This is a genomic window from Gammaproteobacteria bacterium, from assembly GCA_013003425.1.
Taxonomy (GTDB): Bacteria; Pseudomonadota; Gammaproteobacteria; order Steroidobacterales; family JABDKV01; genus JABDJB01.
This window is the reverse complement of the sequence record JABDJB010000067.1, coordinates 57672-115342: the sequence shown is the minus strand read 5'-3', so window position 1 is coordinate 115342 and position 57671 is coordinate 57672. Positions and strand designations below refer to the sequence as shown.

The 57671-nt window shown below is 60.3% G+C and carries 51 protein-coding genes and 1 tRNA gene (2 of these 52 cut by a window edge); 19 read left to right on the top strand and 33 right to left on the bottom strand.

Features of this window, described 5'->3' with window-relative positions; all coding sequences use genetic code 11:
• Window positions 1-3343, bottom strand: partial view of a hypothetical protein gene (locus HKN06_10095; protein NNF61663.1) — the beginning only. Its footprint begins 4295 nt before the window's first position; the window shows 3343 of its 7638 coding nt (coding positions 1-3343); its start codon is at window positions 3341-3343; its stop codon lies beyond the left edge, outside the window.
• 341 nt (window positions 3344-3684) lie between these two features.
• Here HKN06_10095 and HKN06_10090 point away from each other — a divergent pair, with 341 nt between their 5' ends.
• Together HKN06_10090 and HKN06_10085 are read left to right on the top strand one after the other, a co-directional pair.
• Window positions 3685-4533, top strand: a complete 849-nt coding sequence (locus tag HKN06_10090) for a hypothetical protein (GenBank protein NNF61662.1) — start codon at window positions 3685-3687, stop codon at window positions 4531-4533.
• Complete coding sequence (locus HKN06_10085) at window positions 4530-6434, top strand: hypothetical protein (protein ID NNF61661.1); 1905 nt, start codon at window positions 4530-4532, stop codon at window positions 6432-6434. Before HKN06_10090 ends, HKN06_10085 begins: the two co-directional genes overlap by 4 nt.
• Window positions 6435-6481: 47 nt before the next feature.
• Here HKN06_10085 and HKN06_10080 read toward each other — a convergent pair whose 3' ends face one another.
• Window positions 6482-7573, bottom strand: a complete 1092-nt coding sequence (locus HKN06_10080) for a homoserine O-acetyltransferase (protein ID NNF61660.1) — start codon at window positions 7571-7573, stop codon at window positions 6482-6484.
• Window positions 7574-8042: 469 nt separating this feature from the next.
• Between HKN06_10080 and HKN06_10075 the strand changes: the two genes are divergently transcribed.
• Entirely contained in the window at window positions 8043-10382 is a 2340-nt protein-coding gene (locus tag HKN06_10075; protein NNF61659.1) for a hypothetical protein, read from the top strand.
• Between the two features lie 51 nt (window positions 10383-10433).
• Here HKN06_10075 and HKN06_10070 read toward each other — a convergent pair whose 3' ends face one another.
• From HKN06_10070 to trmJ, 13 genes are all read right to left on the bottom strand, one after another.
• Window positions 10434-11108: a DUF937 domain-containing protein gene (locus tag HKN06_10070; protein NNF61658.1), complete on the bottom strand. Its 675-nt coding sequence runs from the start codon at window positions 11106-11108 to the stop codon at window positions 10434-10436.
• Between the two features lie 106 nt (window positions 11109-11214).
• Window positions 11215-12606, bottom strand: a complete 1392-nt coding sequence (der, locus tag HKN06_10065; protein NNF61657.1) for a ribosome biogenesis GTPase Der — start codon at window positions 12604-12606, stop codon at window positions 11215-11217.
• Window positions 12607-12618: 12 nt separating this feature from the next.
• Window positions 12619-13779: an outer membrane protein assembly factor BamB gene (gene bamB / locus HKN06_10060; protein NNF61656.1), complete on the bottom strand. Its 1161-nt coding sequence runs from the start codon at window positions 13777-13779 to the stop codon at window positions 12619-12621.
• Complete coding sequence (locus HKN06_10055) at window positions 13776-14447, bottom strand: tetratricopeptide repeat protein (protein NNF61655.1); 672 nt, start codon at window positions 14445-14447, stop codon at window positions 13776-13778. Before HKN06_10055 ends, bamB begins: the two co-directional genes overlap by 4 nt.
• Window positions 14448-14492: 45 nt before the next feature.
• Window positions 14493-15764: a histidine--tRNA ligase gene (gene hisS / locus HKN06_10050; protein NNF61654.1), complete on the bottom strand. Its 1272-nt coding sequence runs from the start codon at window positions 15762-15764 to the stop codon at window positions 14493-14495.
• A 21-nt stretch (window positions 15765-15785) separates the two neighbouring features.
• Complete coding sequence (locus tag HKN06_10045; GenBank protein ID NNF61653.1) at window positions 15786-16727, bottom strand: helix-turn-helix domain-containing protein; 942 nt, start codon at window positions 16725-16727, stop codon at window positions 15786-15788.
• The gene (gene pilW, locus HKN06_10040; protein ID NNF61652.1) at window positions 16717-17475 is read right to left on the bottom strand and encodes a type IV pilus biogenesis/stability protein PilW; all 759 of its coding nucleotides are present in this window, start codon (window positions 17473-17475) and stop codon (window positions 16717-16719) included. Before pilW ends, HKN06_10045 begins: the two co-directional genes overlap by 11 nt.
• The gene (gene rlmN / locus HKN06_10035; GenBank protein NNF61651.1) at window positions 17472-18563 is read right to left on the bottom strand and encodes a 23S rRNA (adenine(2503)-C(2))-methyltransferase RlmN; all 1092 of its coding nucleotides are present in this window, start codon (window positions 18561-18563) and stop codon (window positions 17472-17474) included. Before rlmN ends, pilW begins: the two co-directional genes overlap by 4 nt.
• 5 nt (window positions 18564-18568) lie before the next feature.
• Window positions 18569-19003: a nucleoside-diphosphate kinase gene (gene ndk, locus HKN06_10030; protein ID NNF61650.1), complete on the bottom strand. Its 435-nt coding sequence runs from the start codon at window positions 19001-19003 to the stop codon at window positions 18569-18571.
• A 130-nt stretch (window positions 19004-19133) separates the two neighbouring features.
• Window positions 19134-19514, bottom strand: a complete 381-nt coding sequence (locus tag HKN06_10025; protein ID NNF61649.1) for an iron-sulfur cluster assembly accessory protein — start codon at window positions 19512-19514, stop codon at window positions 19134-19136.
• Window positions 19451-19813 (bottom strand): Fe-S cluster assembly scaffold IscU, encoded by a 363-nt coding sequence (locus tag HKN06_10020; protein ID NNF61648.1) that lies wholly within the window; start codon window positions 19811-19813, stop codon window positions 19451-19453. The genes HKN06_10025 and HKN06_10020 overlap by 64 nt, the downstream gene beginning before the upstream one ends.
• A 46-nt stretch (window positions 19814-19859) precedes the next feature.
• Window positions 19860-21023, bottom strand: a complete 1164-nt coding sequence (locus HKN06_10015) for an IscS subfamily cysteine desulfurase (GenBank protein ID NNF61647.1) — start codon at window positions 21021-21023, stop codon at window positions 19860-19862.
• Between the two features lies 1 nt (window position 21024).
• Window positions 21025-21768, bottom strand: coding sequence for a tRNA (cytosine(32)/uridine(32)-2'-O)-methyltransferase TrmJ (gene trmJ / locus HKN06_10010; protein NNF61646.1), 744 nt, complete (start codon window positions 21766-21768; stop codon window positions 21025-21027).
• Between the two features lie 56 nt (window positions 21769-21824).
• On the opposite strand from trmJ, the gene HKN06_10005 reads away from it, so the two are divergent.
• Window positions 21825-22634: an inositol monophosphatase gene (locus tag HKN06_10005; protein ID NNF61645.1), complete on the top strand. Its 810-nt coding sequence runs from the start codon at window positions 21825-21827 to the stop codon at window positions 22632-22634.
• Between the two features lie 55 nt (window positions 22635-22689).
• Here HKN06_10005 and secF read toward each other — a convergent pair whose 3' ends face one another.
• The 8 genes from secF to HKN06_09965 form a co-directional block, all read right to left on the bottom strand.
• Window positions 22690-23625: a protein translocase subunit SecF gene (gene secF / locus HKN06_10000; protein NNF61644.1), complete on the bottom strand. Its 936-nt coding sequence runs from the start codon at window positions 23623-23625 to the stop codon at window positions 22690-22692.
• 9 nt (window positions 23626-23634) lie between these two features.
• Complete coding sequence (gene secD / locus HKN06_09995) at window positions 23635-25485, bottom strand: protein translocase subunit SecD (GenBank protein NNF61643.1); 1851 nt, start codon at window positions 25483-25485, stop codon at window positions 23635-23637.
• Window positions 25486-25500: 15 nt separating this feature from the next.
• Window positions 25501-25755 carry a preprotein translocase subunit YajC gene (gene yajC, locus HKN06_09990; protein ID NNF61642.1) on the bottom strand — a complete coding sequence of 85 codons (255 nt, stop codon included), beginning with the start codon at window positions 25753-25755 and terminating at the stop codon, window positions 25501-25503.
• A 143-nt stretch (window positions 25756-25898) separates the two neighbouring features.
• Window positions 25899-27002: a tRNA guanosine(34) transglycosylase Tgt gene (tgt, locus tag HKN06_09985; protein ID NNF61641.1), complete on the bottom strand. Its 1104-nt coding sequence runs from the start codon at window positions 27000-27002 to the stop codon at window positions 25899-25901.
• Window positions 26992-28029 (bottom strand): tRNA preQ1(34) S-adenosylmethionine ribosyltransferase-isomerase QueA, encoded by a 1038-nt coding sequence (gene queA, locus HKN06_09980; protein NNF61640.1) that lies wholly within the window; start codon window positions 28027-28029, stop codon window positions 26992-26994. The genes tgt and queA overlap by 11 nt, the downstream gene beginning before the upstream one ends.
• A 35-nt stretch (window positions 28030-28064) precedes the next feature.
• On the bottom strand, window positions 28065-28973 hold the full coding sequence (locus HKN06_09975) for a PDZ domain-containing protein (protein ID NNF61639.1): 909 nt from the start codon (window positions 28971-28973) through the stop codon (window positions 28065-28067).
• A 2-nt stretch (window positions 28974-28975) separates the two neighbouring features.
• Window positions 28976-29611: a hypothetical protein gene (locus HKN06_09970; GenBank protein NNF61638.1), complete on the bottom strand. Its 636-nt coding sequence runs from the start codon at window positions 29609-29611 to the stop codon at window positions 28976-28978.
• Window positions 29584-30153, bottom strand: a complete 570-nt coding sequence (locus tag HKN06_09965) for a sigma-70 family RNA polymerase sigma factor (GenBank protein NNF61637.1) — start codon at window positions 30151-30153, stop codon at window positions 29584-29586. Before HKN06_09965 ends, HKN06_09970 begins: the two co-directional genes overlap by 28 nt.
• A gap of 239 nt (window positions 30154-30392) precedes the next feature.
• Between HKN06_09965 and HKN06_09960 the strand changes: the two genes are divergently transcribed.
• The 5 genes from HKN06_09960 (at window position 30393) to HKN06_09940 (ending at window position 34770) form a co-directional block, all read left to right on the top strand.
• A tRNA-Leu gene (locus HKN06_09960) sits at window positions 30393-30479 on the top strand.
• Between the two features lie 23 nt (window positions 30480-30502).
• Window positions 30503-31042, top strand: a complete 540-nt coding sequence (locus HKN06_09955) for an NUDIX hydrolase (GenBank protein NNF61636.1) — start codon at window positions 30503-30505, stop codon at window positions 31040-31042.
• 19 nt (window positions 31043-31061) lie between these two features.
• Window positions 31062-31385, top strand: a complete 324-nt coding sequence (locus HKN06_09950) for a ferredoxin family protein (GenBank protein NNF61635.1) — start codon at window positions 31062-31064, stop codon at window positions 31383-31385.
• A 143-nt stretch (window positions 31386-31528) separates the two neighbouring features.
• On the top strand, window positions 31529-33127 hold the full coding sequence (xrtD, locus tag HKN06_09945; protein ID NNF61634.1) for a VPLPA-CTERM-specific exosortase XrtD: 1599 nt from the start codon (window positions 31529-31531) through the stop codon (window positions 33125-33127).
• 14 nt (window positions 33128-33141) lie between these two features.
• Window positions 33142-34770, top strand: a complete 1629-nt coding sequence (locus HKN06_09940) for an undecaprenyl/decaprenyl-phosphate alpha-N-acetylglucosaminyl 1-phosphate transferase (GenBank protein ID NNF61633.1) — start codon at window positions 33142-33144, stop codon at window positions 34768-34770.
• A gap of 60 nt (window positions 34771-34830) precedes the next feature.
• Here the strand turns inward: HKN06_09940 and HKN06_09935 are convergent, their stop codons facing one another.
• On the bottom strand, window positions 34831-35562 hold the full coding sequence (locus HKN06_09935) for a DsbC family protein (GenBank protein ID NNF61632.1): 732 nt from the start codon (window positions 35560-35562) through the stop codon (window positions 34831-34833).
• A gap of 150 nt (window positions 35563-35712) precedes the next feature.
• Window positions 35713-36639, bottom strand: coding sequence for a site-specific tyrosine recombinase XerD (gene xerD / locus HKN06_09930; GenBank protein NNF61631.1), 927 nt, complete (start codon window positions 36637-36639; stop codon window positions 35713-35715).
• 306 nt (window positions 36640-36945) lie between these two features.
• On the opposite strand from xerD, the gene HKN06_09925 reads away from it, so the two are divergent.
• A complete protein-coding gene (locus HKN06_09925; protein ID NNF61630.1) occupies window positions 36946-37704 on the top strand; it encodes a 1-acyl-sn-glycerol-3-phosphate acyltransferase in 759 nt (252 codons plus the stop codon).
• A gap of 12 nt (window positions 37705-37716) precedes the next feature.
• On the opposite strand, the gene HKN06_09920 is transcribed toward HKN06_09925, so the two are convergent.
• From HKN06_09920 to HKN06_09885, 8 genes are all read right to left on the bottom strand, one after another.
• Complete coding sequence (locus HKN06_09920) at window positions 37717-38964, bottom strand: hypothetical protein (protein ID NNF61629.1); 1248 nt, start codon at window positions 38962-38964, stop codon at window positions 37717-37719.
• Window positions 38961-39239, bottom strand: coding sequence for a hypothetical protein (locus HKN06_09915; GenBank protein NNF61628.1), 279 nt, complete (start codon window positions 39237-39239; stop codon window positions 38961-38963). The genes HKN06_09920 and HKN06_09915 overlap by 4 nt, the downstream gene beginning before the upstream one ends.
• Window positions 39240-39285: 46 nt before the next feature.
• Window positions 39286-39690 carry a biopolymer transporter ExbD gene (locus HKN06_09910; GenBank protein ID NNF61627.1) on the bottom strand — a complete coding sequence of 135 codons (405 nt, stop codon included), beginning with the start codon at window positions 39688-39690 and terminating at the stop codon, window positions 39286-39288.
• Between the two features lies 1 nt (window position 39691).
• Window positions 39692-40096, bottom strand: a complete 405-nt coding sequence (locus HKN06_09905; GenBank protein ID NNF61626.1) for a biopolymer transporter ExbD — start codon at window positions 40094-40096, stop codon at window positions 39692-39694.
• 12 nt (window positions 40097-40108) lie between these two features.
• Window positions 40109-40537, bottom strand: coding sequence for a MotA/TolQ/ExbB proton channel family protein (locus HKN06_09900; protein NNF61625.1), 429 nt, complete (start codon window positions 40535-40537; stop codon window positions 40109-40111).
• Between the two features lie 89 nt (window positions 40538-40626).
• Complete coding sequence (locus HKN06_09895; protein NNF61624.1) at window positions 40627-41958, bottom strand: MotA/TolQ/ExbB proton channel family protein; 1332 nt, start codon at window positions 41956-41958, stop codon at window positions 40627-40629.
• Window positions 41955-42740: a DUF3450 domain-containing protein gene (locus tag HKN06_09890; protein NNF61623.1), complete on the bottom strand. Its 786-nt coding sequence runs from the start codon at window positions 42738-42740 to the stop codon at window positions 41955-41957. The genes HKN06_09895 and HKN06_09890 overlap by 4 nt, the downstream gene beginning before the upstream one ends.
• A 106-nt stretch (window positions 42741-42846) precedes the next feature.
• Window positions 42847-46269: a methylmalonyl-CoA mutase family protein gene (locus tag HKN06_09885; protein NNF61622.1), complete on the bottom strand. Its 3423-nt coding sequence runs from the start codon at window positions 46267-46269 to the stop codon at window positions 42847-42849.
• A gap of 219 nt (window positions 46270-46488) precedes the next feature.
• Between HKN06_09885 and HKN06_09880 the strand changes: the two genes are divergently transcribed.
• From HKN06_09880 to HKN06_09840, 9 genes are all read left to right on the top strand, one after another.
• Entirely contained in the window at window positions 46489-47604 is a 1116-nt protein-coding gene (locus tag HKN06_09880; GenBank protein ID NNF61621.1) for a Glu/Leu/Phe/Val dehydrogenase, read from the top strand.
• Between the two features lie 47 nt (window positions 47605-47651).
• Window positions 47652-48785 carry an isovaleryl-CoA dehydrogenase gene (locus HKN06_09875; protein ID NNF61620.1) on the top strand — a complete coding sequence of 378 codons (1134 nt, stop codon included), beginning with the start codon at window positions 47652-47654 and terminating at the stop codon, window positions 48783-48785.
• 57 nt (window positions 48786-48842) lie between these two features.
• Window positions 48843-50024 (top strand): acetyl-CoA C-acyltransferase, encoded by a 1182-nt coding sequence (locus tag HKN06_09870; GenBank protein ID NNF61619.1) that lies wholly within the window; start codon window positions 48843-48845, stop codon window positions 50022-50024.
• Between the two features lie 7 nt (window positions 50025-50031).
• Complete coding sequence (locus HKN06_09865; GenBank protein NNF61618.1) at window positions 50032-51639, top strand: methylcrotonoyl-CoA carboxylase; 1608 nt, start codon at window positions 50032-50034, stop codon at window positions 51637-51639.
• A 48-nt stretch (window positions 51640-51687) separates the two neighbouring features.
• Window positions 51688-52479 carry an enoyl-CoA hydratase/isomerase family protein gene (locus tag HKN06_09860; GenBank protein NNF61617.1) on the top strand — a complete coding sequence of 264 codons (792 nt, stop codon included), beginning with the start codon at window positions 51688-51690 and terminating at the stop codon, window positions 52477-52479.
• 63 nt (window positions 52480-52542) lie between these two features.
• Window positions 52543-54534: an acetyl-CoA carboxylase biotin carboxylase subunit gene (locus tag HKN06_09855; GenBank protein ID NNF61616.1), complete on the top strand. Its 1992-nt coding sequence runs from the start codon at window positions 52543-52545 to the stop codon at window positions 54532-54534.
• Between the two features lie 2 nt (window positions 54535-54536).
• Entirely contained in the window at window positions 54537-55451 is a 915-nt protein-coding gene (locus HKN06_09850) for a hydroxymethylglutaryl-CoA lyase (protein ID NNF61615.1), read from the top strand.
• A 61-nt stretch (window positions 55452-55512) separates the two neighbouring features.
• On the top strand, window positions 55513-56280 hold the full coding sequence (locus tag HKN06_09845) for an SDR family NAD(P)-dependent oxidoreductase (protein ID NNF61614.1): 768 nt from the start codon (window positions 55513-55515) through the stop codon (window positions 56278-56280).
• A gap of 59 nt (window positions 56281-56339) precedes the next feature.
• On the top strand, window positions 56340-57671 hold the 5' portion of the coding sequence (locus tag HKN06_09840; GenBank protein ID NNF61613.1) for an electron transfer flavoprotein-ubiquinone oxidoreductase. The gene runs 270 nt beyond the window's last position; the window shows 1332 of its 1602 coding nt (coding positions 1-1332); it begins with the start codon at window positions 56340-56342; its stop codon lies beyond the right edge, outside the window.

Here is a 57671-nt window from a genome sequence, read left to right as displayed (position 1 = left end):
GCGCCGTGCCATTGGCTGTACAGATAAATGACTCGCCCGGCTCGAGCGTATCGCCCGGGCAGGAGACCATTACACCCTGGTTGTCCGTGACGGTGATGTTACTCAGCGTCACGTTGCCTGTGTTGGTCACTTCGTACTCCCACAGCACGGCATCGCCGGTGGGAATGAACGGACCTGTCGGGTTGTCGGCATCGAAACCGTTGGTTGATTTCTCGATGTCGATACCCGGCAACGCACCAAAGTAATGGCTCGGATCCTCATCCGTAACATCCGGCTCGCCCGTAATCGGGTCGCCGTCGTTGTCGGTCGGGGTACCAACTACGCTACCCAGATTTTCGTATTGGCCAGCCACTGCAACGCCGGCGGCGGTGCACTCCATGATCTGACCTGGTGTCAGTTCATTCAGCGGGCAGGTAATAGTGACGTTCTGATCGTCTGTCACCACCACGTTGCTCAACGTGACATTACCGGTGTTCTGCACGACGTAAGTCCAGGTGACACTTTCACCCGGTGTTATGAACGGACCGGTCGGGTCGTCAGCATCTTCGCCATTGGTGGCTTTTTCGATGTCGATAGACGGGTTGGCGCCAAAGTAATGGCTTGGGTCGTCATCGCACACTTCGGTGCCGGCAGAATCTGTGCCGCAAGTGGCGCCGAGGTTTTCGTACTGATCAACAGTTGCGTCGCCATTACCGGTACAGGTCATCGACTCGCCGGGGTCCAGCATGGTCTGCGGGCAGTTCACGATCACGCCCTGGTCATCGGTGACGGCAATTCCCGTAAGCGTGACGTTACCCGTGTTGGTTACAACGTATTCCCACAACACCGGTTCGCCATCCGGGATAAACGGCCCGGTCGGGAAGTCGGCATCCGCACCGTTGGTCGACTTCTCGATGCTTATAGCCGGGTCATTCGGCACGTAAACACCGGCATCGATGGTCGGGTCAAATTCACCCGATTGCAGATCAATCTTGTTGCTCTTGCCGGTTCCACTCGCGTCGCTGTCAACTGTGTCGCTGGCGTTCGCATTGACGTCCTGCAGGGTGAATACAAATCCGGCCGGCGCCGTGAACTGAACGAAATAGCTGCCCGGCTGCAGGCCGGTGAACTGGTACTCGCCATTGGGGCCGGTGGTCGTGGTCATGCCGGTGGGCATCATGTCGCCATCGAGCAGCACCACGGTCAGACCTTCAATGCCAGGCTCCAGCGGATCCTGGATACCGTCCTGGTTGAGATCGTTCCAGACAAAATCACCGAGCCCTGCCGGGTAATAACAACCGGCATCCCAGGTGAGATCACTTTCCATGTCGGCCAGGTCTATCTGCGTAGTCTGGCCGGTGCCGGTATCGGCATCGCTGTCGGCGGTGTCGTCCATGCCGACATCCTGCCCGGTAAGGACGCATTCCGGCGGCGGCACAAATTCGACTACGTAGCAGCCGGCCGGCAGTTCGTTGAACAGGTAGTCGCCATTGGCGCCGGTAATCGTTGTGTCAAGAATATTGTTATCGCAGTCATACAGGTTGACCGTCACGCCGGGTATACCCGGCTCACCCGGATCCTGGATGCCGTTGCCGTTAAGGTCTTCCCAGAAACGGTCGCCGAGTCGGGCGCTTGGCGGCACGAACATTCCGGCGTCGATATCCGGATTGTTTTCGCCCTGACCAAGATCAATCGGCCCGGTCAGACCGGTGGTGGTATCCGGGTCGCTGTCGAGACCATCGCTGGTCTGGTCCTGCGGCGAGAACACGAAGCCCGGCGGCAGGATGAACTCGACCTGGTAGCAGCCTTCGGCCAGATTCGTGAATTCGTAAAAGCCGACGCTGTTGGTGGTCGTGGTACCAAGGAAGTTTCCGGCACAGTCGTACAGGTTAACCATGACGCCTTCGATCGGCGGCTCGGTGCTGTCCTGGATGCCATCCATGTTGAGGTCATTCCAGACATAGTCACCCAGCGAACCGATCGGCGGCCGGAACATGCCGGCATCGTTGGTCGGGTCGTTTTCACCCGGGTCGAGATCAATCTGCCCGGTCATGCCGTTGGTCGGGTCGGCATCGCTATCGACGGTGTCGTCACCACCCTGATCGACTGGCGAAAACTCGAAGCCCGGCGGCAGGATGAATCCGACGATATAACAGCCGGCATCAAGCCCGGTGAACTCGTAAAAACCGTTGGCGTCGGTCATTGTGGTCTGCAGCACGTTGCCACTGCAGTCTTTCAGCTGCACCAGCACGTCCGGTATACCCGGCTCGCCAGCATCCTGGATGCCGTTCATGTTCAGGTCATTCCAGACAAAGTCGCCGAGCGACGCGGGCTGCGGCTCGACATAACCGAAATCGGTATCGTGATCGTTGGAAGAGTTATCCGGCAGCGTTACCGGCGTTCCGGCCGGATCGTTACTGTCGTTTTCGTCGTTGCTGCCGGGCGCCCCGATATCAGTAATTTCCAGGCCAGGTGGCGGCATATCGACGGTCACCAGGTAATCACCGGCGCACAGTCCGCTGAACTGATAAATACCGTCAGAATTCGTAATGGTCATTGCCAGCGCATTGCCACTGCTGTCACGCAGGGTCAGGCCCACACCTTCGATGCCCGGCTCGCCGTCGTCCTGAATTCCGTTGCCGTTGAGGTCCAGCCAGACAAAATCGCCAATGGTGCCGGTGCATTCGACAACGCCGACATTACCCTTGGCTTCGCCGGAAAAATCAACGAGGAAATTGCCCGTGTAATCCGACATTTCGCTGGTCAGCTCAATACCGATGTCAGAGCCATAAAAGTCGGCCAGCAGTCCGCCGGTAGTGGTAAAGCGGAAAGAATGAAAATCCGTCGTACCGGATCCGTTCTCACCCATATACCCGGTAACTTCACCTGTTAACAGCACACCGCTATACGTAGTGCCATCAATAGTCACTTCACCGACTATCTCCAGGTCATCCCCGGGCACACCACCAACCAGGTTGCCGGCGCTGTCGAGTACCGCACCGATACTCAGGTATCGGTTGCCGCCGCTGGGAAAAACCAGGATAGGCGGATCGAGCAGGCTGACACGTATTGCCAGCGGCACTGCGTTGACTTCGATCAACCCGGGGCCAGCGTCATAATTGAGTACGCCGGTATTGTTAAAGAACAACAGCGGTGACTCGATCATGAAGCCAAGCCGTGACTCGATCATCGGGATTTCGCCCGCCGGCATCCACGGACGCTGGATCGGACTGGGACCGACTATTACCGGCTCGATGACCCCCGGCCCCGACGGACCAGTGCGTGGCCCGGCCATGGCTGGTAAGGCGATGATTAAGGTAAACAGCAACGCCGCGATACGCCGCCCAGGGGAGAGGTTCTTCATTTTGGTTCTCCAGCCATTGATTCTTGTTGTAGTTGGATTTTGTTATTTCAAGATGAACATTATTTGTTCATATATCGCCAATGTTAGGCGCTTTTGACGTGTTAAGGCAAACCGCTTCACAATCTGGCCGTAGTTGAACCAACTTATGACAACCGCCCATAAGTCAAATCAGGCACTTGTGCGGGAATAATCGACAAGGATGAGTTAAAATTCAGTTTATATTTCCGCCGTCGTGGCGGCGGGCCCGCAAAACCACCTCGCAATTGAAGCAAGGCATTCCAAATGGGCCCGGGGGAACAGGTCAGTCTTGTGCTGGAGACTGCAAATAACGGAAAGCAAGAATGACCTCAGACAGCAACAAAGACAGTCTTGCCGAACGAATGGCGCGCATGCTGGTGCGACCGATCGTCGGAATCCTGCTTCGATCCGGCCTGCCGTTCAGCCGGTTTGCGGAGATCTGCCGATCGGTTTATGTGGAGGTTGCAGCAAACGAATTTGGCCTCGACGGCCGACGCACAAACAACTCGCGCATTGCGTTGCTCACCGGGCTTTCCCGTACCCGGGTAAAACAGGAGCTGGACCAGCTCGCAAGCGGCCCTGAAGACGCCAACACGCAACCGATCGACCAGGTGCGGCCGGCATCGCGGATTCTGATGGCATGGCATACCGACCCGGATTTCCTCGACGCCAGCGGGCAACCGCTGCAATTACCACTGGAAAAGGGTTCGCCGAGCTTTAAAGACCTGTACGAAAAATACAGCGGCAAAGTGGTGCCAATTACCGCGATGCTGAAGGAACTGCGCAACGTCGGCGCCGTGACAACCACCCGGCACGGAATGCTGCGGGTGCTGGTGCGCTCTTACACACCGCAGCAAAGCGACCCTGGCGCCACGAAGCGCGTATGCATGGCAGTCCGCGACCTTGCCGAAACCGGCTCGTGGAACCTGTATCGCGATGAAGACCAGCGCGCCCGGTTTGAACGCTTTGCCACCAACCAGCTCGTTCCGGTCAGCGCCGTCAAAGATTTTACAGACTTCCTCAACGAAGAGGGCCAGGCGTTTCTCGAACGCGCCGACAACTGGCTGATAGAAAAAGAAACAAGCGACCCGACTGAAGATGTCGCGCGCATGGGTGTGGGCGTATACCAGATCGCACCTTTCAAAACCCCCGGATCGGGAAATAAAAAATGAAAACTACAACTCTCTCTACACTCATATCAATGCTCCTGCTATCGGCTGGCGCACACGCAGAAATCTCCGGCAGCGGATCCCCGAACGTCGCCTGCGCTGCAAATCTCGCCGGCGTCCTTTGGCATGACCTCAATGGCGATGGCATAGCCGATGCCGGTGAGCCGGGCCTGCCGGGCATATCGCTGCAGCTGTTTGAGGAAGATGGCGTCGGCGGCGCGCTAAACGCAACTACAGACGCCACAGGGAATTATCAGTTTGGCAATCTGTGTGAAGGCGAATACCTGGCGGTAATCAATGAATCAACTGTGCCAGACGGCTTGATCGCCGGCACAAACGGCGACAACGACGATGATGAAGACGAGGAAGACCTTGGCGGCTGGAACCTCGAGATCGATGACGACGATGACAATGAGAGCAGCGTCAGGCTCGACCTGGGCTATGTCGGCTGTCCATTGAGTGTTGAATCCAGCTGTCGCGTAGCGTCGCTGGCCAGCGAACTTTATGCCTGCGAAAAGCCGGTACATGAACTTTCCGTGACCTGGGCCGGCGAGCAGGCCATCCGGCTAGTGGCACACCGCGGCAATCGCGATGCGGATGTCCTGGCCGATATTGACAACGTGGTCCAGGGCCAGACGGTCACCGTGTCCGGGCTGGAAGATGCCGGCAGCAGCTCAACCTGGGAAATCTTTGTAGCAGGCACCGAATTGAAGCTGGGCGAATCCCGCTTCCATCTCGAATGCGGCGATGTGGAAATGAACGGGCCGGAAGACTGTGGCTTGCCGCAAGGCAATGACAAGGACAATAAGTCTGATCTTGTAAACGACTGGCGACTTGAAGGTATCGTCGACGACAGCGGCGAGCTGCGCTGCACTCAGGCGGAAGCGAGTACCAGCGAATGTCAGCTGCAGGGCCAGTGGGCCGATTGCAAAATGCTGGATAAAGTCCGGCACCTGACTTTTGTCTACTCCGGTGGTGGCTGCGCCGCATCCGATCACGCCCAGCCTGACAAATTCCAGTGTTCCGGTGATATCGATGCATCCGAGGCCATTACCGTAACCCTCGAATCCGGCGAGAGTTTTCCGGTAGAGCCGGGAGCCGCATTTACGATACCCAGGGATGGCGGCGACACCGATATCGAGATTGCCAACACGGCCGGCACCGAGGCGTTACGAATTCACACGTCCTGCTCCGAACCACTTGCAGCCGGCGACCAGTTTGGCAGCCTGACGCTGGTGGCCATCAATGGCCTGGGCCTGGGGGCGCCGGTTGACTACGACTATGTGTTGCGCAACAAGAAAAACCAGGCGCTGACGGCGATCACGCGCGAAGCCCCGACACGCACGCTTTACCAGCAATCTCATACGCTGCCACCTGCAAGCACCCGCACGGTGTCAGGTTCCGCATGGGTCATGGCTTCGGGTGTGAACGCTCTGCTGGCCGAATCGGATGAGTCAACCAACGCGGCCTGCGGCGGTGCTGATTACGTCGGCGTAGTAGTAACGCCACCGTCGCCGTGTGAAATCAGCGGCTCTGGTCTGCATAGCAAGGACAAGGAAATTCGCTGGACGCTGAGCAACACGTCCGACACCTATGCAGCAGTGGACCACATCGAGCTGAACTGGCCCGGTAATGTCACCGACAAGCTGAAAGAGATGAAACTCGACGGCGACAAGTTCTTCGACCAGGACCGGACCGGCTCGTCAGCGCTGATAGCACGGCCGGACCTGGAAGGCGACTATGACAAGCGCATTGTAGAAGCCGGCAGCAGCAGGCTGCTGAAGATAATTTTTGACGATGAAATTGAAGACGCCAGCCTGGCGGGTTTCCAGATGCGCGTGCATTTCACCCAGGGGTGCTACATCGAGTGGATCTCTGGCGAGTGGCAGGAACCGGCGCCGTAAACAAGACGCGACGATCTGATGGCGGCGGCTCATTACGGCCGCTGCCGTCAGGCCAGAAAACGCGCCAGGACCGGGCGAAACCGGTCCATGTCGACCAGAAAAGAATCGTGACCCTGGATTGACGCGAGCTCTTCGAGTACGACCTCACGTCCAGGGGCAGCAAGCAGCTGCGCAAGCTCCCGTTGTTGCTCCAGTGGAAACAGGATGTCGCTTTGCGCGCCGATCAGAAGCACCCGCTCAGCCTCGACACAGCCGACACCGGTTTCCAGGCAACCACCATGATCCGCTGCATCAAACAGGTCCATTGCTCGCGACAGGTACAGGTAACAGTTGGCATCGAATGCGCCGGTAAACTTCCGCGCATGATGCTCGAGATAGGATTCGATTTCGAATTCGATACCAAAAGAATGGTCTGGCTGTCGCTCCTCAGCGGCAGCGCGCTCGCGGCCAAACCGCATTTTCCATTCAGCGGCTGAACGGTAGCTGATCATGCCAAGCTTGCGCGCCAGGTGCATGCCGGATTCGGCGCCGTGCCCACTGTAGTTACCACTGTTCCATGCGGGGTCAGCGCGAATGATCTCACGCTGCAGCGACCGCAATGCAATGGCGAACGGCAGCGCGCGGGCAGCGGATGAAATCAAGACCAGCCCGCCCACCCGATCGGGAAACATCATCGCAAAACTCAATGCCGTCATGCCGCCCATGGATGGCCCGATGACATGCGCCAGACGCACGATGTCCAGCTGGTCGACGACCGCCCCGCCCGCCGCGGCAATGTCCTCGATCGACAGGATTGGAAAATCCAACCGATACGGCTCGCCGGTGGCCGGGTCCGGCGAAGCCGGGCCTGTCGATCCAAAACAGCTGCCAAGTGAATTCACGCAAACCACGAAGTAGCGATCAGTATCGATCGCGCGACCCGGGCCTAGCATGTCCTCCCACCAGCCGGGCGAAGGATCGCTGGCCGCCGACGCCGCATGCGCCGAAGGTGACAGGCCGGTGAATATCAGTATCGCGTTATCGCGCTGCGCACTGAGTCGACCCCAGGTCTCATAAGCGATCTGCACGCCGTGCAGCTCCCCACCGCGATGCATCGCAAACGGGCGGTCCAGAGTGATGTTTTTGCGGTTACCAGACACGAGAGCCTCAGGGTTCCGGGTCGGATATTCTGACCAATGGGCCGCGGAAAATCTAACCGGATCGCCTGGTTGCCGGCACAAATCGCGAGCAACCCGCAGCCAGGCTGATAAAAATTAACAAGAAAGCAGCTATTTGCTATCACCTGATCGCGCCATCAGCCAGCCTGCTGCTGTGGTCGGCGGCCACCAATGCGTATCCGCTGTACCAGTCCGGGGCAGGTGTCAATGACTTTTGCGCAGAGCGTCATGGTCAAAAATGCTGAACCATCGGGCAGCAATCATCCTGCACCCGATTGGAGTTCCGGGAAAAACGGCAGTCTGGCGCCATACTTCGCGTGCGTAGTCTAGACTTTCTGTAGCTTCCCGCATTTCTCTGCATAGCGGTTACAGCGCGCTATCTGTGGACGGCTCGCGGAGGTTAGCGGATTAAACTCAGTCCATTTACGGATGTCTGTGGGAGGGAATAAAAATGCACTGGAAGTTTCAGGAAAGGACCAGGCAGCCCAACGCGACACCCCTGCTGATGTGTAGCCTGCTGATGGCTTTGGCCGCACAAATGGGATTCGCACAGAATGAAGGCCCCAATCTGATTCCAAACCCCGGCTTTGCCGGCGACTCCGGTCTGGTGATTGGCACTACAGGCACCGTTCCGGATCTGTGGCGCGGCTTTGCTGTGGCGGGCGGTGCCGCCCAAATCGATATTGAGGCCCTGCCCGCCAACAGTTTGTTTGCAGGAAGTCCGGCAATCAACGCCGTACGACTAACGGTCACAAACCCTGCCGGTGACCAGGGGTTTGATCACGAGGACACACAATTCGCTTTGGAGTCGGGTCACGGCTACCAGGCTCGGGTATATATGAAATCGGGTAACGCCGGCGGTGCAAGCCAGACAGTGTCGGTAGGATTTCCCGTTTTCGAAAACGGTGCTTTCACGGGCCGCAGTAGCGGTAGTTTCGTGGTGGATGTGGGCGATACGTGGCAGCTATACAGCGGCCCCGTGTTTAACGAAGTCGACGGCACCACGGCCGATGTTTCTTTTCGCGCGGTCGGAGGTGGCTCTGTGCTGATTGCACTGCCGACAGTCTCGGGTCCGTCACCGGGCTACCCGCCGATTTTCACTACCGGCCGCGAGTACGGCAGCACGGACCCCTACGTATCAACTTCGTTTTTCCACTGGTACACCTCCTCAGTCGGGCAGGTAAGCGGGCCCTGGCGTCCGCTCGAGGGTCGCGACGCCTGGACCGGCAATGCACCCTTCTGGCGTCGTCAAATCAAGGACGTCATGGATGCCGGCATTGATGTGCTCTATGTACACCTGCTTCCGGTACTGGAAACCCAACGCATTGAATTGTTTCGCGCCCTGACGCAGCTGCGTGCGGAAGGATACGATGTGCCAAAAGTGGCACCGTTTCTCGATACGGTTCTTACCTGGGGTGCAGGCCCGATTGACCTTGCTACGGCAGCTGGCAAGGATGCTCTCGCTGCCCAATACACCCGTTGGTACGAGCAGTATTTTTCTGCCAGCCCTGACGCGTTCGCGGCGAGTTTCCTGCTGCGCGTTGATGGCCGCGCCGCTATGGATTCATGGTGGCTGCTCCCGACGTGGACACAAAACCTGAATCAGTGGTCTCGTGCGGACCTGGAATCCCGCATGCAGGCTGCGTTCCCGACTGTGTTCCAAAACGGTGTCTACTTCATTGGTACTGAAACTGGTTCACCGGCGTGGGCAGACGAAAGAATCCACCAGTTTTCAAACACGGCTTATTTTTCCGATTTTGAGTTCGACGGCGTGAGAACAGGCACGCTCAAGGCGGGTTACTGGGACCAGAATATCCGGTTCCCGGGGATCTTCCTGCCGCGCGACGGCGGCACTCACTACATCGATGCCTGGAACGATCTCAACGCGACCGCAGCAGGCAGCCCGCCGATTTATCATGCTTACATCGAATCGTGGAACGAGTACGACGAGGGCTCAGGCATCTACTCCGGCGATCCGGGACCGCCGTATATCGATCCGTTTAATACTTCCGGCAATGACGATTCGTGGTCGGTGGCGGCCAATCCACGCGAATACATCGACACGACGGCAGCCGGTGCCGCCGTGTTTCGTGCTGATGCCGGTCGCGACGCCATGTTCCTCTGGAACGACATACCAGCGACGATGGTGGCAGGCGAAACGCGCACGCTGAGACTGGTAGTACGCAATGAGGGCAGCGAGGAGTGGTCTGGCGCAGACGATCACAATCTGGGTCAGAACGATACGGATACTTTTATCTTCGGCACCGGGCGCCATCCGGTCGACGATGTGGCTGCGGAATCATCAGTATATGGTGGTGTCTTTAAAGGACGACCAATTCTGTTCGAGATCGAAGTGACTGCGCCTGCCGCTCCAGGCGAGTATGAATTCAACTGGCAAATGGTCAAGGACGATGAGTCAGATTTCTTTGGCGAAACGCTTACGACCACGATACTGGTTGATATCGACTCGGACGGCGATGGCATGATCGATACCAGCGACAATTGTACGTTGATCGCCAACCCGGACCAGGACGATTCCGACGGCGACGGCATCGGCAACCGCTGTGATGCGGATATCGCCAACCCCAACAACTGTCTGGTCGATCTTAACGACCTGGCCGCGATGAGAATTGCTTTCTTGAGTACGTCTGGAACGCCAAACTGGAACCCCGATGCCGATTTCGACAACAACGGCGCAATCGACCTGAGCGACCTCAGCATCCTGAGGGTGTTTTTCCTGCTGCCGCCGGGACCGGCAGCAAGCCCGAATGAGGACTCCGGATGCCTCTAACAAGAACTGAAAGGCGGCCTCGTGGCCGCCTTTCGTTCCAACTGCTGCTTTTTATTTCCTGAACAGCTTGCCGAGAATGTCGAACAGGCCGCCCTGCTTCCGGCCTGCTGTGGCTGCGTTCTGCTCCGTGCCGAAATCCTGCGGGCCGCGGTGCGGTGGCAGGTGGCTGGCGCCGTCCCGCGCCGGCGCTCCGACATCGAGGATCTTGCCGAGGATATCGCCAAAGCCGCCGCCACTGCCTCCTGGCAGCTGGTCCAGCCCGCCGCCGCCCGACTGTGTCGGCAATCCGGGCTGGCGTGCCAGCCCGCCGCTGCCGGCGCGCTTGCTGATACCACCCATAACCATTGCCGCAATAACTGGCAGCATCATCTTCAAAAGCTTCGGGTCAATGCCGGTTCGCTGCGACGCCTGCGCGGCAACTTCACGGCTGCGATCCTTGCTGCCCAGGATGTGACCGAGAATGCCATTACCATCATCGGTCGTGTCAGGTCGGGCAAGTTCGGCCGGGTTGTCGACATAGCGACTGTGATTCCCGGACTGGATTGCCGAGAGCAGGTCGTTGAGACCGCCCGGTCTTGCAATGTTGCCACGCATGCCTTCCGCCAGTGACGGCAGCATCTCCTGCACCGCGCTTCCGGCCTGCACTTCCGAGACACCAAACTGCTCGGCCATCTGCCGAACCAGACCGCCGCCCTGCGCCTTTATCAGCATTTCCAATAAATTCATTTTCCGCATCCCCCGGATAGTTTGAAACTGCTGTAATTATCGCAGACACGACAATGGCACTTTGCCGCGGGCCACATTGGTTAACGCCAATGTCGCAATTTTTGACCTAGTTCTTGCCGCCGCGTCGCTTTATCAGACGCTTGCGCTGGCGTTGCTGGCGCGGGGTAAGCTTGTTGCGTCGCCCGGCGAAGGGATTTTTGCCTGAACGTAATTCGACGCTCACGGGCGTGCCGTGCAGCCGAAAAGCCTTGCGGAAATGGTTGGCCAGGTAACGCCGGTAGCTCTCAGGGATACGATCGGCCTGGGTGCCGTGGATGACTATGCGGGGCGGATTACGGCCTCCCTGGTGTGCATAGCGCAGGCGCGGTCGCCGTCCGCGGCGCATCGGCGGGCTGTGCGCGGCAAGCGCGGCCTGCAGCGATTCGGTCAGCTCTGAAGTTGGCAGGTCCGACATGGCAGCACGGTAGGCGCGCTGCACCGAGCCAAGCAGGTCGCCGACACCGCTGCCATGCAGCGCAGAAATAAAATGCCGCGGGGCAAAGTCCACAAACGGCAGCTTCACATCGATCAGTCGCCGCACATCGTTGCGGGCGCTCCCGCTGAGCCCGTCCCACTTGTTCATTGCTATAACCAGGGCGCGACCTCGCTCGAGCACCATTCCCAGCAACGCCGCATCCTGCTCGGTTACACCCTCGCGCGCATCAATTACGCCAATCACAACATTCGCCCGCTCGATAGCCTGCAGCGCCTTGATCACGCTGAACTTCTCGATGACATCACTGACCCGGCCGCGACGCCGCACGCCGGCGGTATCGATCAGTATGTAGCTTTGGCCATCACGCTCGAACGGCACGTCAATGCTGTCACGAGTCGTACCCGGCATGTCGAAAGCCAACAATCGTTCTTCACCGACAAGCCGGTTGATCAGCGTCGACTTGCCGACATTCGGCCGGCCAATTACAGCCACCGAGATCGCACCGTCATCCCCGGCGTCCTGTTGCGGCGTATCAGAAAAATCGGCCAGGACAGCATCCATCAGCGCACCGATACGCTCACCGTGTGTTGCTGAAACAGCAACCGGATCGCCGATGGCCAGGGCGTAGAACTCGGCAGTCACCAGGTCCGTATCCATGCCCTCGGCCTTGTTGACCAGCAGCCGCAATGGCTTGCCGCTGCGCCGCAGCATGGCGGCGATATCTTCGTCGGCGGCGGTCATACCCTCGCGGGCATCGACCAGGAAGAACACCAGGTCGGATTCGTCCAGCGCGCGCTGAGTCTGCTGCGCCATGAGGCCATCAAGACCGTCACGATCGCCACTCAGACCGCCGGTGTCGACGACTATATAAGGAATCAGTCCGACCTGGCCAAAACCATAGCGCCGGTCGCGCGTCAGCCCGGGCCGATCGGCAACGAGCGCATCGCGGCTACGCGTCAGAAAATTAAATAGCGTCGACTTGCCGACATTAGGCCGACCGACCAGCGCGATAACCGGCGGCATGAACTGGTCCTCTTACGAACTGCCGGGCATTGCATAGGCATAGAGCACACCGGCCTCGTCCTGCACGAACAGCCGTTCGCCAGCGACAAGTGGCGGCGCCGCAATCGGCGACTTGCCGGCGCGGGCACGGCCGATAATGGCCCCATCGCTCGCCCGCAGCCAGTGCAGGTAGCCCTCGAAGTCGCCAACGACTACCGAGGTGCCAAATACCGCCGGGCCGGTAATGCCACGCCGCAGCAATGCATCCTGCTGCCACACCTGCAACCCGTTACTACGGCGCACCGCAAATACCGAGCCATCGCCACCGGTGCTGTAGACGGCGTTCCAGTCTGCCGCCAGGCCGCCAACACTGGACATTTCTTCTGCCCACGCGGCCTGTCCGTTAGTGAGCTGCAGCAATGCGCCACGACTCTGGAAGCCGGCTACATAGACTTCTTCGCCGACGATCAGCACATTGCTGTCGACATCGGTCAGTCGCTCGAGCTCGGTACGGCCGCTCGGCGTGGCGAGCGGCGCCTGCCACAGCTCGGCACCATCACGCAGCCGGTAAGCAACGACGCGACCATTGTCGAAACCGACAATCACCCGATCACCACCAGCAGCCGGTTGACCAACACCACGTAAAGAAAGACGGGGTACGGATTGCGCCACGTTCCAGCGCAGCTTGCCATCGCGCGCATCAAGCGCGTAGACCACGCCATTGACGGATCTGAGAATGACCACGTTGCCATAAACCACCGGCGTAGCCAGCAGTTCACCGGTAACAGACTGACGCCAGCGCTCACCGCCTGTCACCGTATCAAATGCAAGCACATCTCCATCGGCTGAACCGACCACAACCATGCCGTCGCCATAACCCGGGCCTGCGCTCAGCGCCAGTTTTGTATCAACACTCCACTGGCGATTACCGGTGTCGATATCGAAAGCAGAAACAGTGCCACCATGAGAAGCCGCATACACCCGGCTGCCGTCCGACGCTGGCGCCAGGGCAAGCGCGAGGTGCTCGGCCGAGCCACCCAACTTTGCCGACCACAGCCTGTTTATCTGCAGCCCGTCGCTGACAGCGGTCAGTTCGACCGGTTGTTCCTCGGGATTTTTCTTGCGATTACCACCGAGGCATCCCTGCAGCGCCACCAACGCCAGCAGAGCCAGTACCAGCAGGCGAAGTTTCATGCGTCGGGGTCGGCCGGCTCGCTTCCGGCACCGGCGCTGGTTCGACCGAGGTCGTTAAGCTTCATCTCGATGAACTCACGATCGACCAAACCCTGTTCAAACTGGTTAAGCGCACTGAGATATTCAATACGTGCGTCATCATGCCGCCCCAGTGCCGCGTAGGCATCACCGCGCACTTCATGGAAACGCGCCGTGAAACTTCCCGGGTCGGATACTGCCAGCAGTTGCAATGCCTCGTCAGGCTGATCCTGCGCCAGCATCAAACGCGCCAGACGCGTGCGTGCAACAAGCGCCAGGTACTCGTCTTTCGTGTTATCGATTACGCCGCGCAGTTGTTCTCCAGCCAACTCCGGCTTGTCGTTTATTGCGTAATATTTGGCCATCGCCAGCGCGCCGGTTGCAGCGTACGGCGTTGCCGCGAACTCATCAGCAAGCCTGCCGAGCAGTTCGTTCGCACCATTGGTATCACCACGACCCAGGGCAATCGTCAGTTCTTCATAGTGCGCGGATGCAGTGGCGGCGCGCTGCTCTTTGTAAGCCTGCCAGTACTTCCATCCGCCGAGCGCACCGAAGCCGACAATCAGGCCGGTAACGATGAAGGCACCGTTATCCTTCCACCACTTCTTGATCTCTTCGATCTGCTCTTTTTCGCTGGAATACTCGTCCACGGGTCTGTTCCTCGCTGCCGGGGCCCCGGCGGGCGCGCCATGATATCAGTTCAAAAACGCCGCGACACGCTTGCCGAGCTCATCCCATGAATAGCTGGCCTGCTCCTCGTCGATCCGCAGCGGCTTGAAGCCGATACGCTGGCCCGCGGTCTCCTCGTCGCCCAGGATCAGGGCCAGGGCCGCGCCGCTGCGATCAGCGGCCCGGAGCTGGGATTTGAAGCTGCCGCCGCCACAATGGCTTACCAGCCGCAGGCCAGGGACCTCGCTGCGCAGGCGCTCGCCCAGCGCCATCCCCGCACGCGTCGCCGCCGAACCGACCATGACCAGGTACACATCCGGCGCACCGGGGTCCGCCGGCACCTCAGCCAGCTGCAGCAGTCCGACCAGCCGCTCGACACCGAGTGCCCAGCCGCAGCCCGGGGTTGGCTTGCCGCCAAGCTGGGTGACCAGCCCGTCGTAGCGGCCACCGGAGCAGACAGCGGCCTGCGCGCCGAGTTTGTCTGTTTCCCATTCAAATACGGTCTTTGTGTAGTAATCGAGACCACGCACCAGCAGAGGATTCACGGTAAAGCCTATGCCGGAGTCACTCAGCAACTGCTGCAGGAGATCGAAATGTTGCGCAGATTCATCGTCCAGGTGGTCGGTCAGTCGCGGCGCGGCAGCGATCAACTCCGCAAGAGCGGGGTTCTTGCTGTCGAGGATACGCAGCGGGTTTATCTGCAGCCGCTTGCGGCTGTCTTCATCCAGAACATCGATGTTGGCCTGCAGGTAGTCGAGCAGTTTCTCACGGTAGAGACTGCGGGACTGCGGCGTGCCGAGCGAATTGATTTGCAGCGTCAGATCATCGAGACCGAGTTTCGACCACAACCGGGCGCACAGGAATATCAGCTCGGCGTCGATATCGGGCCCGGGGAAACCGAACGCCTCGGCGCCAATCTGGTGAAACTGGCGGTAACGCCCCTTCTGCGGACGCTCGTAGCGAAACATCGGCCCGCGATACCACATGCGCTGACGCTGGTTGTGCAGCAGGCCGTGGGTCAGACAGGCACGCACACAGCTGGCGGTCGCCTCGGGGCGCAGCGTCAGGCTGGCGCCGCTGCGACTCTCAAACGTGTACATCTCTTTTTGCACCACGTCGGTGCCTTCGCCGATTGACCGCTTGAACAGCTCGGTCCTTTCCATCAGCGGCAGGCGGATCTCGCGGTATCCGTACTCGACCAGCACTTCCTGCGCCGCCTGCTCCACCCGGTCCCAGTACGGCGCCACATCGCCATAGATGTCGTTCATGCCGCGAACCGGCCTGATGTCACCGCTCATGTCCGATCCTCAGCCATCGCGTCACTGCGCCGCCGGATCGATAACAAAACGTGCCGTATTGCCGCGTATCGCACGCCGCGGAACAGCAAAAAACTCACCGTTGACATCTAACCGCACGACACGATTGCGGCCGAGAAAGACTTCAATCGGTGGTATTCCGCTGACGTTCCGCACCCTTCCCTCGGTCATCATGTCATACAGCAGGCGGTTACCCTCGCTGTCAGTGACCTCGACCCATGAGTCGCCGCTGAAACTGAGTCGCACCGAGACCGGCGCTACGGTCGCAACTTCGGTGGTGGCGGCTGACAGGTCCGCCGCCTCCGGAGTTGGTGGTTCGGCGGGCGCTTCCGTTGCGTCTGCCGCGTCGTCCTCCGGCAGTCCGCCGACAGCAGCTTGCTGCGGCAACGCGACCGGCAATGCCAAATCAGTGTCTGCCCGCAGCGCAGCGGCCGCCGGGACCGTTGCGGTACTTTCCGACGCCGGCACGGCCGGACCGTCCTGGTCCGGGGCTGCCGGCGGCAATTCAATGCCGCCCTGTGCAACCGGGTCGGCGGCAAAAAACCGCCATGCCAGCAACACCAGCAAAACGATACCGAGCGCGGCAATCAACCAGCGAATTGCCGGCAGCGGCAATTCGCGCTGTTGTTGCTGCGGTTGCTGCATGTGAGTGATCGGCGGCGGTGAATCGTCACGACCACGCTTGCGGTAATAGGCAATCATCAGGTCATCGGTGTCGAGGCCCAGCAGGCTGCCGTATTTACGCATGTGGCCCTTGGCGAACACCGGCGCACCCAGCGCCGAGTAATCATCCTCCTCGAGCGCCTGCAACATCCATTCGTCCAGGTGCAGATCCTGCGCTACGTCGCGCAGCGTCAGGCCCCTGGCCGTGCGAGCCCGACGCAGCAGTGCGCCCGGCCCTTCGCCGCCTACGCCGGCCGACTGCTGATCGGGCTTATCCGGCATCTCGCATCGACTCGACCAGTAAACGGGTTTCAACCGATTCGGGATATTTCAGCCGCAGTTGCTCGGCATACAGGGCAGCTGCGCGGCTGTCCCCCAGGCGCCTCTCAATCTGGACGCCAAGCCACAACGCCTGCGACGACATCGTGGCAACCTCGTCGAGACGCTGCAAAAAGGCGCGCGCCTGGAAGTCCCGGTTCGCCGTAGTTGAAAGCTTGGCCATTTGCCACAGCGCATCGGCGTAGCGCGGATTGAGATTCAATGCCTGGCGAAAGTAGGCTTCAGCCTTCTCCTGATCGGGCAGCTTCATCACGCATACGCCTGCATTGGTAAGGGCAGTTTCCGGCGTGATGTACGTCGGCACCGTTGCCGCGGCGAGGAAGTTCTTTTCGGCTTCGTCGATGCGACCGTTTCGGCACAGATGCACCGCATACATGTTGCGGACGGTCGCGTCGTTATCGTCCAGCCGCAATGCGGTCCGGTAGTGCCGGCCGGCTTCGTCCGCCCGTCCGAGTTGCTCGTAGGCCAACGCGAGGTAGGCATGCGCCGGTGCCAGGTGCGGATCCTGCTGCACCGCCCTGGTCAGTTTGTTCAGGGCTCGCTCGCGCTCGCCGCGTTGCAGGTACTCCGACCCGAGCCTGAGATTCGTCAGCGCAGCCTCACGCGGATCGGCCTCGACCGGGTCGACATCGCCCGTGGTGACGCAGGCACCGGCAAACACCACCAGCAACGCGCAAATGACTATTCTCATGACCGGCCTCCGGCCTTGGCATGCAGGGGTGAAGTAATACGGTTGTCGACCTGCCCGGCAAGCTGGCCACAGGCAGCCGCGATGTCGTCGCCACGTGGCCGGCGCGTCATGGTACGCAATCCGCTGTAATGCAGAATACTCTGGAATTTTTCGATCGCCGCCGGTTGCGAGCGCCGGTAGCGCCCGCCCGGGTAGGGATTGAACGGGATCAGGTTGACTTTGGCAGGGCGGTCGCGCAACAGCTGCGCCAGTTGCCGCGCCTGTGCCGGCGAGTCGTTGACACCATCGAGCAAGACATACTCGAAAGTAATGTGGCGGCCACTGTCACCGGCATACTCCCAGCAGGCGTCGAGTAGTTCAGCAACAGGATGCACCCTGTTGATTGGCACCAGCTCATCGCGCAACGCATCATCCGGCGCGTGCAGCGAAACGGCCAGCGCGACGTTGCAATCGCTGGCCAGCCGGCGTATTTGCGGCACCAACCCGGAAGTACTCAGCGTGACACGCCGGCGCGATAACTCGAATCCGAAATCATCGAGCATCAGCTGCATCGCCGGGACGACGTTGCGGTAGTTGGCAAGGGGCTCGCCCATGCCCATCAGCACCACGTTTGTAACTGGCCGGTCGTCTTCTGCGGTTGCCAGCAGGCGCTGCGCCAGCAGTAGCTGACCGATAATCTCGGCGCTCGTCAGGTTACGGTTGAAACCCTGTGCACCGGTGGCACAAAACGAGCAATCGAGCACACAGCCCACCTGACTGGAAATGCATAGCGTGCCGCGCCCGGGCTCCGGTATGAATACAGTCTCAACTGCCTGGCCGCCATCGACGGCGAGCAGCCATTTGCGGGTACCGTCGGTGCTGACGGCTTCGTTCAGGATTTTCGGCAGGCCGATACTGGCGCTGGCATGCAAGTCGTTGCGCAGGTTTTTCGACAGGTCGGTCATGGCTTCAAAATCGTCGACACCGCGGCGATAGATCCACTTCATCATCTGCCGCGCGTGGAACGGCTTCACACCACGCGTGGAAAGCCAGCCCTCGAGCTGGCCCCGGGTCATGCCCAGCAACTGAACCGAACCGGGAGAGGACATCATGCTCAGCCGCGCGTGCGCGGGCAGACGCCGTCGCTGCCAAAAAAGAACTCAATCTCCTGGGCCGCGGTATCCGGTCCGTCCGAACCGTGCACCACGTTTTCCTCGATCGACGCGGCATAGTCGGCGCGGATCGTTCCGGCATCAGCATCTGCCGGGTTTGTCGCCCCCATCAGCTCGCGGTTTTTGGCAATGGCGTCATTGCCCTCGAGCACCTGTACGATTACCGGTCCGGAGGTCATGTACTGCACCAGGTCATTGAAAAACGGCCGCTCTTTATGGACCGCATAAAATCCCTCGGCCTGCTGCCGGCTGAGGTGCATCATGCGGGCGGCGACGATCTCCAGCCCGGCCTGCTCGAAGCGGCGGTAAATTTCGCCGACAAGATTTTTCTCGACACCGTCGGGCTTGATAATCGATAGCGTGCGCTCGGCAGACATGCTGACTCCTGTTGATAATGAAGGATTGGGGCTAAGCCCCGGATTCTGGCCGGTTTTTCCACTGGCTTAACCGGACAATATTACTCCGGGGGCGCGACCGGGGCAATCGGCTCCCGCCAGGTCGCGGGCCTCAGATATTGAAGCTTTCGCCGCAACCGCATTCCCCGGCAGCGCGCGGGTTGCGAAAGCGGAATGCCTCGTTGAGGCCGTCCTTGACGAAATCGACCTCGGTGCCCTCGAGCAGCGGCAGGCTCTCGGCGTCGACAAATATGGCGACGCCGCGGCTCTCGAACTGCACGTCATCGGCACCGGGCTCATCGGCGTAATCGATGACATAGGCATAGCCATTACAGCCGGTCCGGGTAACACCCAGACGCAGACCGACGCCCTGACCTCGCTGCTCCAGGTATCGACTGACGCGCTCAGCGGCGGATTCTGACAAGGTAATCAATTTACACTCCGGCGTGTGGCCGCGCGCAGCGCGTCCTCGGCGATCAACACGCAGTGCCATTTTTCAGCCGGCAGGTCGAGTTCGGCCGCGATGGCATCGAGGTCCAGCGTCTGGACTTCATCAACATGACGATCAGGTAATTGCTCGGTGAGCCACGAGGCTACCGCAATCGTATAGGGACAGCCCCAGGCGCGAAAACCGGCGTGACGGATTACGTTGCCGGAGACTTCGAGACAAAACTCGACCAGCCTTCCCGCCGACTTGCTCCCGGCCGTGCCATGCAGCGAGTGCTCACGGCAATCGACCAGCACGTTGCGCGGCTGCTCAAAATGATCGATCACCAGTTCGCTGTAGTTCATTGCTGTTTCCATATCGTTCGATCAGACCACGCCGCAACGGCAAAATTCAATGCCGTACGGCGATACCCCGCAATCTCATCACCTGCTCACGAATCACGCCGATTGCATATTCGACTTCAGCCTCGGTAGAAAAGCGCCCCAGGCTGAAGCGAATTGAGCTTTGCGCCAGGTAGTCCGGCAAGCCCAGCGCGCGCAACACGTAGGAGCCGTCACCGCTGGCGGAGGTGCAGGCTGACCCGCTGGAAACCGCAACCTGACGCAGCGCAAACAGCAGGCTTTCGCCCTCGACACCTTCAAAGCAGACGTTTAGCAACCCTGATGCCCGCAGTGATGGATGACCATTGCAACGTACCCCGCCGAGCGCGGCAATACCCTGCCACAGTCTTTCACGCAGGCCCGCCAGGCGCGTGGCCTCCGCCGCCAGCTCCTCGCCGGCCACCCGGAATGCCTCTCCCATGCCCACCACCTGGTGCGTAGGCAGCGTTCCCGAACGCAACCCGCGCTCGTGACCACCCCCGTGCATGACCGGCTCGAGATGGGCGCACGGCTCACCACATACATACAAGGCACCGATACCCTTTGGCCCGTAGACCTTGTGTGCTGAAAAAGACATCAGGTCCACCGGCAGGCTGCCCAGGTCTATCGGCAGTTTGCCCGCGCTTTGCGCGGCGTCAACGTGAAAGGTCACCTCGCGCTGGCGACAAAGTGCGCCGATAGCCGCAATGTCCTGCACGACGCCGATTTCGTTATTTACATGCATGATCGAGACCAGCACCGTGTCATCGCGCACGGCATCACTGACCTGTTGCGGATCGATAATGCCGTCGGCGCCGGGGATCAAATAGGTAACCTCGAATCCTTCCCGCTCAAGCTGGCCGCAGGTATCGAGCACCGCCTTGTGCTCGGTGCGCGAGGTAACGATGTGGCGCCCCTGGTCGGCATAAAAGTGTGCTACACCCTTGATTGCCAGGTTGTCAGATTCGGTGGCACCGGAGGTCCAGACGATATCGCGCGCGGCAGCGCCAACGAGCTGCGCAACCTGCGAACGCGCCGATTCGACGTAACCGCGCGCAGTGCGGCCCAGCACATGTGAATCGGACGCCGGGTTGGCAAATACACCGTCAGCCGTCAGGCACGCCGCCATCTTTTCCGCTACCCGCGGGTCTACCGGCGTCGTGGCAGCGTAGTCCATGTAGATCGGTGCTTTCATATCAATCCTGCGGTTTGTCCGGCATCGATTTTAAGCGCTGTACCGACGTGAGCAAGCCCCGCAATATGTTTACTTCGTTCTGGTCAGGCGTGGCGCGGTTGAACAGCAGCCGCAGCCGGCGCATCAGGTAGCGGGGATTATCAGGATTGAGGAAATCCGTTTGCACCATCACCTGCTCGAGATGCTCAAACAGCCGCTCCAGCTCGCCGGCCGGCGCTGGCTCAGCTGCCGTTGCATCCACGGGGCCCTCCCCCAGCTGCGCCATGCGCAATTCGTAGCTGACAATCTGCACTGCCATGGCCAGGTTCAGCGATGCATAGTCCGGATTGGCCGGAATATTGAGCAGCCACTGGCAATGATCCAGCTCCTCGTTGCTCAGCCCGCTGCGCTCGCGCCCGAACACCACCGCCAGCGGTTCGCCGGCCGACGCTGCCAGGAGCTTTTGCGCGCTGTCGCGCGCATCGACAGTGGGCCAGTGATGAGTACGCAGCCGCGCACTTGCCCCAACCACGGCAACACAATCGGCTACCGCATCGGTCAACCGCTCAAATACCTCGGCCCGGCCCAGCAGGTCATCGGCACCCGAAGCCATGGCCGTCGCATCGGCATGCGGAAAATATTTAGGGTTTACCAGGCGCAGGTGCTGCAAGCCCATGGTCTTCATCGCCCGCGCGGTAGCACCGATATTGCCGGGGTGTGAAGTTTCGACCAGCACCACCCGAATGTTGTCCAGAACTTTGGCCACTCTGGTATTCTACCGGCCGCACCGCATCGGGTGCTGCCCTTTTTGGATATTCAGTCTTGCACCCCCTGGTCAACATAGCTGTCAGCGCCGCCCGCCGTGCCGGTGAGGTGATAATAAAACACGTCAATTTCGTGCATCAGCTGACGGTGACCGAAAAGTCGCAGAACGATTTTGTATCTGAAGTCGATCGCATGGCTGAGGCAGAAATTATCGGCACAATTCGTGAGTCCTACCCGGACCACGCGTTTCTCGGCGAGGAAAGCGGACCCTCCGGCGAGAGCGAAAGCGTCTGGATTATCGACCCGCTGGATGGAACGACAAATTTCCTGCATGGCTTCCCTATGTACTCGGTGTCGATCGGATTTCAGCACAAGGGCCGCATGGAACAAGCGGTAATCTACAACCCCATTAGCCAGGAGTTGTTCACCGCCTCGCGTGGCCGGGGCGCGCAGCTGGATGGACGCAAGATCCGGGTATCGAACCGCAGGGGGCTGCAAGGCGCGCTGATCGGCACCGGCTTTCCCTATCGCGCCAACAAGCAGTTCATGCGCGAGTACATGCGCATGTTCCGCGCCATGGCCGAAAAGACTGCGGGCATACGTCGCTGCGGTTCAGCAGCCCTCGACCTCGCCTACGTTGCCGCCGGACGGCTCGACGGCTTCTGGGAACTGGGCCTGGGTCCGTGGGACATGGCGGCCGGCAGCCTGATCATCCGCGAAGCTGGCGGCCTGGTAGCCGACCTCGATGGCGAAGACACCTTTCTCGATTCCGGCAACATTATCGCCGCGTCGCCAAAAGTCTTCACGGCCATACTCGCCGAACTGCGCCCGCACATCCCGTCGCAGAGAACCACTCGGGGTCAGTAGCCAGGTTCGGGTTCAGCGACCCTGACATCACGGGCAATCCAGAGCATCGTCGTCGCTATGGTAGTGCGTCGAGCTCTTCGTCGGTCTTTTCCGGTGGCAGCAGGTCCTGCACGGTGACATCCAGCGCAAGGGCCGTTGCGCTGGCGACATAGATCGATGAATAGGTACCGACGATAACGCCGACAATCAACGCGATTGAGAACGGCCGGATCACCTCACCACCGAGGAAGAACAATGCCAGCAGCACCAGCAAGGTCGTAATACCGGTAATCAGGGTTCGCGCCAGCATCTGGTTGATGGAGTCGTTGACAATATCCACCGGCGCACCGCCGCGCACCTTCAGCATATTCTCGCGAATGCGGTCGAACACCACAATCGTGTCGTTCAGCGAGTAGCCGATGACCGCCAACACGGCCGCGAGCACGGACAAGTCGAAACTGAGCTGCAGCACCGCGAAGAAACCCACCGTGAGTACAACATCGTGCACCAGTGCCGCTACGGCGCCAACGGCGAACTTCCACTGGAAGCGCAGCGCCACGTAGATGAGGATCATGATGATCGCCACCAGCATCGCCAGGACACCGGTCTCGGTCAGCTCCTGACCGACCTGCGGGCCAACGAACTCCACGCGACGCAGCTCCAGGTCACTGCCGTCAGAGCGCAGCGCCTGCAGTATCTGCTCACGCACCTCGTTACCGTCCATTCCTTCAACCGGCATAAGACGGATCATTACGTCGCGAGATGTGCCGAAATGCTGCACAATGGCATCGTCAAATCCGCCGTCACTCAGCTGGCCACGCACGGCCTGCAGATTGGCGTCCTGAGGATAGCCCACCTCGACCAGAACGCCGCCGGTGAAGTCGATACCGAAGGCAAGCCCCCGGACAACCAGTGCGGCGATCGCTCCGGCCAGCAGCAGCACCGAGACAGTCACCGCCAGGCGGCGATGCCCCATAAAGTCGATGTGAGTTGTTTTTCCGATTAGCTGCATTGCCAGACCTCAGATAGCCAGTTTGTCGACACGTTTGCCGCCATAGATCAGGTTGACCAGGGCGCGGGTGCCGACGATGGCCGTGAACATTGAAGTGGCAATACCTAATGACAAAGTCACGGCAAAGCCACGAATCGGGCCGGAACCGAGCGTCCACAGCACCAGTGCGGCTATGAGCGTCGTGATATTCGCATCGGCAATCGACGAGAACGCTTTCTCGTAGCCTGAATGGATTGCCGCCTGTGGCGTATTGCCGTTCCGCAGCTCTTCGCGGATACGCTCGAAAATCAGTACGTTCGCGTCAACCGCCATACCCACTGTCAGAACAATCCCGGCGATACCAGGCAGCGTCAATGACGCCTGCAGCAATGACAGCAGCGCAACAATCATGACGAGGTTGACGAGCAGCGCCAGGTTGGCGAACAGGCCGAACAACTTGTAATAGACCAGCATGAACACGACCACGAGCAGAAAGCCGATGATGACCGCCATCCGGCCCTGGTCAATGTTTTCCTGACCGAGGCTCGGGCCGATGGTGCGCTCCTCGACAATATAGATAGGCGCCGCAAGTGAGCCGGCACGCAGCAGCAGCGACAGGTCGCGCGCTTCGATTGGCGTCAACCCGGTAATCTGGAAGCTGTTACTGAAAACACCGCGGATCGTCGCCAGGCTGATTACCTGCTCGTCAGTGTAATTTTCCTCGACGCGCTCGCCACCGCGTTCAACCGTGCGGCGCTTTTGCTCGATAAACACCACGCCCATGCCACGGTCGATATTGTTCTTGGTGGTGTCCAGCATACGCCGGGCACCCTTGGGGTCGAGATCGACGAATACCGCGGGCTGACCCTCGCTGAAACCGGCCTGGGCATCGGTTATCTGGTCACCGGTAACGATAACGTCACGCTTCAGCAGGACCGGCTGGCCGTTGCGATGCTGGTAAAGGCGCGACCCGGTTGGCGCGCGACCGGTGCGTTCAGCCTCGATCGGATTATTGGACTCGTCGGCAAGGTGAAATGACAGCGTTGCCGTTGCCCCGAGTATGTCCCGCGCCTTTGTCGCATCCTGGACGCCAGGCAGCTGCACGACCACGCGGTCAATGCCCTGGCGCTGCACCACCGGCTCGGCAACCCCGAGTTCGTTGACGCGATTGCGCAGCGTCGTGATGTTCTGCTCGATAGCAAAATCCTGGCGCTGGCGCTGGGTTACCTCGGTCAGCGCCAGCTCCAGAGCCGGGCTGCCGTTTACCGTGGTGTCCAGCATCTGGACTTCCTGGGTCTCTTCAGTAATCGCGCGCCGCGCCGAATCGCGATCGGCTTCATCACGCAGTACTACGAAAACCTTGGCGTCCGTGGCACGTACCGAGCGATAGCGAATGTCCTGCTCGCGCAACAACGTTTTCATGTCACGCTCGTAGTTCTGCATTACCTGGGAAATGGCCGCCTCCATGTCGACTTCGAACAGGAAATGCACTCCACCGCGCAAATCCAGGCCCAGGCTCATGGGGCCGAGCCCCAGAGAGCGCATCCAGTCAGGCATCCGGGGCGCCAGCGTCATCGCAACGACGTAATCTTCGCCCAGCGTTTCCTCCAGCACCGGCTTGGCGCGAAATTGTGACTCCTCGTCGGCAAAGCGCACCACAACGCGGCCGTCCTCGAGATAAGCGCCAGTCGTCTCCAGTCCCTCACCCTGCAACACGCCGTCGACGCGCCCTATAAGTGATTCGCCCAGCGCTTCGCCATCCTCCAGCGCAACCTGCACCGCCGGGTCTTCCCCGTAAATGTTTGGCATTGCGAAGATCAGGCCAAAGATCACCACGCCTGCTACAACGAGGTTGACCCACATCGGATATCTGTTTTGCATCAGCAGTATTACCGGTTATGCGTTTTTAATCGTGCCTTTCGGCAGGGTGCGGCCAATTGTGTTCCGCTGTACTTTTACGGTAGTCCCGTTTGCTATCTCGACCTCGATGTAATCCTGGCCGACGTCAGTAACTTTGCCCAGCAAGCCGCCCGCCGTAACCACCTCATCGCCAGCAGCAAGAGCGGAAACCATCGCGCCGTGCTCCTTGGCACGTTTCTGCTGCGGTCGGATCAGCAGGAAATAAAAAACCACGAAGAACAGGCCAAGCATAATCAACGGGCCAAAGCCCGCACTCGGTGGCGGCGCCTCGGCCGCCCAGGCAGTAGAAAACAGCAGGTCCACGATCGGCTCCTCGGGGGCGCCAGCAAAAGAGCGCGGTATTATGCCACCGTGCCTGCCGGTTGTGCAGCGCTTCAGCCCTCTTCGGTGCCCGCCCGGGCCCGGAAATCGGCCGCAAACTGCTCCAGCCGGCCGGCAGCGACCGCCCCACGCAGCCCACGCATCAGGTCCTGATAGAAATGCAGGTTATGTATCGTGTTCAGCCGCGACCCCAGTATTTCGCTGCACTGGTCGAGGTGGCGCAGGTAGGCGCGGCTGTAGTGACGGCAGGTATAGCAGCCACAGCGCTCGTCCAGGGGCCGGGTGTCATCGCGATTTCGGCTGTTACGCAGCCGCACCATGCCCGCCGAGGTGAACAGGTAGCCATTTCGGGCGTTACGCGTCGGCATGACACAGTCAAACATATCGATACCGCGCAGCACGCCATCGATGATATCGGTCGGCTTGCCGACTCCCATGAGATAGCGCGGGCGGTCTGCCGGCAGGTGCGGCGCCATCGCGTCCAGCACCTGCAGGCGTTCGGCGCGAGGTTCGCCGACAGCCAGGCCACCCAGCGCGTAGCCGTCGAAGCCAATTGCAGTGAGTGCGTCGAGTGATTCGGCGCGCAGGTTGTCATACACGCCGCCCTGGACAATGCCGAACAACGCCCCGTTGCCACGATAGGCTTCGCGACAACGCTTTGCCCAGCGCATCGACAACTGCATTGATTCGCGCGCCTGCGTTTCGCTGGCCGGGTATGCAGTGCATTCGTCCAGCACCATGACGACATCAGACCCCAGGCCGGTCTGCACATCGACGCATTTCTCCGGAGTAAGAAATACCTCGTCGCCGTTGACCGGTGACCTGAACTTCACACCTTCTTCGGTGATCTTGCGTTTTTCCGCCAGGCTCCACACCTGGAAGCCACCGGAGTCGGTCAGGATCGGTCGCTCCCAGTGCATCAGGTCATGCAGGTCGCCATGCGCCCGCACGACCTCCACGCCGGGCCGCAGCATCAGGTGGAAAGTATTCCCGAGGAGCATCTGGGTACCGAGGCTGCGAAGCTCCTCGGGGGTCATCGCCTTGACCGTGCCGTAAGTACCACACGGCATAAAGGCCGGTGTATCGACCACGCCACGATCAAAATGCAGCCGGCCGCGCCGCGCCGCGCCATCTGTGGCCAGCAGCTCAAGCCGCACGGTCTGCGCCATCACTGATAAACATGGCATCGCCGTAACTGAAGAACCGGTAGCGCTCCGTTACAGCGTGTTGGTATGCCTGCATGACGTTTCGGTGCCCGGCAAACGCGCTAACCAGCATCAACAGGGTCGACTCCGGCAGGTGGAAATTGGTGAGCATGGCATCGACGACCCGAAAGCGGAAGCCGGGCGTAATGAACAGCCGCGTATCCGTATCGCATGACGCCACCGTGCCGTCATCCAACGCAGCGCTTTCCAGCGTGCGCACGCTGGTCGTGCCAACGGCGATCACCCGGCCGCCACGCTGGCGTGCCGCTGCAACCGCAGAGCAGACATCCTCGTCCACAATGATGCGCTCGGCGTGCATACGGTGTTGCGACAGATCGTCGCTGCGCACCGGCTGAAATGTCCCGGCGGCAACATGCAACGTTACAAATGCAGTATCGACCGCCATTTCCTGCAGCTGCGTCAGCATCTGCTCGTCAAAGTGCAGGCCAGCGGTCGGCGCGGCTATTGCACCCGGACGGTCTGCATAGACTGTCTGGTAGCGCTCATAATCTGACGCCGTATCAGCGCGATCAATGTATGGCGGCAGCGGCACATGGCCGTGCTGGTCGATGCAGGCTGCCACCGGCCGGTCAAAACGTACTCGCCACAGGTCATCCTCGCGTGCCAGTAACTCAACCTCGGCTGTGCCGTCCAGTGCCAGCATCGCCCCGGGGTGTGGCGTCTTGCTGGCCCTGAGATGAACCAGCGCGGTGTCGTCGGACACGATGCGTTCGATGAGTATTTCAACCCGGCCGCCGCTACTCTTTCGGCCGTACAGGCGTGCCGGGATTACCCGACTGCGGTTAAAGACCAGCAGGTCGCCCGCCTGCAACAAACCCGGGAGATCGGTGAACGCACGATCATCAACTGCGCCATTGCTGCGGCCGAGTGTCAGCAACCGGGCATCGCGCCGCTGTGGTGGCGGTTGCTGCGCAATGAGCTCCTGCGGCAGTTGGTAAGAAAAATCAGCGCGGCGCATGGCCGCGCATAGTAGCACCGGTTTCCCGGCCGTGGTCAGTTCGTGGTCTTGTCCGGAATGGTTATCTTGAACGTGCGATTTCGTTTTTGCCGTAACACTTCCATGACGACCTGGTCGCCCGGCTCGTAGAAGCGTAACAGCCGCATGGCATCGGGTGGTGACTTGGGCGTGGCGCCGGCAATTTGCTTGATAACATCGCCCTCTTCCAGTGGAATTGCCTCATGCTGCGGCGCGCGCACCACCAGCATGCCGCTGTCGGTACCGAAATAGCTGCCGAGCTTTTCTGTCAGCGGCAGGAGCTCGAGACCGCGCCACACACCTTTGTGACCGAGATGCATCATGCCCGGTAGCCGCCGCATGAATTCGGGCAACTCGTCACCATCAAAATTAAATTCGAAATCCTCGCCCGGGCCGCCAAAGGCAAATGCCATTGGTTCAAATTCGGTAGTAACAACGTCGGCAGTGCGTTCACGTTTGCCGCGTCGATAGCTCAGGCTGACGCTGTCACCCGGCTCGACGCCGGCCATCAGTTCAACCAGGCGACGCTCCGGTGGCAGGTCGTGCCCGGCCAGCGACTGTCCGTTCAGCGCGAGGATGATGTCGCCCGACTCGAGTCCTGCAGCGTCCGCCGGGCCACCCGGCGTGACGCCATAGATCTCGACACCGTCACCGATAAAGCCGTGCTCCTCACGCGAGCCGTCCTCACGCTCGATCCTGATCTTGCCGATATTGATACCCAGCATTGCCCGCCCTTCGCCGTGACGAATGGTCTTGAACACGTGGCGCATCGAGTCGCCTGCCAGCTCCGCGCTGGCCTCGGCAATCTCCTCGGCCGCCTGCTCCAGCCGGCGCTCGGCGTCACGCATACGCTCGTCGGCACCATCGTCCTGGGCATACGCCGCCAGTGGCAGACAGGCCAACAGGCCGGTCAGTAGTCTCTTCATGCTTATCTCCTCTCAAAAGTAGCCTGTTGCAATTGCGCACCACGCACCTGCACCAGGGTATTCATCAAATCCACACGCTGGCGCCACAACTGTTCCGACTGCGCGCGGCTCAGCCGATCTTCATGGCTCAGGCCGTAATCGATATAGGCAATGCCGTCCTGCAGCCCGGCAATTGCACCGGCGGTATCGGCGTTCATCACCCGCGGCGTCTCGTTGTCCAGTTCACGCAGCAGCTGCTCGAGCTGACGCGACCGTGACACCAGCTCCGGCAGTTGCGGCGCGCCAACTGCAAGCTGCTCCTGTGGCACGGCATCGGTAACAGCCGCAACGGTTTGCGGGGCCGGCGGTGGCGACTCGAATCGCTGCCAGACGGCCACCGCGAGAATCGATACGGCGGCAACCGCTGCAGCCGGAAGCCAGCGATTACGCGACTGCGGTCGTTCCAGCGCCGTTTCCACACGCTGCCAGACGCCCGCTGGCGGCGCAAAGCCCGGCAACTGCTGCAGGGCCGAGCGCATTCCGCGCAGCTGCTGCAATTGCTTATCACACTCGGCGCACTGCTCCACATGCTGCCTGGTAGCAGCATCGACCAGCCCGCTATCGCGGATGATCAGCAGTTGTTCAGTGCTCGCATGCATGAGATATCACCTGTGTCCTCGTCGATCAGTTCACGCAGCCGCCGGTGTGCCCGGGACAGCTGCGACTTGGAAAAGCTCTGGCTCTTTTTCATCATTTCGCCGATTTCCTTGTGGGTATAACCCTCCACGTCGTGCAGCCAGACCACCGCACGTGCGGTCGGCGAAAGTTGTGCAAGCGCATCGCCCAGCCCGTGCTCATCGCCGCTGTCGCCGGCGGCACCCGGCTCGGCAACCGCTTCCAGCGGTCGGGCATAACGGCGCCAGCCTGAGCGCAGGAACATCAGAGCCTTGTTTACTGCGATACGGCGGATCCAGGCGCCCAGTGGTGCCTGCCCGCGAAAACCGTCCAGTTTCGACAACACCTCTATAAAGGTGTCCTGCAGCACCTCCTCCGCGGCTTCACGATGGCTGACAATTCGCATCGCCAGGGTAAACACCGCCGGTGAATACTCGCGATACAGCGCTTCCTGCGCCTTACGCTCACCCCTGCGGGCGGCCGCCACCTGCTCGGGGGTGACCTGACATGCCAGAAAACTCGCCATCGAGGGTATAGACGCCGCAGCCACCAAAAAGGTCGCATTACCTGCGATAAACACCAGCCGCCGAGGGGCGCCACTGGCCGGATGTGCGGGCGCGGATCGCCTGCGGCGTCCTGTGTCTTGCGGCGTGGCGGCTGGCGGGACCCAACGCCAGGCCCAGGCCGGGCGCGGCTGAGTCGAAAACACGCCGTACTGTTCGGCGGTGCATGCGACACCCCGGATGATCTAGAATGGCGAGCCGTGCCGGGGTGGCGGAACTGGTAGACGCGCCGGATTCAAAATCCGGTTCTGGCAACAGAGTGAGAGTTCGAGTCTCTCTCCCGGCACCAATCTTTCCTGGCGTATGCGAACGATGAAATTCTGCAGCCACTGTGGTGAACCGGTCTCGCTGAAGATTCCGCCGGGTGACAACCTGCCGCGGTTCATATGCGACGGCTGCGGCACCATTCACTACCAGAACCCGAACCTCGTGGTGGGCTGCGTACCGGTGTGGCAGGACCGTATTCTGTTGTGCAAGCGCGCCATCGAACCACGCAGCGGTTACTGGACGATCCCCGCCGGGTTCCTGGAGAACCGCGAAACTCTCGAACAGGCAGCGATGCGTGAAACCCACGAAGAGGCAATGGCGTCGGTCAAACTGGGGTCGCTGCTGGCAATAGTAAACGTGCCGCACGCCAGCCAGGTCCATGTGATGTTTCGCGCTGAACTGACCGATGGCAGGTTCGGCGCCGGCGACGAGACGCTGGAAAGCGCGCTTTACGACGCAGCTGAAGTGCCCTGGCCGCTGATTGCCTTCCCCAGCGTGCGCTTCGCGCTGGAAAAATTCCTGGCAGACCGGGCCGCCGGCAGCGAAGAAGTGCACATTACGGCAGTAGAACGGATAAAATACTGATCCATCCCGAGGAGCATGCATGACCTTTGTCGTCACCGAATCCTGCATCAAGTGCAAGTACACCGACTGTGTAGAGGTCTGCCCGGTCGACTGCTTTCATGAAGGGCCGAATTTCCTCGTAATAGATCCCGAAGAGTGCATCGACTGCACGCTGTGCGAACCGGAATGCCCGGTCGAGGCCATTTATTCGGAAGACGAACTACCCGAAGGACAGGAGAAGTTTCTCGAACTTAACGCCGAATTATCCCGCGAGTGGCCGGTGATTACCGAGCTGAAAGAGGCTCCGGCCGATGCGGCGGAATGGGATGAAGTCCGGGAAAAACTCAAGTATCTGGAACGCTGACACCATAATGCGGCGGTAACTATTATGGTGCATTGCACGCCTGGCCGGCGATGACGTAAATTAGTCGATCACCTGCATTCCCTGCGGGCGAAAGACTAATAATATTCCCGGCCGGTATTCACCGCGTAACGTTGGATTTTTCGATGACGAACCAAAGCACAACTGCAGCCCAGCCGATACTGAAGAACACGCCGCTGACGTGGGGCGCCATCGGTATTACTGCGGCGCTGCTTGGCGGACTGTTCTGGGAAGGCCTGCTTAACCTGTACGAGGTCTGGATTGATCCCAACCGGCAGGAATACAGCCACGGCATCCTCATACCCGCAATCAGCCTGTTCCTTGCCTGGCAGATGAAAAACAACTTTGAACGGGAACCTTACCGTGGCTCGTGGCTGGGCCTCGCGGTAGTTGCCGCGGGCCTGCTGCTGCTGGTTCTGGGCGAGCTGGCCACGTTGTATATCGTTGTTCAGTACGCTTTTGTGTTCACGCTCGCTGGCCTTTGCTGGACGCTGTTTGGCAACCGCGGCTTCATCTGGCTGCTGATCCCGCTGATTTACCTCAGCTTCATGATCCCGCTGCCACAATTCTTGTACAACAACCTGTCGGGCAAGCTGCAGCTGATTTCCTCCGAGCTGGGCGTTGCCGTCATCCGGCTGTTCGGCATCACCGTGTTCCTCGAAGGCAACGTCATCGACCTCGGCATCTACCAGCTGCAGGTGGTCGAAGCCTGCAGCGGGCTGCGCTACCTGTTCCCGCTGGCCAGCTTCGCTTTTCTCGCGGCGTACCTTTACAAGGGCGAGATGTGGAAACGGGTGGTGCTGTTCCTGTCCAGCATTCCTATCACCATCCTGATGAACAGTTTTCGCATCGGCATCATTGGCGTGCTGGTGGAGCATTTCGGCATCGAACAGGCCGAGGGCTTTCTGCACTTTTTCGAGGGCTGGATCATCTTCATGGCCTGTGTCGGCATCCTGCTGGCCGAAATCTGGCTGCTGAACAAGATCGGCGGCGAGAACAAGTCTTTCCGCGAAGTCTTTGGAGTCGATTTTCCCGAGCCCACACCAAAAGATGCCGTTACCGCACCACGCTCGCTGCCAAAACCCTTTACCGTGTCGATCGTACTGCTGGTGGCTGCGCTGATCAGTTTCAACATGATCACGCAGCGGCCGCAGATCTTCCCGGAACGTGAAGACTTTGCCAGCTTTCCGATGACGCTGGGCGAGTGGCGCGGCACCGAGCAGACGATGGAGCAGCAATACATCGAGACGCTCGACTTTACCGACTACAAAATGGTCAACCTGACCCGCCCTGGCGACCCCATTGCGGTGCAATTCTATGCTGCTTACTACGAACAGCAGCGCACCAAGGGCAACGCAGCGCATTCACCACGCTCGTGCATTCCCGGCGGCGGCTGGGAAATTACCAGCCTGTCGCGCGTCGAGATTCCTGTCGCCGACAGCGATCGTATGCTGGAGGTCAACCGGCTGCAGATCGAGAAGGGTCGCGACAAACAGCTGGTGTATTACTACTTCAAGCAACGCGACCGTGAGCTGACCAGCGAGTACCTGGTTAAGTGGTACCTGTTCTGGGATGCGCTCACCAGGCGGCGTTCTGACGGTGCGCTGGTGCGATTTGTCACCACGGTGAACCCCAGTGATCCTGACTGGTCTTCTGCCGACGAGCGCCTCGTCGACGTTGCCGGTCGGGCCGTCGCGCAGCTTACCGAGTACGTGCCCGACTAGTCGGGCCCCACGGCATGGACATCACCCTTATATTGCTGATCAGCGCGGCTGTCATCAGCATGGCGGTGATCCCGTTGATGATGCGGGCGGCTCCCTGGCTCGGGATGATCGATCTGCCCAGCGGACGCAAGGTTCACGAAACGCCGGTGTCACGCGTTGGCGGCATCGGCATCGTGGTTGGCGCGTTGCTGCCACTGATGTTCTGGCTGCCGGCCGATGACCTGCTGCGCTCCTTCCTGTTCGGTTCAGCCGTGCTGCTGGTATTCGGTGCCGCCGACGATGCGCGGGAACTGGGCCACTACGTCAAGTTTATCGGCCAGGGCATCGCGGTCATCGCCGTGGTCTATTTTGGTGACCTGTGGGTTTCGCGCTTCCCGTTTATGGACGACCCGATCCCGGCAGCGATTGGCAAACCCTTCACCGTGATCGCCATGATTGGCGTGATAAACGCGATGAATCACTCGGACGGGCTGGACGGGCTGGCCAGCGGTGAAGCCCTGCTGAGCCTGATAGCAATCGTTTACGTCTCCTCGCTGGGCAGCGGCAACGAGTATGCAACTGCGGTCGCGATGGTCACGATTGGCGGCCTGTTCGGTTTCCTGCGCTTCAACACGCATCCGGCGCGGGTATTCATGGGCGACAGCGGCAGCCAGTTTCTCGGCTTCACCATAGGCTTCCTGGCGATCCTGCTTACCCAGCGGGTCAACACCGCCGTGAGCCCTGCGGTCGTGCTGCTGCTCATCGGGTTGCCCGTCGTGGACATCATCGCGGTTTTGTTCCTGCGCATTAAGGGTGGCATGAACTGGTTTCGTGCGACCCGTAATCATATCCACCATCGCCTGATGGATCGTGGTTTTGCCCATTACGAAACCGTGGTGATCATTTACTCGGTGCAGACACTGCTGGTAGCCAGCGGTATTTTGCTGCGCTATGCCGCGGACTGGGTGCTGATCGCGTTTTACCTTGCCGTGTGCGGTACGGTATTCGTGCTGCTCATGACTGGTGAGCGGCGTGACTGGCGGGCCGGCGGCGGTAGCATCGCTGCACCGTTTTCAGCGGCGCTTGGCGCGTTTCGGGAGTCCTCTGCATTACGACGGCTGCCGCTGATGCTGGTGCTCGCTGCGGTGCCGCTTTTCATGGCAGGCGGCGCGATGACTGTCAGCGAAGTACCGCGCGATTTTGCGATCATTTCCGCCGTGCTGTTTTTTGTCCTGCTGACCGAACTGCTGGTTGGCCGCCGCGAGAACTCCGTCATCATGCGCGGCATCATCTATATCACCGTGGTTTTCCTGACCTATCTGCTTGCCACTTACCCCACACTCGAAGGTGAGACGATGCGGCGCGCCGAGCTGGCTTTCTATGGACTGCTGGCGCTGGCTGTTGGACTGACAATTCGTTATTCGCGTCGCATCGAATTCAGGACCACGCCAACCGATTACCTGCTGGTATTCATCGTGCTGGCAATTGGCATCCTGCCCGGCGAGATATTCAGTGGCAACGAAGTTGCCATCGGCCTGATAAAGGCGGTCATCCTGATTTATGCCTGCGAAGTCCTGCTGCTGGCAGGCCTGCGCCGCTGGGGCCCGTTGTCCCTCGGCTCGCTGTTCGCGCTCGGCTGGCTGGCTGCCGCCGGGCTGTTGTAGTCGGCAATATAAAAACGGCCCCGCTCGGGGGCCGTCGATTGACCGGTCAATCCGGTCGCGTCATTCAGCTGCCACGGTCTGTGGCTTCAGGGACTCCAGACGCGCCAGCAGAGCCTCTGCGGGCAGGTAACCGGAAATAAGTTCACCACTTTCAGTGACGATTGCCGGTGTTCCGCGCAGGCCCACCATCTGGCCCATCTGGTACTGGTCCATCACCGGCGCCTTCTCGCAGGCGGCCGTGTCGAGATCCTCGCCACGCTTGGCGCGCGTCAGGGCGTCATTGCGATCGTCAGAGCACCAGACTTCCTGGGCCTTTTCCCACGAACGGGTATTTGGTCCGCTACGCGGAAAGAACAGGTATTGCACCGCGATTCCATTGTCATTGAGCGCCGTCATCTCCTGGTGCAGCTTGCGGCAGTAGCCGCAATCGATATCGGTGAACACGGTGATAGTGTGTTTAACCTCTTCCGGCGCAAACACGATCATCTCTTTCTTGTCGATACCGTCGAGCACCCGGGCCCGCGCACTGGCGCGGCGCTTGTCGGTGAGATTCACGTTGGAAACGATCTCGATTATGTCGCCGCGCAGCAGGTAGTTGGCATCCGGGCTGACGTAGACAATCTGCGGGCCGATAGCGATCTCGCAAACCCCGTCCAGAGGCGTGCTGGCCACGCTAGACGGGTCGACCCCCGGCAGGCGGGCACGGATAACTTCCGCGTCACAGACGGTGGACGCGTACGAGGCGCTGGCGCCAAACAGCATGGCCGCAGTTATGGCTATTCTTTTGAACATATTAAAAAAACCTGCAGTTTTGGGGGTCAGCGTTTTCGACAGCGACCCCGGACGTTGGTTCAGGGGAGCGGCATTGTAGCAGATAGCCAAACCCCGATTTCAAGGCTGCCGACCCGCTGCGGGATGTGAATTTTCGTCGACTGCAGCGTTTCAGCCGCGCGGGTGATGCCGGGAGTGCAGGTCCTTGAGACGCTCGCGGGCGACGTGAGTGTAGATCTGCGTGGTCGATAAATCGCTGTGACCAAGCAGCATCTGCACCACGCGCAGGTCGGCGCCATGATTGAGCAGGTGTGTGGCAAAGGCGTGCCGCAATGTGTGAGGCGACAGCTCCTTGTCTATTTTGGCTTTTGCTGCATAACGCTTGATGATGTGCCAGAACGCCTGACGCGTCATCTTGTCACCACGCCGGGTCGGAAACAGAAAGTCCGTCTGGCGCTCCAGCAGTATTTCGCCACGTGCACCGGCGATGAATCTCTGGATCCAGTCCTGGCACACTTCGCCGAGCGGAATAAGCCGCTCACGATCACCCTTACCGACGATACGCAGCACGCCCTGGTTCAGGTTGATCTGGCTGATCTGTAACGTAATCAGCTCGGATACGCGCAGGCCGGTTGCATAAAGCACTTCCAGCATGGTCCGGTCGCGAAAACCAAGCGGGTCGACGACATCGGGCGCTGCAAGCAGCGACTCGACTTCTTTTTCCGAGAGTGATTTCGGCAGCGTGCGGCCAATCTTTGGCATCTGTATCTGCGCCGTCGGGTCGTCGCTGATTTTCCCTTCGCGCAACAGCCAGCGGTAAAACCGCCGGAAACTGGAAAGCTGCCGCGCCGTGGAGCGCGGCCGGGCGCCAGCCTGGACCCGCGACGCGATAAAGGCGAGCAGGTCTGCCTTGCTGCCGTCGACCGCCAGGGTCTTGCGCTCGGCCAGCCACCGGGTCAGTGCCATCAAGTCGGCCCGATATGCAGCAAGTGTATTCTTGGACAGACCTCGCTCCATCCAGATCGCATCGAGGAAGTTATCGATCGTCGCCTCGGATTCCGAGGTGTCCAGATCAGTTTTTCCATTGGGGTTCGACATTGCCACGCTCACGATTATTCAGACCTCATCAGGCGGGATCAGTGCCAACCCCGTCCGCTTTTCTGCCGCTCCCGTTGCGAGCCCGCAATGGCGCCCCGTTGGCGCCGGATGCCTGCTCGGCCCGGGAATGATCATGCGCCGGAGTATGCTTTCCACCCCTGAAATGAGCCGTGATCGCTGTCACAAAAAGAATGATGCAATTAACATAAAGGAGAACTGGTTCACATTAATGGTTTGACAATTGAATTATCGCGGTGAAAAACGAGACCCACGTCACACCGTTGACGGTGCCAGGACGGTGAGCCGATGAGGCAGATCTGGCGCGCCTGCTACGGCATTTACGCCTGGTCGCTGCTGGTGATTACGGTGGTTATGACTACAACTGCGATACTGGTTGTGCCCGGTCTTGCCCGCCGCCGGGCGATAGCACGCGGCAGCGCACGTAATCTGTTTCGCCTTACGGGAATCGGGCTGCAGGTCAGTGGTGACACGCTGGAGCACAACGAGCCGGTGGTCGTCGTCTCCAATCATGCGAGCTACCTCGATGGCATTATCCTCACTGCTGCCCTGCCCGCCCAATTCAGTTTTCTCGTCAAACGGGAGATGCGGGCGTTTCCTGTTGCCGGGCTCCTGCTGCGACGCCTTGGAACGCAATTTGTCGAGCGCTTCGATTTTCGGCGCGGCGCGGCGGATGCACGCCGCATAATTCGCATCGCCGGCGAAGGTCAGGCGCTGGCCGCTTTTCCCGAAGGCACTTTCCGTCAGGAACCAGGCCTCGGGCAATTCTATTCCGGCGCTTTTTCCGCAGCGGTACGCAACCACCGGGCGATCGTGCCAGTCACGCTGCTTGGATCGCGTCATATTCTGCCGGCGGACAAGCTGCTGCCACGTCGCGGCAGTATCCAACTGGTTGTTCATCCTGCTATCCCGATCAACCCGGCCACGCCGGACCGCGAAGAAATAACCCGTGTACGCGAGCTTGCGCGCACCCGAATACTGTCAGCACTGGACGAACCCGATCTGGACTTCCGGCTGTCTGCGGCCCCGCGGGCCACAGCCCGGTGAGTTACTGGCCGCTCACGCCCGGGCGGCTACCTGCATACGGTCATTGACAAATTGCAGCCAGCCTTCAGCCTGGCGCCGAAAATTGTCCCCGTATTTTTTCGCCTCTGTGAGCGAATCAATTGCGTCTTTGAAACGGCCTAGCTCTGCTTCGGCCATCCCCTTGAGAATCCATGGTGCGCCGGCTTTTCGCAACCCGCCACGCGCGATTGCCTGCTCGGCTGCCGGCACGACCAGCTCCCAGTTGGCGCGCTCGGCATAGAGCTGCGCCTTCCGCAGGTAATACTCACCATCGCCGGTCATCGGAGCAAGCTGATCAATGACGCTTATCGCGTTATCGAATTCCTTCGCGCCGGTCCAGGCGCGGAGCAATAACTCGAGATTCTGCCGATTGCGCGCAACCCTGCCGCGCTGCATTTCTGCGTCGAGCAGGCTTCCGGCCTGGTAAGGATCTTCGACATACATCATCATGCGCGCCAGGTTCAGCAACTTGCTTTCGGTTTTCAGTAAATCGCGACGCCAGGCGAGTTTCATCGTTGCCACAGCCTCGACGTCGGAACCGAGCTGCTGATAGGCACCAGAAAGGTTTTCCCAGTAGCCAGGCTTGTCCGGCCACAGGGCAATCATTTGGCGCAGCGCCGTTGCCGCCCCGGAGTAATCCCGCGTCTCGAAATAAACCGCCACCAGAAGCTGGAACCAGCTTTCCTTTGGTTGCCGCGCTCCGGCGACTGCCTTCTCCACCCACGGCAGCGCAGCGGGATATTGCCCCAGTTCGGCATGCGCGGCTGCCAGCATGATGTAGGCATCCGGCGATGGTGCGGGCTCGTTTGGCAACCAGCGCATCAGGGTGTCGATGGTCATCTGCTGCCTGCCTTCGGCAGAGTACAGCCCCGCCAGCGAGTAAAGCATGCCCTGCTGCGCAGTATCCGGTAGTGCCTCGAGCGACAGGCAACGCTCGAAGTACTCGATAGCGCTGCCATACTGACCTTGCTCTACCCCGAGGAAGCCGTAGGTCTGGTATACCAGCGCGCGTTCGTAATCGTTCAGGTCCAGCTCCTCCATTTGCTGCAGCCTTGCCAGGGCCTCGGAGTACTTTTTCTCGCCGAGCGCGGTATGTGCCTGTTCCAGGCGCTTGTAGGCTCGCTCACCGATGGTCTGCTGCGACCCCGGATTGCCGGCGGTGTCCCGGGCTGGCGCAGGATTGGCGATGAGCATCACCGCCGCACCGAGGGCAATTGCCACCACAGTTGGGAACCGATTCATGGCCGCTTCAGATCCGGGCAGGCGACCTCCTGCAACCGGGCAGCATCGGTCGGCGAGCAAAGCCCGGGAGCCCGCACCAGCTGGCTGGGTCCGGCCGGGTCCTTATCGTCTTGCTGTGGTGCCGGCCGCTTATCTGGCGCCCGATCCAGTGGCAAATCGAACACCTCGACTATCGGGTCAATAAACTGCGGCGAATCGTCAATCAGCTCGTGCATGACGACAAACAATGCAACAGCACAGACCACACCTGAGAGCAGTGATGCGGCGGTTTTCATCAGGCAACGACCATCAGCAGTGCGGGTTTCGAATGCTGCCCTGGCATCAATTCACTTCCTGCGCGGCGACAGAGATATTGCCGACGCCACCGAGTCGCACCTGATCCATCAGGTCGATCAGCAGGCCGGTCTGCGCTTCGACATCGGCAACAATGATTGCGCTGCTTTCGGGCGTTTCCTTTCGTGCTGATTCAACCATGCCGCGAACCTCGGTCAGATCGACGCGCTTCTTGTGCATCCATATCTGGCCGGTGTCGGAAATTGCTATCAGGATGTTGCCGCGGTCCTTCTTTTGCGCCGTCTGCGCCTGCGGACGCAACACCTCAATACCTGTTTCCTTGATAAACGACGTACTGACGATAAAAAAGATCAACATGATAAAAACAATATCGAGCATTGGAGTAATGTTTATCTCCGTCTCTTCCTCGTGTGTCGCGTGCTTCCTTGCCATCTCAGGTGGCCTCCGCCGCCAGCGATACCTTGGCCGCACCCGCCACACGCGCCTGATCGATTACCCTTACCAGCAGGCCGGCATCAGCTTCCCGGCTGGCGATCACCACAACACTGGCATCGGGCCGCGCTGCCAGGGCAGTTTCAATATTCGCGCGTACCGCACGAATGTCGATGACGCGTTCCTGTACCGAGATCTGCCCGCTTCCCGATATTCGTATCGCAATGACTTCCGACAATTTCTGCTCTTTTGGCGGCTCGCTGGACGGTCGACTTACGTCGACAGCGATTTCTTTTACGAAAGACGTAGTGACGATGAAAAAGATCAGCATGATAAATACGATATCGAGCATCGGCGTGATGTTTATTTCGGCCTGATCGTCGACACGTTGCTTGTTACGGCGCATGATTCGATCCCGTCAATGCGACAGCAGGTCTTCCAGCCGCTCGACGCTGGTGCTGGCCTTGCGGTCGAGTAGCGTCACAAAATAAAGACCCGAAAGCGCGGCAACCAGCCCGGCCATGGTCGGTATGGTCGCCTGGGACACGCCACCGGCCATCGCCCGCGCATTTCCGGTACCCATGACCGCCATCACGTCAAACACTCTTATCATGCCGGTTACCGTACCCAGCAGGCCGAGGAGCGGCAAAACCGCCATCAGCGCCTTCATCAGCAACAGGTGCCGGTTAACATCGATTGCAACGCGGGAGATCATCGCGTCGCGAATACGCCGTGCCGACCATGACTGCTGGTCTGACCGGCCGTGCCACTGCTGGTCTACCGCATGGATACGTCGCGGCAGGTCAAGAAGGAAAAACCAGGCGCGCTCGATAATCAGCGTCCACATGATAATGGTGACGGCGAGAATTCCCCACAGGACGTCACCACCAGCCTCGAAAAAATCACGAATCGAGGTGAATGCGTCAATAAACAGGCTCACGCTTCCTTCTCCGCCTGTTCGGCAATTATTCCGGCGCTCTGCTCTTCCAGTATCTCGATAAGGTTTTTACTGCGGCTGGCCACCAGGCTGTGCAGTAGCACCATAGGTATGGCAACGAGCAACCCCAGCATGGTCGTGACCAGCGCCTTGGAAATGCCATCAGCCATAAGCTTTGGATCGCCGGTACCGAACAAGGTAATCGACTGGAACGTCTGGATCATTCCGACCACCGTACCAAGCAGGCCGAGCAACGGTGCAACTGCGGCAATAACTTTCAGCGCCGTCTGCCATTTCTCGAGTTTTGGCGTTTCTTTCATGATCGCCTCGTCGAGCTTCAGCTCCAGCGTTTCGGCGCTGGTGCGCTTGTGACTGTTATAAACGCCGAGAATACGACCAAGCGCATTGTTTTCATTTGGCTGCTCAGCATCGAGCTGGCGTTTTATACGGGCGCCGGCGCCACCGAGGTAAACAAGCCGGTACACCCCGATAAGCAGGCCAAGGGTACCCAGGACAATAATGATGTAACCGACCGGACCACCCTGCGCGATCCGCTCGCGCGGCCCGGGCGCCTGAATCAGCAGCCCAAGCAACGCACCGGCAGTAGGGTCTACAGCCATTGCCGTAACCGGCATGTCTGCCTGGTACAGGTTCGCCGCATCCTTGCGATAACGGGCAGCCGGCTGTCGCGCGAGTTCCTGTATGGAATCGGTGCTTGTCTCATAGCGCAGGAACTTGTCACCCGAGATCAGGTTGAATGTCCCGACGCGCACCACATCCGCCGCGGTAGGCTCGCCCGCAGCATTAACGATTGTGGTGTCGAAACGTACCACTTTGCCGGACTGCGCCATTTCCTGGAGCATCAACAAATGGAAATCATTGAGGTCTTCCGGCGAGGGGACGTTTTTTGCCGCGGACAGACGCCGCAACAGTCCGATGCGCTCACCGAGTTGCGCTGACACCAGTGAGCTGTTCAGGGCGCCGGTCGCGTCACCGGCATACTGCCGCACCACGCCAAACAACTCTCCCATGTCGCCGGTCTGGACACGCAGGGTATTCTCCATTTGCTCCAGTTCGAGCTCGTTGGCATCGAAACGGGCAGTCAATTCGTCGCTGCGCCCATTGGCAGCCGAGAGCTGAGCCTGCACATCACGCAGCAGCGCCTGCTGCTGATCACGCTGCTGGCGGAACTGGCGCAGACGGGCTTCGACCTCCGCACTGACCTGCTCGCGACTTTGCTGCACCTGCTCAAGCAACTCCTGCAGCGAGCTTTGCGCCATGGCCGGCGCGACGGCCAGCAAGGCAGCCAGGGTGATTACCAGCCTGCTCATTGCGCCACCTCGGGTGCCTGTACCGGCAGTTTCAGCAGGTCCGGCGCCGCCTGCTTTCTTGCTATACGCAATCCGTCGGCAACATGGTTGCGGTATTGGTCCGGCAGCGTCTCCCATGCACGGGTCACCGGATTGAAAAACCCGGTTTCGTTGCGGTCCTGGGTCTGGTAAGCGAGCACCAGCCGTCCGACCCGCAGAAAATTTACTTCGCGACGCGGACCGTTGACCTCCAGCCAGCCGGTGTAGGCGTCGATATCACGACCAAAATCCATCTCGATCTGGTACGCATCCATGAGCTGGCGGAATTTCTCAGAAATAGTAATTTCCGCGCTGCCCATGTTGTCGCGCAACCGCTGAACTCTTTCGCGACGCTCGTACAGATGAAACGGCAGGTCAAGCTCGACAAACTTGTCCAGCGTATCGATCATGCGATTCATCAGCGGGACGATTTCCTGCTTGGTACGCTGGTAGTTCTCCAGCTTCTGCGTCACGTCGGCCTTGGAGCTTTCCTGGTCGTCAACAACTTCCCCGAGATGCTGGTTATATATTTCCACCCGGTCGAGCTGCTGCAGGACGGCGCGGTATTCTCCGAGTAGCTCGGCCGTCTGATCGGACAAACGGTCTATCTGCGCCTGTGCCCGGATGCTGGTCTGCGAGGTCTGTACTTCCTCGCTGATGACTGAATTGACGACGCGAACCTGGCCGTGAGCCAGGGCGGTGGTCAGCAGCAGCGCCACACCTCCCAGCACCAGGCGAAGTGGTGACGGACTATATCCCTGCATAAAACCGTTTCCTGCCCAACGAATATTCTGACTTTAACAAGTACGGCGAATTTATCAGTTTGGTCGCCGCATACGGGAATTTACACTGCGCCCGGGAACCGGGCTGCTACATGTTACGACGGTAGCGGCCTCCGACGTTGTACAGCGCATGAGAAATACGCCCCAGCGAACAATACTTTACCGCTTCCATCAGCTGGCCGAATACGTTGTCGCCGGCCGCGGCCGCCTGCTGCAGGGCAAGCAATGCCTCGCTGGCCGGTCCCGCGCCGCGCTGTCTGAAGGCAACCGTGTTGTTCACCTGCTGCTGTTTTTCATCTTCGGTCGACCGGATTAATTCGGCTGAGCCGAGGTCATCGGCGTCATCGTCGCCGAGGAACGTATTTACCCCAACTATGGGCAGCCGGCCGTCGTGCTTGCGGGTCTCGTAGTACAGGCTTTCTTCCTGGATACGACCGCGCTGGTACATACTTTCCATTGCACCGAGCACACCGCCACGCTCGGACAGGCGTTCGAACTCGCCATATACAGCTTCCTCGACCAGGTCGGTCAGCTGCTCGACAGCAAACGAGCCCTGCCACGGGTTCTGGTTTTTGTTCAACCCCAGCTCTTTGTTGATGATCAGCTGGATCGCGACGGCGCGACGTACCGACTCCTCGGTGGGTGTTGTTATCGCCTCGTCGTAAGCGTTCGTGTGCAGGCTGTTGCAATTGTCGAACAGGGCGTACAGCGCCTGCAGCGTAGTGCGAATATCGTTGAACTGTATCTCCTGCGCGTGCAGGCTGCGGCCTGAAGTCTGGATGTGGTACTTGAGCATCTGGCTGCGCCGGCCACCGCCGTAGATATCCCGCAGGGCGCGCGCCCAGATGCGTCTTGCAACGCGGCCGATTACCGCATACTCGGGATCCATGCCGTTGCTGAAAAAGAAACTCAGGTTTGGCGCAAAATCGTCTATCGCCATACCGCGGCTGAGATAGTACTCAACAATGGTAAATCCATTGGCAAGGGTAAATGCCAGCTGGGTAATCGGGTTAGCGCCGGCCTCAGCGATGTGATATCCGCTGATTGACACGCTGTAGAAGTTGCGCACGGCATTGTCGATAAAATACTGCTGCACATCACCCATCATGCGCAATGCGAACTCAGTGGAGAATATGCAGGTGTTCTGCGCCTGGTCTTCCTTGAGTATGTCGGCCTGCACCGTCCCGCGGACAGCGTTAAGCGTTTCTGCCCTGATTCGGGCGTAGGTGTCTGCATCCACCACCTGGTCGCCACTCACACCGAGCAGCCCCAGACCGAAACCATCGTGGCCCTCCGGCAGCCCGCCCGAATAACGCGGGCGTGTTTCATCGCGGTACAGCCCGTCAATGGCTTGCTCGGCGGCATCCCAACGTCCCGTCTCGCGCAGGTGCCGCTCGACCTGCTGATCCACGGCAGTGTTGAGAAACATCGCCAGCAGCATTGGTGCCGGCCCGTTGATCGTCATCGACACTGAAGTATTGGGGTGACACAGGTCGAAACCCGAGTAGAGCTTCTTCATGTCGTCGAGCGTAGCGATCGATACGCCGGAATTGCCGATGCGCCCGTAAATATCCGGGCGCGGGTCCGGATCCTCGCCATATAGCGTGGCCGAGTCGAAAGCGGTCGACAGGCGGGTCGATTCATGCCCCGCCGACAGGTAATGAAAGCGCCGATTGGTGCGTTCCGGCGTTCCTTCGCCAGCAAACTGCCGGGTCGGGTCTTCCTGCTCGCGCCGGTACGGGTACACGCCGGCGGTGTACGGAAAACCGCCGGGAAGGTTTTCCTTCGCAAGAAAGCGCAGCAGGTCGCCCCAGTCGGAATAATCTGGTGCCGCTATCTTGGGAACCTGGTTGCCACTGAGCGTCTCGCTGTAGTTTTCGCCGGTTATCTCGCGCCCGCGGACCAGGTATGAGTACTGCTGCGATCGCACGCCTTCTTTTCGTTGCGGCCACTCACGCAGCAGGGCAAGCCCCTCTGCGCCTGTTGCCGCCAGTGACTCGTTATAACTGCGACGCAACGCCAGCACGCTGTCGTCCGCATCTGCGAGGGCGGTTTCGGGATAATTATCGAAGGCTTCCGGCCGGTGCTCATCGTCGAGCAACCCGAGCGCGCGATAACAGGCCTGGGCCAGGCTGGCGGCGCTGCAGCGCGTAGCGATGTCAGCTTCCAGCTGCCGTGCCGACTGCGCAATTTCTGCAAGGTAGCGGGTACGCTGCGGCGGGATGATGGCCTGCCTCGGGCTCACCTCACGCTCTTCGTCAATACTGTTGCGCCATTCACCATCACCCTGATCCAGCGACCGGCAAACTGCATTGAACAGCAGGTTCACGCCGGCGTCATTGAACTGGCTGGCGATTGTCGGATACACCGGCACTTCGTCATCCGGTGTATCGAACGACGTGTGATTGCGCTTCCACTGCTTGCGAATATCGCGCAACGCATCCTCGGCGCCACGCTTCTCGTACTTGTTCAGCACCACGATATCGGCAAAATCGAGCATCTCGATTTTTTCGAGCTGGCTGGCCGCGCCGTACTCGCTGGTCATCACGTACACCGACAGGTCCACCAGATCGACAATTTCGCTGTCACTCTGGCCGATACCGGCAGTCTCGACGATGACCAGGCCAAAGCCGCTCTGGCGCAGGCAGGCAACGGAGTCAGCCAGCACCGCACTGGTGGCCAGGTGCGCGCGCCGGGTAGCCAGTGAGCGCATGTAGATGCGTTCGCTGGCCAGGCTGTTCATGCGGATACGGTCTCCCAGCAGGGCCCCGCCGCTGCGCCGCCTGGTCGGGTCCATTGCCACCACTGCGATGTGCAGCTGCGGATACTGCCGCAGGAAACGCGACAAGAGCTCGTCCGTCAGACTGCTCTTGCCGGCGCCGCCTGTACCGGTAATGCCGATAACCGGCGCCATGTTTTCGGCGCCAGCCCATGTCTTGCGCCACTGCTCGAGCTGCGCATTATCGCGGCACTCCTCCAGCGCGGTCAGCAACGCGCCGATCTCGACGTGGTTGGAGTGGTCTGCGCCCGGCTTCGCAGCGGGCTGCGGTCGTGGCCAGGCCTGCACACGCTGAAACACGTCGGCGATCATGCCGGTCAGGCCCAGCCGTAATCCGTCTTCCGGCGAATAGATACGTTCGACGCCGTACTGCTGCAGTGCTTCAATTTCCTGCGGAGCGATGGTGCCCCCACCACCGACAATAACGCGCACATGTTCGGCACCGCGCTCCCGCAGCATGTCCACCATGTAACGGAAATACTCGTTGTGCCCGCCCTGGTACGAGCTGCAGGCAATTGCATCGGCGTCTTCCTGCAACGCGGCATTGACGATATCGGCAACGCTGCGGTTGTGGCCGAGATGGATAACCTCGGCCCCCTGGGCCTGAATAAGGCGGCGAATTATGTTGATAGCCGCATCATGCCCGTCGAACAGGGAAGCAGCCGTCACAAAACGCAGCGGGCTGCGCCGCGTGTCGGCCTGTTGCGCGATTTTGGCTGCCGGAGTAGTCATTTAATAGCTGATTATAGCGTTGCGTAGCGCTGCCGCCGCGTCCCCGCGGCGAGCAAATGATGCGTAGCAGTATACGACAGCGGCAAGACCTTATCCGGGCTATAATCCCGGCGCCGCACAACCGGCGGCAGAGTCCAGGCATCCCGGGCTGGCATCGGCGGCACCCGCATCCGCCGCCCGCAGGGCTGTGCAAAACTGACAAATACAATGGAGGCAGGAATGGATGTTTTCGAATCGATGGCGGATCACGGCCACGAACAGGTGGTCTTTTTCAATCATTCAGAAACCGGACTGAAAGCCATCGTTGCGATTCACAATACCTACCTTGGTCCTGCCCTCGGCGGACTGCGCATGTGGCCCTACGCCAGCGAATCCGACGCACTGACAGATGTGCTGCGCCTGTCACGCGGCATGACCTACAAGGCGGCCGTTTCCGGGCTGAACCTTGGTGGCGGCAAGGCGGTCCTTATCGGCGACCCGAAAAAAGACAAGAGTGAAGCTCTGTTTCGCGCCCTTGGTCGTTTCATCGGCTCACTCGGCGGCCGCTATATCACCGCTGAAGATGTCGGCACAACGGTCGAGGACATGGAGTACCTGTTCCAGGAAACTGACCGCGTCGTGGGCGTGCACCCGGTGCACGGTGGCAGTGGTGACCCATCGCCATTCACCGCATTCGGCACGGTCCAGGGCATCAAGGCATGCCTGAACAAGCGTTTCGGTTCGTCGAGCATCGACGGTAAATCTTTCGCTGTGCAGGGCGCGGGCAGCGTTGGCGGCAATGTCATCCGCATGCTTACCAAGGAAGGCGCCAAAGTCTTTACCTGTGACATCAATGATGACCGCGTGACCGAGATGGTGCAGGAGCATGGTGCCGAGGCAGTCCCGCTGGAGGAAATCTACGACGTCGACGCCAATGTCTTCGTCCCGTGTGCGCTGGGGTCGGTAATAAATGAGGACACGTTGCCACGGCTGCGCTGCGAAATAGTCGCCGGCAGCGCCAACAACCAGCTGCAGTCCGAAGAAATAGGCACCGAACTGGAACGAAAAGGCATCGTGTATGCACCTGACTACGCGATCAATGCCGGCGGCCTGATAAACGTCGCGATGGAACTGCAGGGCTACAACCGTGAACGCGCCTACCAGGCCGTCAGTGCCATCTACAACAATGTCGAGAACATCTTCAATATCGCTGCACGCGATGGCATCCCAACATGGCAGGCCGCCGACCGTATGGCCGAAGAACGTATCCGGGCTATTGCCAGGATCCGGATGCCCTACTCCAAGCGCTTCAAGGACCGGCTTTCCGGTCGCACGCCCAAACCAAGTCACCACTGAGCGGGCCATTGGCTTCATTTAATACCCGCATCAATGATGACATCGACATGCTGCGCGAGGCCACGCGCCGGTTTGTAGATGCCGAAATCGCACCGATAGCGCAGCGCATCGATGAGGACAATGAGTTTCCCCTGGCGCTGTGGCAACGCATGGGCGACATGGGCTTGCTCGGGCTGACCATTGACGAGGCGTACGGCGGTTCAAGCATGGGTTACCTTGCCCATCTCGTCGCGATGGAAGAGATATCACGCGGTTCGGCCTCTGTCGGGCTTTCCTATGGGGCGCACTCCAACCTTTGCCTGAATAACCTTTATCTCAATGGCAGCGAAGAGCAGCGCCGCCGCTTTGTACCGAAGCTGGTCTCGGGCGAACAGGTCGGCGCGCTGGCCATGTCCGAGCCCGGCGCGGGCTCGGATGTTGTCGGGTCAATGAGCTGTCGCGCCGAGCGGCACGGTGACAAGTGGATAGCAAACGGCACAAAGATGTGGATCACCAACGGCCCCGAAGCGGATGTCGTGCTGGTGTATATGCGCACGGCGCCAAAAGACGCCGGTTCGCGTGCGATGACGGCGTTCCTGGTTGAAAAAGGCATGCCTGGCTTCAGCACCGCACAGAAGCTCGACAAGCTGGGCATGCGTGGCTCCAACACCTGCGAACTGGTATTCGACAACTGCGAGATTCCGGATGCCAACCGGCTCGGCGATGTTGACCGCGGCGTCTACATCCTGATGCGAGGACTGGACTCCGAACGGCTGGTGTTATCCGGCGGCCCGATCGGCATCATGCAGGCCTGCATGGACTCCGTGCTGCCGTATGTGCAGGAGCGCAAACAGTTCGGCCGGCCGATTGGCAGCTTTGGCATGATGCAGGGCAAGCTCGCCGACATGTATACAGCGCTGCAGGCGGCGCGCGCATTTGCCTATCGCACCGCCGAGCAGTTCGATCGCGGCGAACCGACGCGCCAGGACGCGGCGGCCGTCTTGCTGCTGGCGTCACAGTCGGCTGTACAGGTGGCGCTTGAGGCAATTCAGTGCCTCGGTGGCAACGGCTATATAAATGAGTACCCCACCGGCCGATTGTTGCGCGATGCGAAGTTGTACGAGATTGGCGCCGGCACCAGCGAGATCCGGCGCATGCTGATCGGCCGCGAGCTGTTTCGCCAGTTACCCGGTGAAGGTTGACCTGCAGCAAAATCAGAGCATCATCTGCTCACCGCTGACTGCAACTACGGAGTACCCATGAGCGACGACGCCATCGTCATAGCCAGCGCAAAGCGCACGCCAATCGGCGCGTTTCAGGGCGCGCTGTCGACCGTGCCGGCTCCCCGGCTTGGAGCAACTGCCATAAAAGCGGCGCTGGACCAGTGCCACGTTACGGCCGATGAAGTGAGCGAGGTCATCATGGGTTGCGTGCTTCCGGCCGGTGTCGGTCAGGCGCCGGCGCGCCAGGCGGCGCTGGCCGCCGGGCTACCAAACAGTATCGGCTGCACCACCATTAACAAGGTATGCGGCTCCGGGATGAAAGCAGTTGCCCTGGCACACGACCTGATTCGCGCAGGTTCTGCTGACATCGTCGTTGCCGGCGGGATGGAATCAATGAGTCTTGCTCCCTACCTGCTGCCAAAGGCACGCGCCGGAATGCGTATGGGGCACCAGCAGGCGCTGGACCATATGTTTTATGACGGCCTGCAAAACCCTTACGACGGCGAAATGATGGGCACCTTTGCCGAAGCCACCGCCGAGCGTTATAAATTCAGCCGCGAACAGCAGGACGAGTTTGCTACCCGCTCGGTCAAACGCGCCTGTCAGGCCATCGAATCGGGCGCCTTCCGCAACGAGATTGCCGCGGTCACGGTGAGCTCGCGGCGCGGCGACACCATCGTCGACACCGACGAAGAGCCCGGCCGTGCAGACATCGGCAAGATACCGGAGCTGCGCCCGGCGTTTCGCAGTGACGGCACCGTAACCGCGGCCAGTTCCTCGTCCATATCGGACGGCGCCGCCGCCCTTGTCATCATGAGTGCCGACAACGCGCGCCAGCGTGGACTGCAGCCGCTGGCAACTATCGCCGGCTACTGCAACCACGCTCAGGCACCCGAGTGGTTTACTACCGCCCCACAGCAGTCAATCGCGGCGCTTTACGAAAAACTGAACTGGGCGCCCGGCAGTATCGATATGTACGAAATCAATGAGGCGTTTGCGGTGGTCACGATGTCAGCCATGCATGATCTTGGCCTCGGCGCAGACCGCGTCAATGTCAACGGCGGAGCCTGCGCGCTCGGTCACCCGATTGGCGCCACCGGCGCGCGCATCATCACCACGCTGGCGCACACCATGCAGCAGCGCCATGCCGGCCAGGGAATCGCCTCTTTATGCATCGGCGGCGGCGAAGCGCTGGCGATGGGCATCACCCGCGGCTGATTCCCGAATGCCGATTTTAAAAAGCACTGTCGATACACGCGCCGCGGAATTTCGCGAGAACGAACAACACATGCAGGCTCTGGTCAGCGATCTGGCGGCAAAAGTCGCCGCTGCAGCTCAGGGTGGTGGCGAGCGTGCGCGACAAAAGCACCTGTCCCGCGACAAGCTGCTGCCACGCGAGCGCATAGAGGCTCTGCTCGACCCGGGCAGCCCCTTTCTCGAGCTTTCGTCGCTGGCCGCAAACGATCTGTACGACAGCCAGGCCCCGTGCGCCGGCATCATCACCGGAATCGGTCGCGTCGAAGGGCGTGAAGTCATGGTGGTCGCCAATGACGCCACGGTAAAAGGCGGAACCTATTTTCCCGTCACGGTGAAAAAACACCTGCGGGCGCAGGAAATTGCCAGCGAAAACAACCTTCCGTGCATATACCTGGTCGATTCCGGCGGTGCCTTCCTGCCGCTGCAGGACGAAGTATTTCCCGATCGCGACCACTTCGGCCGGATTTTCTACAACCAGGCAAGGCTCTCTGCTGCCGGCATCCCGCAAATCGCGGTGGTGATGGGCTCGTGCACCGCTGGCGGTGCATACGTCCCGGCGATGTGCGACGAAGCGGTGATCGTGCGCAACCAGGGAACCATTTTTCTTGGCGGTCCACCACTGGTAAAGGCCGCAACCGGTGAGGTCGTCGATGCCGAGACGCTCGGCGGCGGCGACGTGCACTGCCGCACGTCCGGTGTCACCGATCATCTGGCCGAGAACGATGCCCACGCCCTGAGGATTGCACGCGATATCTGCGCCAGTCTCGCCCGCGGGCCGGCACCATCGGCACCACACCCGGCGCGTGACCCGGCCCTGGACCCGCGCGAGATCTACGGGATACTGCCGCGGGATACCCGCTATCCATTCGAAGTGCGCGAGATTATCGGCCGCCTGGTCGATGCATCCGAGTTTCAGGAATTCAAGCCGCTGTACGGAAAATCGCTGGTCTGTGGTTTTGCCAGCCTGCACGGGTTCCCCATCGGGATCGTCGCCAACAATGGCATCCTGTTTTCGGAATCGGCACTGAAGGGCGCGCACTTCATCCAGCTGTGCAACAGCCGGCGGATCCCGCTGGTGTTCCTGCAGAACATCACCGGCTTTATGGTGGGACGGAAATACGAGAATGCCGGTATTGCCAAAGATGGCGCCAAAATGGTCAATGCCGTGGCCTGCAGCACGGTGCCGAAGTTTACCGTGATCATTGGCGGTTCATTCGGCGCTGGAAATTATGCAATGTGCGGCCGCGCCTACGGCGGCCGGATGCTGTGGATGTGGCCCAACGCGAGAATCTCGGTAATGGGCGGAGAGCAGGCCGCTTCGGTGCTGGCAACTGTCAAGCGGGACAACGCGCAGGCCCGCAACGAGACGTGGTCCGAGTCTGATGAGCAGGCCTACCGCGACAGCATACGCGGTCGCTACGAACAGCAGGGACACCCCTACTACGCGACAGCCCGGTTATGGGATGACGGACTGATAGATCCGCTGGATACCCGGCGCGTTCTGGGTTGCGCAATCGCCGCAGCGGCAAACGCCGCCGACGTCGGGCCGCGTGGTTACGGCGTCTTCCGCATGTAGCGCGAAAGCCGTCTATACTCTTAAGTAACTCCAATTTTTAGCCGGTATATGGCGGAATCAGTACTGCAAAATCTGGACGAGCACGGTGTGCTCACTCTGGTCCTGAACCGTCCGGAGGTGCACAACGCCTTCGACGACACGCAGATTGCGTTACTGACCGGTCTGCTGCTCAATGCCGATCGCGACACCAAAGTACGCGTAATCATCCTTACTGGCAGCGGCGATACTTTCTGTGCCGGCGGCGATATCAGCTGGATGAAAAAAACCGCCAGCCTGGACATGGGGCAAAACTACGAAGACGCACTGCGCCTGGCCGAACTCATGTCAGTACTCAATTCCATCGGCAAGCCAACCATCGCCAAGGTGAACGGTCCGGCCTACGGCGGCGGCGTCGGGCTGATTGCCTGTTGCGATATTGCCGTCGCCAGCAACGATGCGCGATTCGCACTGAGCGAAGTGCGGCTCGGGCTGGCGCCCGCGGTGATATCGCCGTACGTCATAGCCGCCCTGGGCGTGCGCCAGTCACGCCGCTACATGCTGACCGGCGAGGCCTTCGATGCGGCCCACGCCGAGCGGCTCGGCCTGCTGCACGAGACAGTTGCGCCGGAGGCGCTCAACCCGCATGTCGAACACCTGGCCACGCTGTTGCTGAAAGGCGGTCCGATGGCTATCCGTGAGAGCAAGGAACTGATCGGCATGGTCAGCCATACTGATCGCTCATCGAACCAGACTATTTCAAGGCGCACGGCCGAGATCATCGCCCAGATACGCGTCTCGCCGGAGGGCCAGGAGGGGCTCGGCGCCTTCCTCGAAAAACGCAAGCCAAGCTGGCAGCATTGACCCCGGGTGGCGATCCGTAGACCCTAAGCGCGAGGGGCCGGGCGTCCAGCCCGGATCAAACCGATGTTCGACAAAATACTGATTGCCAACCGCGGCGAAATCGCCTGCCGCATAATTGATACATGCCGCCACCTCGGTGTTGCGACGGTGGCCGTGTATTCCGACGCCGATGTTCGTGCGCGCCACGTGCGCCTGGCCGATGAAGCAATTCATATCGGCCCGGCAGAAGCATCCCGTTCGTACCTGTCTGTCGATGCGCTGCTGGCTGCTGCGCATGCAACGGGTGCGCACGCTGTTCACCCCGGCTACGGCTTCCTGTCCGAAAGTTCCCGGTTTGCAGAGCGCTGTGCCGCGGCCGGGCTTGCGTTCATCGGACCGGCACCGCAGACCATTGCACAGATGGGCTCAAAAGCTGCAGCGAAGGCGCTGATGGACACAGCGGGTGTACCGACAATCCCGGGCTACCATGGCGAGGACCAGTCACTGGCGACACTGCAGCGGCATGCACAGCAGGTCGGCTTTCCGCTGCTGGTCAAGGCCAGCGCCGGCGGTGGCGGCAAGGGTATGCGTATCGTGCACGAACCCGGTGAGCTGGCGCAGGCAATCGAAAGTGCGCAACGCGAAGCACGCAGCGCGTTCGGCGACGACCAGCTTCTGCTGGAAAAATATCTGCAGTCGCCGCGGCATATCGAGTTCCAGGTTTTCGGTGACACGCACGGCAACATCGTGCACCTCAACGAACGTGAGTGCTCAATCCAGCGCCGTTACCAAAAGATCATAGAGGAGAGCCCGTCGCCTTTTCTCGACGCGCCGTTGCGCGAACGCATGGGCCAGGCGGCCGTCGCGGCCGCACGGGCTGTAAATTACTGTAACGCGGGCACGGTCGAATTTATTGTCGACCGCGAGCGCAACTTCTACTTCCTGGAAATGAATACCCGGCTGCAGGTGGAGCACCCGGTTACCGAGCTGACCTCGGGCCAGGACCTGGTCGAGTGGCAGTTACGGGTGGCATGCGGCGAGCCACTGCCATTGACGCAGGAGCAGGTGAGCAGCAACGGTCACGCCATCGAAGTACGCATCTACGCCGAGGACCCGGCGCAGGATTTTCTGCCATCGACCGGCCGCATCGATCGTTTTTGCTGCCCGGCAGGCGACGGAACCAGGCTGGACACCGGTTTCGAAGATGGCGATTTCGTCAGCATCCATTACGACCCGATGATTGCCAAGCTGATTTGCGCCGGCGCTGACCGCCAGGCCGCACTAACCAGAATGCGTCATACGCTGGCCAACACCGCTGTGTTCGGACCAGCAACAAACCTCGATTTGCTGCGACGTATTGCTGCTGACGCGGTTTATCTCGCCGGCGAAGCGGATACCGGTTATATCGATGCCAACCTCGCGGACCTCCTCGCCGCGCCCGCGCCGGATCCCCTGTACCCGGCTGTAGCAGCGGTTGCCGAAGTGCGGGCACGTGAGTTGAAATCAGCCTATGCCGGATCGCCATGGGATATCGCCGATGGCTGGCAGGCCAATGGGCGTGGCCGCACCCGGCTGCGACTTGAAGCACCCGGACAGTTTGCCGCAACGGTTGACGTGTCGATGGCTGGCCGTAATCGCTACCGCGTGCAGTACGATGATGTCGACCTGACAGTCACCGCGGCCGCGGCCGGCGCCGAACGGCTTACCATCGAAGCTGATACGCGCAGCGCGGTATTTGGAATCCTGCGTCACGCCAGTCAGCTGTTGATAAGCAGCGGCGAAACTGCCATGCGTTTCCGGCTGACAGATCCTTACCCGGCAGGCGATGGGGATGTCGACGACGCAGCCCATCCGGGTTCGCCGATGCCGGGCCGCATCGTTGCGATCAGGGTCGCCGCGGGTGACCGCGTTGAGAAAGGACAACCGCTGGTTGTGCTCGAGGGAATGAAAATGGAGTTCACGGTGCAGGCACGCACTGCCGGCACGGTCGAGAAAGTACTGTTCGCTGAAGGCGAGATGGTCGATGCCGAGGTACCGCTGGTCGATATAGCTCCTGACCAGGAGGCCGTTGCATGAACCTGCCGCGTCGGGTGAAAATTGTCGAAGTCGGCGCACGCGACGGATTGCAGAACGAAGCCGACCCGGTTCCGACCCCGACAAAGGTTGAACTCATCAACCGGCTGTCGGCAACCGGGCTGAGCTGTATAGAGGCCACCAGTTTTGTCAGCCCGCGCTGGATTCCGCAACTTGCGGATGCCAGCGATGTCTTCACCGCGATCGATCGTCGTCCCGGCGTCACCTATCCGGTGCTGGTGCCAAACGAACGTGGCATGGAGCGGGCGCTGAAAGCCGGTGCAACAACTATCGCAATCTTCAACGCCGCATCCGACGCATTCAATCGCAGGAACATCAATGCCTCGATCGACGAGGCATTCAAGCGCCTCGAAATCGTCGCTGCAGTTGCCAGGCGTGAAAACGTAGCGATGCGCGGCTATGTTTCCTGCGTACTCGGCTGCCCGTACCAGGGGACGATCAGTCCGTCGCAGGTAAGCCGGGTTGCCCGGCAGATGTATGAACTGGGCTGCTACGAAATCTCTCTCGGCGACACGATCGGTATTGGCACGCCAAAGAAGGCGCAGGAAATGCTGGCTGCGGTGGCGACGCAAATCGATATCGACAAGCTGGCGGTGCATTTCCATGACACGCGCGGCCAGGCACTGGCCAATGTGCTGGCATGCCTGGAACTCGGTGCAGCAACGATCGATGCCTCGGTTGCCGGCCTCGGCGGCTGCCCCTATGCCGAGGGCGCAAGCGGCAATCTCGCCACCGAGGACCTGGTTTACATGCTGCACGGCATGGACATCGAAACCGGCATCGATCTGGAAGCGCTGATCGGCGCGGGTCGCTTTATAACCGAGGCAATGGGGCGCAATCCGGCCAGCCGGCTGGGCCGTCTGCCGGAGAAACGGCGCGATCCGCGCTACAGCACCTGAGCGCGCCTCGGCACCAACCCCCCTTTACGGCTAAAATGGTGTGTTTTAGCCAGGAGCCAGCATGATTCTCGAAAGCGCAAAGGCCGTCGTGACCGGCGGCGCCTCTGGCCTGGGCCTTGCCGTGGCCAGGCGCATCATCGATACCGGCGGCCAGGTAGCGCTGCTGGACGTCAACGAGGCTCACGGCGAGTCTGCAGCAGAGATGCTCGGCGAGCGCGCCGTATTCCTGCGTACCGATGTCAGCAGCGAGACAGAGGTGAGCGGCGCCGTTGTTGCGGCGGCCGAGCGTTTCGACGGCGTAACCCTCGCCGTCAGCTGCGCCGGCATCCTCGGTGCTGCACGCGTGCTCGGCCGTGACGGACCGATGCCTGCCGAACTGTTCACCAAGGTCATTCATGTGAACCTGATTGGCACCTTCCTCCTCGCGCGAGCAGCAGCGCAGGTCATGGCTGAGAATCCGGAAAATGCCGAGGGCGAGCGTGGCGTCATTATTAATACAGCATCCGTTGCTGCTTACGAAGGACAAATCGGTCAGGCTGCCTACTCGGCATCGAAAGGTGGTGTTGTCGGGATGACCTTGCCGCTGGCTCGCGAATTTGCCCGCCTTGGCATCCGCGTGATGACCATTGCACCGGGAATTTTTCACACGCCGATGATGGACGGTATGCCAGAACACGTGCGCGAATCACTGGGCGCCCAGGTGCCCTTCCCTTCACGCCTCGGCAAACCGGAAGAATTTGCCCGCATGGTCGCATCGGTTTATGCCAACCCGATGCTCAACGGCACGACGATTCGCCTCGATGGCGCCATCCGCATGCAGCCGAAATGAAACACGTGTTCTGCGACGAAAACAGCGCAGGCGTTTGTCGGGCGAGCTGAGACAGTGACATGACTGAAAGAGATGTAATGGAGTATGACGTCGTCATTGTCGGCGCCGGCCCGGCCGGGCTGGCCTGCGCAATACGACTAAAGCAGCGCAATGACGCGCTGAATGTCTGCATACTCGAGAAGGCCTCCGAAGTTGGACAGCATGCGCTTTCCGGTGCAGTGGTCGAACCGTTTGCACTGGATGAACTGCTACCCGGATGGCGCGACAATCCGCCGGAAATATGTGTACCGGCAAGCAAGGACGAGTTCGTGATGCTGACCAGCAAGCGTGCATTGCGCTTCATGAACCCGCCGCAGATGCATAACAAAGGCAACTTCATCATGTCGCTGGGCGGGCTGTGCCGGCGGCTGGCCGAACATGCCGAAACGCTTGGTATCGATATTTTTCCGGGCTTTGCCGGCGCCGCAGTGCTGTTTGACGACGACAACACCGTCATCGGCGTGCGCTGTGGCGATATGGGCGTCGGCCAGGACGGCCAGCCCGGGCCAAATTTTGCCCCCGGCGTTGACATCCATGCGCGCCATACGGTGCTGGCAGAAGGCTGCCGCGGGAGTCTGTCCAAACAGCTGATTGACCACTATCAGCTCGACGCCGGAAAATCGCCGCAAACCTACGGCATTGGTTTCAAGGAACTGTGGCAACTGCCTCCTGGCAGGGTAACGCCGGGCCTGATACGACACACCATCGGCTGGCCGCTGGAGCGCAGTGTCTATGGCGGCAGCTTCCTGTATCACCTGGACAACGACCGTGTTTACATCGGCTTTGTCACCGGGCTGGACTACCAGGACCCGATGTTCAGTCCGTTCGAGGCCTTCCAGCAATACAAGCACCACCCCTCTGTGCGCGGCCTGCTCGAGGACGGCGAGATCCTGTCGGCAGGTACGCGCTCACTGGTCGAAGGCGGTTACCAGTCATTGCCAAAGCTTGAAATGCCCGGCGCGCTGCTCATAGGCGATGCCGGCGGCACGCTCAACGTCCCGAAGATCAAGGGTGTACATATGGCGCTGGGCGGCGGCATGCTCGCGGCAGACCATCTTGCAGCAAAGGACTCGGCGGCAGGGTTCGACAAGGCCTTTCGCGACAGTCGCTGGGGCCAGGAATTGCGCAAAGTGCGCAACATTCGCCCGGGCTTCAACGGCGGGTTCTGGCCGGGCCTGATGAACGCGGCGCTGGAAACCGTCACCTTCGGCAAGCTGCCGTGGACGCTGCAGAATCATGCGGACTGGTCGAGCCTGCAGAAAGTCGGTGAGGCTGGCAGCAGCGATAAGGCGTATGTCGATCGGGACCTGCCGCCACGCGACCGGCTGGCTTCGGTCTACTACTCGGCCATT

Excerpts from the sequence above, each read along its gene's own strand:
- HKN06_10090 (NNF61662.1), top strand. The coding sequence starts at position 3,685 with ATGACCTCAGACAGCAACAAAGACAGTCTTGCCGAACGAATGGCGCGC.
- HKN06_10085 (NNF61661.1), top strand. The coding sequence starts at position 4,530 with ATGAAAACTACAACTCTCTCTACACTCATATCAATGCTCCTGCTATCG.
- HKN06_10075 (NNF61659.1), top strand. The coding sequence starts at position 8,043 with ATGCACTGGAAGTTTCAGGAAAGGACCAGGCAGCCCAACGCGACACCC.
- HKN06_10070 (NNF61658.1), bottom strand. The coding sequence starts at position 11,108 with ATGAATTTATTGGAAATGCTGATAAAGGCGCAGGGCGGCGGTCTGGTT.
- der (NNF61657.1), bottom strand. The coding sequence starts at position 12,606 with ATGCCGCCGGTTATCGCGCTGGTCGGTCGGCCTAATGTCGGCAAGTCG.
- bamB (NNF61656.1), bottom strand. The coding sequence starts at position 13,779 with ATGAAACTTCGCCTGCTGGTACTGGCTCTGCTGGCGTTGGTGGCGCTG.
- hisS (NNF61654.1), bottom strand. The coding sequence starts at position 15,764 with ATGAGCGGTGACATCAGGCCGGTTCGCGGCATGAACGACATCTATGGC.
- HKN06_10045 (NNF61653.1), bottom strand. The coding sequence starts at position 16,727 with ATGCCGGATAAGCCCGATCAGCAGTCGGCCGGCGTAGGCGGCGAAGGG.
- pilW (NNF61652.1), bottom strand. The coding sequence starts at position 17,475 with ATGAGAATAGTCATTTGCGCGTTGCTGGTGGTGTTTGCCGGTGCCTGC.
- rlmN (NNF61651.1), bottom strand. The coding sequence starts at position 18,563 with ATGTCCTCTCCCGGTTCGGTTCAGTTGCTGGGCATGACCCGGGGCCAG.
- ndk (NNF61650.1), bottom strand. The coding sequence starts at position 19,003 with ATGTCTGCCGAGCGCACGCTATCGATTATCAAGCCCGACGGTGTCGAG.
- HKN06_10025 (NNF61649.1), bottom strand. The coding sequence starts at position 19,514 with ATGGCACTGCGTGTTGATCGCCGAGGACGCGCTGCGCGCGGCCACACG.
- HKN06_10020 (NNF61648.1), bottom strand. The coding sequence starts at position 19,813 with ATGAACTACAGCGAACTGGTGATCGATCATTTTGAGCAGCCGCGCAAC.
- HKN06_10015 (NNF61647.1), bottom strand. The coding sequence starts at position 21,023 with ATGAAAGCACCGATCTACATGGACTACGCTGCCACGACGCCGGTAGAC.
- secF (NNF61644.1), bottom strand. The coding sequence starts at position 23,625 with ATGCAGCTAATCGGAAAAACAACTCACATCGACTTTATGGGGCATCGC.
- secD (NNF61643.1), bottom strand. The coding sequence starts at position 25,485 with ATGCAAAACAGATATCCGATGTGGGTCAACCTCGTTGTAGCAGGCGTG.
- yajC (NNF61642.1), bottom strand. The coding sequence starts at position 25,755 with ATGCTTGGCCTGTTCTTCGTGGTTTTTTATTTCCTGCTGATCCGACCG.
- queA (NNF61640.1), bottom strand. The coding sequence starts at position 28,029 with ATGCGCCGCGCTGATTTTTCTTACCAACTGCCGCAGGAGCTCATTGCG.
- HKN06_09975 (NNF61639.1), bottom strand. The coding sequence starts at position 28,973 with ATGAAGAGACTACTGACCGGCCTGTTGGCCTGTCTGCCACTGGCGGCG.
- HKN06_09970 (NNF61638.1), bottom strand. The coding sequence starts at position 29,611 with ATGCATGCGAGCACTGAACAACTGCTGATCATCCGCGATAGCGGGCTG.
- HKN06_09965 (NNF61637.1), bottom strand. The coding sequence starts at position 30,153 with ATGGCGAGTTTTCTGGCATGTCAGGTCACCCCCGAGCAGGTGGCGGCC.
- HKN06_09955 (NNF61636.1), top strand. The coding sequence starts at position 30,503 with ATGAAATTCTGCAGCCACTGTGGTGAACCGGTCTCGCTGAAGATTCCG.
- HKN06_09950 (NNF61635.1), top strand. The coding sequence starts at position 31,062 with ATGACCTTTGTCGTCACCGAATCCTGCATCAAGTGCAAGTACACCGAC.
- xrtD (NNF61634.1), top strand. The coding sequence starts at position 31,529 with ATGACGAACCAAAGCACAACTGCAGCCCAGCCGATACTGAAGAACACG.
- HKN06_09940 (NNF61633.1), top strand. The coding sequence starts at position 33,142 with ATGGACATCACCCTTATATTGCTGATCAGCGCGGCTGTCATCAGCATG.
- HKN06_09935 (NNF61632.1), bottom strand. The coding sequence starts at position 35,562 with ATGTTCAAAAGAATAGCCATAACTGCGGCCATGCTGTTTGGCGCCAGC.
- xerD (NNF61631.1), bottom strand. The coding sequence starts at position 36,639 with ATGTCGAACCCCAATGGAAAAACTGATCTGGACACCTCGGAATCCGAG.
- HKN06_09925 (NNF61630.1), top strand. The coding sequence starts at position 36,946 with ATGAGGCAGATCTGGCGCGCCTGCTACGGCATTTACGCCTGGTCGCTG.
- HKN06_09920 (NNF61629.1), bottom strand. The coding sequence starts at position 38,964 with ATGAATCGGTTCCCAACTGTGGTGGCAATTGCCCTCGGTGCGGCGGTG.
- HKN06_09915 (NNF61628.1), bottom strand. The coding sequence starts at position 39,239 with ATGAAAACCGCCGCATCACTGCTCTCAGGTGTGGTCTGTGCTGTTGCA.
- HKN06_09910 (NNF61627.1), bottom strand. The coding sequence starts at position 39,690 with ATGGCAAGGAAGCACGCGACACACGAGGAAGAGACGGAGATAAACATT.
- HKN06_09905 (NNF61626.1), bottom strand. The coding sequence starts at position 40,096 with ATGCGCCGTAACAAGCAACGTGTCGACGATCAGGCCGAAATAAACATC.
- HKN06_09900 (NNF61625.1), bottom strand. The coding sequence starts at position 40,537 with ATGTGGACGCTGATTATCGAGCGCGCCTGGTTTTTCCTTCTTGACCTG.
- HKN06_09895 (NNF61624.1), bottom strand. The coding sequence starts at position 41,958 with ATGAGCAGGCTGGTAATCACCCTGGCTGCCTTGCTGGCCGTCGCGCCG.
- HKN06_09890 (NNF61623.1), bottom strand. The coding sequence starts at position 42,740 with ATGCAGGGATATAGTCCGTCACCACTTCGCCTGGTGCTGGGAGGTGTG.
- HKN06_09885 (NNF61622.1), bottom strand. The coding sequence starts at position 46,269 with ATGACTACTCCGGCAGCCAAAATCGCGCAACAGGCCGACACGCGGCGC.
- HKN06_09880 (NNF61621.1), top strand. The coding sequence starts at position 46,489 with ATGGATGTTTTCGAATCGATGGCGGATCACGGCCACGAACAGGTGGTC.
- HKN06_09875 (NNF61620.1), top strand. The coding sequence starts at position 47,652 with ATGCTGCGCGAGGCCACGCGCCGGTTTGTAGATGCCGAAATCGCACCG.
- HKN06_09870 (NNF61619.1), top strand. The coding sequence starts at position 48,843 with ATGAGCGACGACGCCATCGTCATAGCCAGCGCAAAGCGCACGCCAATC.
- HKN06_09865 (NNF61618.1), top strand. The coding sequence starts at position 50,032 with ATGCCGATTTTAAAAAGCACTGTCGATACACGCGCCGCGGAATTTCGC.
- HKN06_09860 (NNF61617.1), top strand. The coding sequence starts at position 51,688 with ATGGCGGAATCAGTACTGCAAAATCTGGACGAGCACGGTGTGCTCACT.
- HKN06_09855 (NNF61616.1), top strand. The coding sequence starts at position 52,543 with ATGTTCGACAAAATACTGATTGCCAACCGCGGCGAAATCGCCTGCCGC.
- HKN06_09845 (NNF61614.1), top strand. The coding sequence starts at position 55,513 with ATGATTCTCGAAAGCGCAAAGGCCGTCGTGACCGGCGGCGCCTCTGGC.